59 protein-coding genes (1 of these 59 cut by a window edge) are annotated in these 55008 nt (G+C 71.6%); 30 read left to right on the plus strand and 29 right to left on the minus strand.

Annotation, left to right across the window (positions count from 1 at the left end):
* Positions 1–3 carry the 3' portion of an NYN domain-containing protein gene (locus A3IC_RS56245; protein ID WP_020552607.1) on the plus strand. The gene continues 1086 nt to the left of window position 1, outside the view, so only the last 3 of its 1089 coding nucleotides appear in the window; its start codon lies beyond the left edge, outside the window; the stop codon is at positions 1–3.
* Positions 4–59: 56 nt separating this feature from the next.
* Here A3IC_RS56245 and A3IC_RS56250 read toward each other — a convergent pair whose 3' ends face one another.
* The 5 genes from A3IC_RS56250 to A3IC_RS0124030 form a co-directional block, all read right to left on the minus strand.
* On the minus strand, positions 60–1202 hold the full coding sequence (locus A3IC_RS56250; protein ID WP_020552608.1) for a methyltransferase domain-containing protein: 1143 nt from the start codon (positions 1200–1202) through the stop codon (positions 60–62).
* A complete protein-coding gene (locus A3IC_RS56255) occupies positions 1199–1840 on the minus strand; it encodes an ATP-grasp domain-containing protein (RefSeq protein WP_158696077.1) in 642 nt (213 codons plus the stop codon). The genes A3IC_RS56250 and A3IC_RS56255 overlap by 4 nt, the downstream gene beginning before the upstream one ends.
* 331 nt (positions 1841–2171) lie before the next feature.
* Positions 2172–2384 carry a putative ATP-grasp-modified RiPP gene (gene tgmA / locus A3IC_RS68905; RefSeq protein ID WP_026218659.1) on the minus strand — a complete coding sequence of 71 codons (213 nt, stop codon included), beginning with the start codon at positions 2382–2384 and terminating at the stop codon, positions 2172–2174.
* 519 nt (positions 2385–2903) lie between these two features.
* Positions 2904–3176 carry a hypothetical protein gene (locus tag A3IC_RS0124025; protein WP_040877104.1) on the minus strand — a complete coding sequence of 91 codons (273 nt, stop codon included), beginning with the start codon at positions 3174–3176 and terminating at the stop codon, positions 2904–2906.
* A 2-nt stretch (positions 3177–3178) separates the two neighbouring features.
* Positions 3179–3367 carry a hypothetical protein gene (locus tag A3IC_RS0124030; protein ID WP_020552613.1) on the minus strand — a complete coding sequence of 63 codons (189 nt, stop codon included), beginning with the start codon at positions 3365–3367 and terminating at the stop codon, positions 3179–3181.
* A gap of 183 nt (positions 3368–3550) precedes the next feature.
* Between A3IC_RS0124030 and A3IC_RS0124035 the strand changes: the two genes are divergently transcribed.
* The 4 genes from A3IC_RS0124035 (at position 3551) to A3IC_RS0124050 (ending at position 6068) form a co-directional block, all read left to right on the plus strand.
* Positions 3551–4336: a helix-turn-helix domain-containing protein gene (locus A3IC_RS0124035; RefSeq protein WP_026218660.1), complete on the plus strand. Its 786-nt coding sequence runs from the start codon at positions 3551–3553 to the stop codon at positions 4334–4336.
* Entirely contained in the window at positions 4333–4524 is a 192-nt protein-coding gene (locus tag A3IC_RS65205; RefSeq protein ID WP_079026642.1) for a DUF397 domain-containing protein, read from the plus strand. The genes A3IC_RS0124035 and A3IC_RS65205 overlap by 4 nt, the downstream gene beginning before the upstream one ends.
* 26 nt (positions 4525–4550) lie before the next feature.
* On the plus strand, positions 4551–5186 hold the full coding sequence (locus A3IC_RS56260) for an NUDIX domain-containing protein (protein ID WP_245599415.1): 636 nt from the start codon (positions 4551–4553) through the stop codon (positions 5184–5186).
* A gap of 453 nt (positions 5187–5639) precedes the next feature.
* Positions 5640–6068, plus strand: coding sequence for a universal stress protein (locus A3IC_RS0124050; RefSeq protein ID WP_026218661.1), 429 nt, complete (start codon positions 5640–5642; stop codon positions 6066–6068).
* An 87-nt stretch (positions 6069–6155) separates the two neighbouring features.
* Here the strand turns inward: A3IC_RS0124050 and A3IC_RS0124055 are convergent, their stop codons facing one another.
* Entirely contained in the window at positions 6156–6764 is a 609-nt protein-coding gene (locus tag A3IC_RS0124055; RefSeq protein ID WP_020552618.1) for a suppressor of fused domain protein, read from the minus strand.
* A 482-nt stretch (positions 6765–7246) separates the two neighbouring features.
* On the opposite strand from A3IC_RS0124055, the gene corA reads away from it, so the two are divergent.
* Positions 7247–8323: a magnesium/cobalt transporter CorA gene (gene corA, locus A3IC_RS0124060; RefSeq protein ID WP_020552619.1), complete on the plus strand. Its 1077-nt coding sequence runs from the start codon at positions 7247–7249 to the stop codon at positions 8321–8323.
* Between the two features lie 37 nt (positions 8324–8360).
* Here corA and A3IC_RS0124065 read toward each other — a convergent pair whose 3' ends face one another.
* The 7 genes from A3IC_RS0124065 to hutU form a co-directional block, all read right to left on the minus strand.
* A complete protein-coding gene (locus tag A3IC_RS0124065) occupies positions 8361–8861 on the minus strand; it encodes a YflT domain-containing protein (protein WP_020552620.1) in 501 nt (166 codons plus the stop codon).
* A 120-nt stretch (positions 8862–8981) separates the two neighbouring features.
* Positions 8982–9878: an alpha/beta fold hydrolase gene (locus A3IC_RS0124070; RefSeq protein WP_020552621.1), complete on the minus strand. Its 897-nt coding sequence runs from the start codon at positions 9876–9878 to the stop codon at positions 8982–8984.
* A 188-nt stretch (positions 9879–10066) separates the two neighbouring features.
* The gene (locus A3IC_RS0124075; protein WP_020552622.1) at positions 10067–11263 is read right to left on the minus strand and encodes an acyl-CoA dehydrogenase family protein; all 1197 of its coding nucleotides are present in this window, start codon (positions 11261–11263) and stop codon (positions 10067–10069) included.
* Positions 11264–11437: 174 nt separating this feature from the next.
* Positions 11438–12622, minus strand: coding sequence for an imidazolonepropionase (gene hutI / locus A3IC_RS0124080; protein ID WP_020552623.1), 1185 nt, complete (start codon positions 12620–12622; stop codon positions 11438–11440).
* A 70-nt stretch (positions 12623–12692) separates the two neighbouring features.
* Positions 12693–14030, minus strand: a complete 1338-nt coding sequence (locus A3IC_RS0124085) for a formimidoylglutamate deiminase (RefSeq protein ID WP_020552624.1) — start codon at positions 14028–14030, stop codon at positions 12693–12695.
* Positions 14027–15214, minus strand: a complete 1188-nt coding sequence (locus A3IC_RS0124090) for an allantoate amidohydrolase (protein ID WP_040877119.1) — start codon at positions 15212–15214, stop codon at positions 14027–14029. Before A3IC_RS0124090 ends, A3IC_RS0124085 begins: the two co-directional genes overlap by 4 nt.
* 17 nt (positions 15215–15231) lie before the next feature.
* A complete protein-coding gene (gene hutU / locus A3IC_RS0124095; protein ID WP_020552626.1) occupies positions 15232–16905 on the minus strand; it encodes a urocanate hydratase in 1674 nt (557 codons plus the stop codon).
* 206 nt (positions 16906–17111) lie between these two features.
* Between hutU and A3IC_RS0124100 the strand changes: the two genes are divergently transcribed.
* Entirely contained in the window at positions 17112–17438 is a 327-nt protein-coding gene (locus A3IC_RS0124100) for a hypothetical protein (protein ID WP_020552627.1), read from the plus strand.
* 118 nt (positions 17439–17556) lie between these two features.
* Here A3IC_RS0124100 and A3IC_RS0124105 read toward each other — a convergent pair whose 3' ends face one another.
* On the minus strand, positions 17557–18417 hold the full coding sequence (locus tag A3IC_RS0124105) for a MurR/RpiR family transcriptional regulator (RefSeq protein ID WP_020552628.1): 861 nt from the start codon (positions 18415–18417) through the stop codon (positions 17557–17559).
* A gap of 151 nt (positions 18418–18568) precedes the next feature.
* A complete protein-coding gene (gene hutH, locus A3IC_RS0124110) occupies positions 18569–20101 on the minus strand; it encodes a histidine ammonia-lyase (protein ID WP_026218664.1) in 1533 nt (510 codons plus the stop codon).
* A gap of 200 nt (positions 20102–20301) precedes the next feature.
* Here hutH and fdhD point away from each other — a divergent pair, with 200 nt between their 5' ends.
* Positions 20302–21150, plus strand: a complete 849-nt coding sequence (gene fdhD, locus A3IC_RS0124115) for a formate dehydrogenase accessory sulfurtransferase FdhD (RefSeq protein WP_020552630.1) — start codon at positions 20302–20304, stop codon at positions 21148–21150.
* A 37-nt stretch (positions 21151–21187) separates the two neighbouring features.
* On the opposite strand, the gene A3IC_RS73065 is transcribed toward fdhD, so the two are convergent.
* Complete coding sequence (locus A3IC_RS73065; RefSeq protein WP_020552631.1) at positions 21188–22942, minus strand: diguanylate cyclase domain-containing protein; 1755 nt, start codon at positions 22940–22942, stop codon at positions 21188–21190.
* Positions 22943–23364: 422 nt separating this feature from the next.
* On the opposite strand from A3IC_RS73065, the gene A3IC_RS56265 reads away from it, so the two are divergent.
* Positions 23365–23760 carry an SRPBCC family protein gene (locus A3IC_RS56265; RefSeq protein ID WP_020552632.1) on the plus strand — a complete coding sequence of 132 codons (396 nt, stop codon included), beginning with the start codon at positions 23365–23367 and terminating at the stop codon, positions 23758–23760.
* Positions 23761–23788: 28 nt separating this feature from the next.
* On the opposite strand, the gene A3IC_RS0124130 is transcribed toward A3IC_RS56265, so the two are convergent.
* The 3 genes from A3IC_RS0124130 to A3IC_RS0124140 all read right to left on the minus strand — a co-directional run bounded on the left by A3IC_RS0124130 (position 23789) and on the right by A3IC_RS0124140 (position 26471).
* On the minus strand, positions 23789–24880 hold the full coding sequence (locus A3IC_RS0124130; RefSeq protein WP_020552633.1) for an adenylate/guanylate cyclase domain-containing protein: 1092 nt from the start codon (positions 24878–24880) through the stop codon (positions 23789–23791).
* Positions 24881–24938: 58 nt separating this feature from the next.
* Positions 24939–25469: a PH domain-containing protein gene (locus A3IC_RS56270; RefSeq protein WP_020552634.1), complete on the minus strand. Its 531-nt coding sequence runs from the start codon at positions 25467–25469 to the stop codon at positions 24939–24941.
* A gap of 183 nt (positions 25470–25652) precedes the next feature.
* Complete coding sequence (locus A3IC_RS0124140) at positions 25653–26471, minus strand: biotin--[acetyl-CoA-carboxylase] ligase (RefSeq protein ID WP_020552635.1); 819 nt, start codon at positions 26469–26471, stop codon at positions 25653–25655.
* 103 nt (positions 26472–26574) lie between these two features.
* Here A3IC_RS0124140 and A3IC_RS0124145 point away from each other — a divergent pair, with 103 nt between their 5' ends.
* From A3IC_RS0124145 to A3IC_RS0124160, 4 genes are all read left to right on the plus strand, one after another.
* Positions 26575–28161 carry an acyl-CoA carboxylase subunit beta gene (locus A3IC_RS0124145; protein WP_026218665.1) on the plus strand — a complete coding sequence of 529 codons (1587 nt, stop codon included), beginning with the start codon at positions 26575–26577 and terminating at the stop codon, positions 28159–28161.
* A 70-nt stretch (positions 28162–28231) separates the two neighbouring features.
* The gene (locus tag A3IC_RS0124150; protein ID WP_020552637.1) at positions 28232–28429 is read left to right on the plus strand and encodes an acyl-CoA carboxylase subunit epsilon; all 198 of its coding nucleotides are present in this window, start codon (positions 28232–28234) and stop codon (positions 28427–28429) included.
* Between the two features lie 205 nt (positions 28430–28634).
* Positions 28635–28751 (plus strand): morphogenic membrane protein MmpB, encoded by a 117-nt coding sequence (gene mmpB / locus A3IC_RS73610; RefSeq protein ID WP_020552638.1) that lies wholly within the window; start codon positions 28635–28637, stop codon positions 28749–28751.
* 50 nt (positions 28752–28801) lie between these two features.
* Positions 28802–29410, plus strand: a complete 609-nt coding sequence (locus tag A3IC_RS0124160) for a Maf family protein (protein ID WP_026218666.1) — start codon at positions 28802–28804, stop codon at positions 29408–29410.
* Between the two features lie 33 nt (positions 29411–29443).
* Here A3IC_RS0124160 and A3IC_RS0124165 read toward each other — a convergent pair whose 3' ends face one another.
* Positions 29444–31123, minus strand: a complete 1680-nt coding sequence (locus A3IC_RS0124165) for a hypothetical protein (protein WP_026218667.1) — start codon at positions 31121–31123, stop codon at positions 29444–29446.
* A gap of 302 nt (positions 31124–31425) precedes the next feature.
* Here A3IC_RS0124165 and A3IC_RS56275 point away from each other — a divergent pair, with 302 nt between their 5' ends.
* Positions 31426–31878 (plus strand): hypothetical protein, encoded by a 453-nt coding sequence (locus tag A3IC_RS56275; protein WP_020552640.1) that lies wholly within the window; start codon positions 31426–31428, stop codon positions 31876–31878.
* Positions 31879–31964: 86 nt separating this feature from the next.
* A complete protein-coding gene (locus A3IC_RS0124175) occupies positions 31965–32795 on the plus strand; it encodes a helix-turn-helix domain-containing protein (protein ID WP_052173757.1) in 831 nt (276 codons plus the stop codon).
* Between the two features lie 269 nt (positions 32796–33064).
* Here A3IC_RS0124175 and A3IC_RS0124180 read toward each other — a convergent pair whose 3' ends face one another.
* Positions 33065–33598, minus strand: a complete 534-nt coding sequence (locus tag A3IC_RS0124180) for a GNAT family N-acetyltransferase (RefSeq protein WP_158696078.1) — start codon at positions 33596–33598, stop codon at positions 33065–33067.
* Positions 33599–34148: 550 nt separating this feature from the next.
* Between A3IC_RS0124180 and A3IC_RS0124185 the strand changes: the two genes are divergently transcribed.
* The 4 genes from A3IC_RS0124185 (at position 34149) to A3IC_RS56280 (ending at position 37230) form a co-directional block, all read left to right on the plus strand.
* Complete coding sequence (locus A3IC_RS0124185) at positions 34149–34361, plus strand: hypothetical protein (protein ID WP_020552643.1); 213 nt, start codon at positions 34149–34151, stop codon at positions 34359–34361.
* 214 nt (positions 34362–34575) lie between these two features.
* Positions 34576–36342, plus strand: coding sequence for an acetyl/propionyl/methylcrotonyl-CoA carboxylase subunit alpha (locus A3IC_RS0124190; RefSeq protein WP_020552644.1), 1767 nt, complete (start codon positions 34576–34578; stop codon positions 36340–36342).
* A 119-nt stretch (positions 36343–36461) separates the two neighbouring features.
* On the plus strand, positions 36462–36596 hold the full coding sequence (locus tag A3IC_RS72635) for a hypothetical protein (protein WP_020552645.1): 135 nt from the start codon (positions 36462–36464) through the stop codon (positions 36594–36596).
* Between the two features lie 28 nt (positions 36597–36624).
* The gene (locus A3IC_RS56280) at positions 36625–37230 is read left to right on the plus strand and encodes a hypothetical protein (RefSeq protein WP_020552646.1); all 606 of its coding nucleotides are present in this window, start codon (positions 36625–36627) and stop codon (positions 37228–37230) included.
* 21 nt (positions 37231–37251) lie between these two features.
* Here A3IC_RS56280 and A3IC_RS0124205 read toward each other — a convergent pair whose 3' ends face one another.
* Positions 37252–38070, minus strand: coding sequence for a DeoR/GlpR family DNA-binding transcription regulator (locus tag A3IC_RS0124205; protein ID WP_020552647.1), 819 nt, complete (start codon positions 38068–38070; stop codon positions 37252–37254).
* Positions 38071–38624: 554 nt separating this feature from the next.
* The gene (locus A3IC_RS0124210) at positions 38625–40043 is read right to left on the minus strand and encodes an NAD(P)H-quinone dehydrogenase (protein WP_026218669.1); all 1419 of its coding nucleotides are present in this window, start codon (positions 40041–40043) and stop codon (positions 38625–38627) included.
* A 36-nt stretch (positions 40044–40079) separates the two neighbouring features.
* On the opposite strand from A3IC_RS0124210, the gene A3IC_RS0124215 reads away from it, so the two are divergent.
* From A3IC_RS0124215 to A3IC_RS0124230, 4 genes are all read left to right on the plus strand, one after another.
* Positions 40080–40520, plus strand: a complete 441-nt coding sequence (locus A3IC_RS0124215) for a gamma-glutamylcyclotransferase family protein (RefSeq protein ID WP_020552649.1) — start codon at positions 40080–40082, stop codon at positions 40518–40520.
* A gap of 355 nt (positions 40521–40875) precedes the next feature.
* The gene (locus A3IC_RS0124220) at positions 40876–41685 is read left to right on the plus strand and encodes a purine-nucleoside phosphorylase (RefSeq protein ID WP_020552650.1); all 810 of its coding nucleotides are present in this window, start codon (positions 40876–40878) and stop codon (positions 41683–41685) included.
* 53 nt (positions 41686–41738) lie between these two features.
* Positions 41739–43433 (plus strand): phospho-sugar mutase, encoded by a 1695-nt coding sequence (locus tag A3IC_RS0124225; RefSeq protein WP_020552651.1) that lies wholly within the window; start codon positions 41739–41741, stop codon positions 43431–43433.
* A 222-nt stretch (positions 43434–43655) separates the two neighbouring features.
* Positions 43656–43997 carry a hypothetical protein gene (locus A3IC_RS0124230; RefSeq protein ID WP_020552652.1) on the plus strand — a complete coding sequence of 114 codons (342 nt, stop codon included), beginning with the start codon at positions 43656–43658 and terminating at the stop codon, positions 43995–43997.
* Between the two features lie 31 nt (positions 43998–44028).
* Here the strand turns inward: A3IC_RS0124230 and A3IC_RS56285 are convergent, their stop codons facing one another.
* Complete coding sequence (locus tag A3IC_RS56285) at positions 44029–44613, minus strand: PH domain-containing protein (protein ID WP_020552653.1); 585 nt, start codon at positions 44611–44613, stop codon at positions 44029–44031.
* Between the two features lie 94 nt (positions 44614–44707).
* Between A3IC_RS56285 and deoC the strand changes: the two genes are divergently transcribed.
* The 3 genes from deoC to A3IC_RS0124250 are packed head-to-tail and all read left to right on the plus strand — an operon-like array spanning position 44708 to position 47995.
* A complete protein-coding gene (deoC, locus tag A3IC_RS0124240; protein WP_040877105.1) occupies positions 44708–45682 on the plus strand; it encodes a deoxyribose-phosphate aldolase in 975 nt (324 codons plus the stop codon).
* Between the two features lie 5 nt (positions 45683–45687).
* Complete coding sequence (locus tag A3IC_RS0124245; protein WP_020552655.1) at positions 45688–47124, plus strand: aldehyde dehydrogenase family protein; 1437 nt, start codon at positions 45688–45690, stop codon at positions 47122–47124.
* Entirely contained in the window at positions 47117–47995 is an 879-nt protein-coding gene (locus A3IC_RS0124250) for an aldehyde dehydrogenase family protein (protein WP_026218672.1), read from the plus strand. The genes A3IC_RS0124245 and A3IC_RS0124250 overlap by 8 nt, the downstream gene beginning before the upstream one ends.
* 151 nt (positions 47996–48146) lie before the next feature.
* Here A3IC_RS0124250 and A3IC_RS68910 read toward each other — a convergent pair whose 3' ends face one another.
* From A3IC_RS68910 to A3IC_RS0124275, 5 genes are all read right to left on the minus strand, one after another.
* On the minus strand, positions 48147–48284 hold the full coding sequence (locus A3IC_RS68910) for a hypothetical protein (RefSeq protein ID WP_020552657.1): 138 nt from the start codon (positions 48282–48284) through the stop codon (positions 48147–48149).
* Between the two features lie 150 nt (positions 48285–48434).
* On the minus strand, positions 48435–49457 hold the full coding sequence (locus A3IC_RS56290; protein ID WP_020552658.1) for an endonuclease/exonuclease/phosphatase family protein: 1023 nt from the start codon (positions 49455–49457) through the stop codon (positions 48435–48437).
* Positions 49454–50182, minus strand: a complete 729-nt coding sequence (locus tag A3IC_RS66845; protein ID WP_020552659.1) for a hypothetical protein — start codon at positions 50180–50182, stop codon at positions 49454–49456. The genes A3IC_RS56290 and A3IC_RS66845 overlap by 4 nt, the downstream gene beginning before the upstream one ends.
* Before the next feature lie 121 nt (positions 50183–50303).
* Positions 50304–50636, minus strand: coding sequence for a hypothetical protein (locus tag A3IC_RS66850; protein ID WP_020552660.1), 333 nt, complete (start codon positions 50634–50636; stop codon positions 50304–50306).
* 254 nt (positions 50637–50890) lie between these two features.
* On the minus strand, positions 50891–51514 hold the full coding sequence (locus A3IC_RS0124275) for a SigE family RNA polymerase sigma factor (protein ID WP_020552661.1): 624 nt from the start codon (positions 51512–51514) through the stop codon (positions 50891–50893).
* A 166-nt stretch (positions 51515–51680) separates the two neighbouring features.
* Between A3IC_RS0124275 and A3IC_RS0124280 the strand changes: the two genes are divergently transcribed.
* The 4 genes from A3IC_RS0124280 (at position 51681) to A3IC_RS0124295 (ending at position 55000) form a co-directional block, all read left to right on the plus strand.
* Entirely contained in the window at positions 51681–52358 is a 678-nt protein-coding gene (locus A3IC_RS0124280) for a response regulator transcription factor (protein ID WP_174861367.1), read from the plus strand.
* Positions 52355–54046, plus strand: coding sequence for a sensor histidine kinase (locus A3IC_RS0124285; RefSeq protein WP_020552663.1), 1692 nt, complete (start codon positions 52355–52357; stop codon positions 54044–54046). Before A3IC_RS0124280 ends, A3IC_RS0124285 begins: the two co-directional genes overlap by 4 nt.
* Complete coding sequence (locus A3IC_RS62590) at positions 54043–54708, plus strand: hypothetical protein (protein WP_158696079.1); 666 nt, start codon at positions 54043–54045, stop codon at positions 54706–54708. The genes A3IC_RS0124285 and A3IC_RS62590 overlap by 4 nt, the downstream gene beginning before the upstream one ends.
* Before the next feature lie 100 nt (positions 54709–54808).
* On the plus strand, positions 54809–55000 hold the full coding sequence (locus A3IC_RS0124295) for a PspC domain-containing protein (protein ID WP_020552665.1): 192 nt from the start codon (positions 54809–54811) through the stop codon (positions 54998–55000).
* Positions 55001–55008 lie beyond the last annotated feature (8 nt).

Raw genomic sequence — 55008 nt, forward strand, 5'->3', positions numbered from 1 at the left:
TGAGCGGACCTTTGCCAGGGCCGGCGGCCCGAAGCCGGGCGTGCGGCGCGAAGTGGTTGTCAAAGCGGGAAAGACAGGCCCGCGGCAGGCCAGGTGATTCGCCGGCCATCCGGATCGATCTCGATGGCCAGGGAGAGCGGGTCGATCGGGCCGTGTTCCGAGGTCAGCTGCCGGGCCCGGTCCAGGTGTCCCCACAGATCCAGCGGGCCCGCCGAGTGCACGGTCGGCCGGCCTCCGGATTTCGGCACTTCGGCACGGGCCCATGAACCGGACGGGTGCAACAACCACACCACCGAGCGGTCGTCGAGGTCGATCCACCGATGGTCGATGGCCGGACGCAGCAGTTCGAGGAGCAAAGCCAGCCGCCGGTCGTCCCGAAGATTCGGCACGTCGCCGTCGAAAGCCCGGACTTCGTCACCTTCGGCGGTTCGCGCAGAGAGGTACACGCGGTGCAGGGCGGACCCGTCCTCGGGGCCGGTGCGTGCCCGCATGAACCGCGCCTCGTCCGACACGACGCGCCCCTGAGCGTGTGTCGCATCCGTCACGGTTACCCGGAGGTGGAGGGAAGTCCCGGCGAGCGTGGTCGAGATGACGCCGCCGCGTCGCACGGCGGCCAGCCACGTCGAAGGAATCGTTCGCGTCGAGAACATCGCCACGGCGCGGTCGAACCCATCCTCGGGAAGTGTGTGGGTCGCGTCGACGGCCGCCATCCTCGGGACGCGGCCGAAAGCCGCGAGTCGTCGGCGGGCGGCGTCCACCAGGTACTCGTCCACGTCGACCGACAGCACTCGATCGTCGCCCAGGCGGTGTCCGAGCAGAGCGGCCGAATAGCCACTACCGGTTCCGAGGTCGAGCACCCTCATGTCCTCTTCGATCTCCGCGACGTCGAACATCCGGAGCACGAGCGAAGGCAAGGTCGTCGACGAAGTGGGAGGTCGGTCGGACGGCGGTCCGACGTCGTCACCGGCCATGTCGGCGTGCAGTTCACCGACCTGCGTGACGAGCGTTCGGTCGGCATAAGCGGTGTCGATCCATGACGTCGTGTCGGGTATCCCTCGGTGGAGACGCCAGTCGAAGCCGTCCTGCTCCCACCAGTTCGGTACAAGGAGGTGACGCGGCGTGCGGGAAACCGCGTCCCGCCACGGCGAATCGGCCGCGATGTCTGCGGCCAAGGTCGCGGCGGCGTCGTCCCAGCTTCTCAATGCCTGATCCCTTCCGAGAGGGCGTCGACCAGGGCATCGGTGATGCCCAGCCCGGGGAGTCGATGTTCGAGCCAGCGGTACTGGCCGCTCGCGTTGATTTCGAAGAACCGCCAACGACCGTCCGGGGTAACCGCGAAGTCCAGTGCGCCGAAGAACAGACCGAAGTGCGCCATCAGGGCCGACACGCCGGCCGCGACCTCGTTCGGAACGGGGACCGAGCGGTACGTCAACGCGCCGTAGTCCACCCGGAAATCCAGGCGCGTCTCGTTGCTGTGGGCGTGAATCGCCGCCGCGAACATGCGGGGACCCACGACCGTGAGCCTGACCTCGAACGCCTTGGCCACGCGCTCCTGGAGCAGGACCGCCGTAGACGCGATCGACTCGTCCATACTTTCCGAATCCACCACGGTCGTGGGAATCGTCGCGGTCATCTGCGCTGTGTGCACGCCACCACCGAGGGCCTTGTAGATGACCTCGCGCCCCGCCGCGCCGTGAGCCCTGGCAAACGACGCGGCGTGCGTCGGGTCGGTGGTGACGACCGTCGCCGGAGGGTCGAGGCCGAGAGTCGCGGCGACGGCCAATTGCATCGGCTTGTAGTTCGTGGCGAGGTTGGCCGTGGGGTGGTTGATCCACCGCACGGGCAGCGACCCGAGCACCCCGAGCAGTCCGGCACGGGCCTCGGAGGCGGCGAATGTACGGGCGGTCTCGGTCCAATTGCCCGGCAGACGGAACTCGCCCGGCCTTCGCCACCAGACACTCCGGACGCGAGCCAGGTCGATCGTGCGAGTGCCGACACGGAGGGCACGCCCCAGCCGCCCCCCGTGAGGGAGGCGGCCAGGGTGGCACGGGCAGGAAACTCGGCCGTGTCGAACCGCACTACGTCAACACCACGTTCGGACAGTTTCATGACGACCGGATCGGCGGTGGCATCGTCCGGTGAGGTGACGACTACGACCGTGGCGCGAGGGTTCACCACAAGTCGGTGCCGTCGCCGTCCGACCTGCCATCCGGCTGGGTCTCCGTCTTGGTGTCCCCGGGCATCAACACATGCCACGGGTTGCCCCCGGCGGTCACGCCGATCTGAAGCTCCGGGTCGTAATGCATCGTCAATACCGGTCGCGCGGGGGCTTCGGTCAGGTGCCGCATGCCGAACGGAGCCGGCAGAGCTGCCCTGCTGGTCATCTTTTCCTCCAGTGAATGGGTGTCGGGCGCTCTCCGCACGTGGTCCGGCGGGGAGCGTGTAGCGCCGTACCTGCCGCCCGTCGCCACTTGCGGCGGTGCGGCAGTCATGGGGGAGGCGGCCAGGTGACGCGGCCTGTGGGGTAATCGAGTACCAGGTCGTCCGGATGACCGGCCCATATCGGCGTTCCGTCGCAACGCTGTACGACAGCGCTCGGGCCGTCCGGCCCGGGAAGGACGCACAAGTAGATGCCGATCGTGTCTTTGGTGTCGCGATGGCGCACTGGTTGTCCCGCACGTGGCGCGGGCAACGTGTCGATCACCAACCGGCGCACCGGTACGACGAATTCGATTCCGCTTCGGGTTCGCACCCACGCCTGTCGACCGTCGACGGCGGTCAGTTCACCTTCGCGCCCCGTGGGGCCGCGCACGTCCTCGTGCACCGATGCCCCCAGGTACCGGTACGCCAGAATTCGCCCGGCCATCCTGTCTGCTTCGGTGGTTCCCTCAATACGCACGGCGTCACCCGCTTCTGCTGCGCGAGGTCGACACCGTGCCGGCCGTGACCGCGGCTGCGGGCTCACCGGTTATGGCATCCACCAAGTGCCGCACGGAGCAGGCGACTTCCAGCCCCTCCCGCGTCCGCAACACGGCCAGGAAACCCTCGACTTCACGAAGGCGACCGACGGTTCCGCGATAGGGATCGCGGAACAGCTTGCCGAAATGGCGCACTCCCCAGCGTGCGATCCGAATCGAAGTCCGGTCCCCCGCGCCGGTGGTGTCGATCGTGAACATGCCTACCTCTCGGTTGCCGTCGGCCACGACATCGGCGATTCGTTCTGCGCGTCATTGCCCATTTGAGGCAACAACCTTGTGGCATCGCCTAGTTCGAAGTCCTCGCGAGGCTTGATGTCCTCGCGTTCACCGTTGGGGTAGAGGCGGTAGACGCTCATGGTCATCCGGCTCTTGCCCTCCCCCACGCCCATGGATCTCTCCTGACGAAGTGCTGATCCGAGCAGGTACACCGGGGCGACCTGCTTCTGTGTGACTGATCCACTACTGAGAGAACACCTTTGGGGCTACCTTGGGAACGGTGCAGCGTTCAGCAGTGGAATCTGAGGGATAGGCGCAGAATGCCGACAGCGAAAGATCTTGATCCGGAAGCCTCGATGTGGGACCTCTTCGGCGCACACCTGCGATTTCTCCGCAAACTCGCAGGCATGACGCAGCAGAAGCTCGGGAGCGACTTGCATTCAACAGGGTCGTTTGTTGGACAGATAGAGACCGCCGAGCGACGGCCCAGCCCCGAGTTCGCGGCCGATCTCGATCGAGCCCTTGGCGGAACGGGCCTGCTGATCGCCACCGCCTTCCACGCGTACCGCTTGGCGGAGGGGCGGCTCAGTTGGTTCGAGACCTTCGCGGAGTCCGAGCAGCAGGCATCCCGCATCCGTACCTTCCAGCCGCAGGCGATTCCCGGACTGCTCCAGTGCGAGGATTACGTCCGGGCCCTCCTGCACAAGGCCAGGTTTCCGCCGGCGATCGTCGAGTCCTGGGTTGCGCGTCGACTCAAGCGAAAGCGCTTGCTCACCAAGAAGGAGGCGCCGCAGTACTGGGCGGCAGTGGACGAGGCCGCACTCATCCGACTGAAGCATGATCCACGGGTGGCCGGCCCACAACTCGTGCATCTGCTGGAGGTGAGTGAATTGTCGAACGTGGTGTTCGAAGTAGTCCCGATGGACTGCGGCTTGCACCCTTGCATGGATGGGGCATTCGTCGTGCTCTCGATTCCTGGTCGCGGCGAGTGTGCCTACGCGGCCGGCATGGTCGAGGGGCAGATGATCACCGAAGGCCACGCCGTCGCGGAAATTCAGCGTCGATACGATCTGTTGCGAGCCGAGACTCTTTCCCCCTCGCGTTCGCAACAGCTTCTGCGAGACCTCTTGGAGAGCACATGACGAAGGCACGCTCCCAGTCCCCCGGTTGGCGGAAGTCGACCTACAGCGGTCAGAGCGACCAGGAATGCGTTGAGGTGGCGCCACTCGACAGCGCTGTTGGTGCACGCGATTCCAACGACATAGCGCGCGGCCATCTGGCCATATCGCCGGTCGCCTGGGCAGCTCTGATGCAGTCCATCAAACAGTGATCCGACGTCACAGGTGAGAGGCGCAAGTGCGTGAGGAAGTCGGGTGTGAGCCACCGCTGATGGTCATGCTCGTCGCCTCCGTCATCGTCTACGACCGGGTGAACAGGCGGGTCGTGCTCCTGCGTCGAGGCGAGAACAAGACGTTCGCGCCCGGGATGTGGAGTCTGCCCAGCGGCAAAGCAGCGCCTGGGGAACCCATCACGCACACGGCAGTTCGCGAACTCCGCGAGGAGACGGGGCTGGTGGTCGCGCCGCAGGCGTTGCGTCTCACCCATGTGACGCACAGCACTCACAGCCCGGAGGCGCCGGAGGGGTTCGTCGTGCTGGTCTTCGCTGCCGAGGAGTGGGGCGGCGAGCCCGTCAACGCCGAGCCCGGCAAGCACTCGGCTGTGGCCTGGGTCGACACGGACGACCTGCCGACCGACTTCGTTCCGTCGACCCTGCACGCGTTGGAACGGTACCTCGCGAGCAAGCGCCCCGAGGTGGCCATCGACGGATGGGACGGCGCACAAGGCCGTCCGCTTGCCGGCTCCCACGACCCGGCCGGCCCACCCGCACCCCGCGCCCCCTTCCAGACGCGCCCGGCCGGACCGGATGGGGTATCGGCCGCGTCGCGGGTGTACGTCCCGGCGCGTAGCGAACGGCCCGACCCGGCCGCATAGGGGACGTGCGACCGGTCACGGAAGACCCTTGCCGGCTCGCTCGCCCCCACCGCCCAGCCCGTCTCGCGCCGACCACTCCCCGCCACGCCGACCCGCGCCAACCCACGCCGACCGCCGACCCTCACGGTTCGGGTGTGCCTCTTGCCGCACAATCGCCCATATAAATGCATGCTACACTTATTAGCGAAGCTAACAAGCATGGCTCGCGACCGTGGTACGTCGGTCGCATGAGAGTGCGGAGGTCTCGCTGCCGCGGCGCCGTTGGAGGAGCACTTCGACGTGCACGTGCCGCTCCTGGTCGCGACCGTCGACCACCGCGACACCCCGACGGCGCGTACGCCGCAGCCCGTCGTGGCCGCCGCCTGACCCTGCCGCCGCCCGACTCGGCAGGGCGAGTAGAAATAGTTCGACAGCTGTAAAACCTGTAAACCTGCGGAAAAGGAAGTGCGCGACATGTACCAGCGGATCCTGGTCGCAGTGGACTCCACCCCCGAAGCCGACGAAGTCCTGGCGCACACCGCCCGACTGGCCGTCGCCGGCGAAGCCGCCGTCCGCGTCCTGCACGTGCAGGCCCTGGACGTGGTGGACGGCGGCGGCGTGGGCGGCGTCGTCGAGGACGAGACCGCCGACGCGGCGGTCAAGGTGGTCACCTCGGCCGTCGACACGCTCAAGGCGGCCGGCGTGAGCAACGTCGAGGGCTGGACCGAGGAAACCGTGCGCGGCGACATACCCAACGCGGTCCTGGATCAGGCCCGCACCTTCGACGCCGACCTGGTCGTGCTGGGCGCGCGTCGACACGGCGGCGTGGCGAGCCTGTTCCTGGGCAGCGTCAGCGACACGGTCGCCCACCGCTCGGCCTGCCCGGTACTGCTGATCCCGTAATCCACCCGCCCACACGCGCGGGCCCCGCACCTTCCCCCGAGGGGACGTCCGGGGCCCGCGGCGTGTGGTGGTCGGCTGATCTCCCCCTCAACCCAGCGGCACCGCACGCCGGTTGGGGTCGCGAAGGTCGGTGCCGTGGCTGAGCCACTTCTCCTGGAGCGCCTCCGCGCCCTGTGCCCGCTTCCAGGCAGCCTCGGCGGGCGTCATCGGAAGCAGCGGGAAGAACCGGACCGGGTCGGCCGGATCCGGCAGCGCCAGGTCGGCGAGCAGGCCACCGGGCTCGGCGACCAGCACCGCGTGGAAGGCGGCGCCGTCCCACAGCGGGCCACCCAGGTCGAGCGACGCGCCGGGCGCGATCACCAGGCCCTCCACCTGCGGAGTCGCGCCCAGCACGGCCAACGGACGCAACACCGAGTCGTGTCCGCCGCGCACCGAGAGCACCAACTCCGCCCGCGGGCCCGCGACCGGGTCGGCCAGCAGCGCCGCCGGATCGGCCATCGGGGCCCGGGACATGCCCAACGTCGCGTACCGGACCACACCCCCGGCGTCCGGCCCGAAGCGCAGCACCTCGATGCGATCGGCGCCGACGAAGGTGACGCCGGCCCGGCCGGTCGGGTCGCCGAACGCGGCAGTCAGATGTGCCTCGACCTGCGGAGTGGGGTCGACCGGCTCGGGTCCCGGCGTGAAGTCGAACATGCCCGCATGCTAATTCGCCGTCAGGAGCCTTTCGTATACCGGCCATTGGCACCGACTCTCTGGTGTACTCTGCATAGTCGGCCCGCCGGATGTGGACATCCTCGCGCGCCATCGGATGACGGACTCGCCATCGCCCCGACCCACCCGGTCGGCGAGCGGAGGCTTTCCCCCAGCGGGGACCGGCCGTGGGAGGTGATCGTGGTGCATACCAGCACACCGTGCAGTACCGGCGGCTCACCCGATCTTCCCCGATCCAGTCGCACGCCCCGCCCTTTCTGAGGGTTTCCGAGACTTTCGCCGAGTTCCGGCCACCGCTTCCCGGCCCGGTACCCGATCTCCGAATTTCCTCCGTGACGGGGCGTCAGGATCTTTTGCCGTTCTTTCGGTGATTCGTTCCGCTTGCACGTGTCGACGCTCCCCGCGGCCTGCCCGCCGCGGCGCTGCGGCGTCGGCGCGCGCCCGGTCAGTGCAGGAGCCCCGCCATGTCGATGATCCGCGACCTCCGTGCCGTAGTCCGTCCGCTCCGCCGCACCCCGCTGCCGTCCACCACGCCCGTGGTGAACGGGAACTGTGTGGTGGATTGCGCCGTGTACCGCGACGGTCGACGCCTGGACGGCTACGCGAATCCCGACTCGGCGATCCACGAGGTACGCACCGGCGGCGGCTTCGTCTGGATCGGCCTGCACGAGCCGAGCGCGCTCGAACTGTCCGGTATCGCCGAGCGGTTCGGGCTGCACCCGCTCGCCGTCGAGGACGCGGTGCACGCGCACCAGCGGCCCAAGCTGGAGCGCTACGACGACACCCTGTTCGCGGTGTTCAAGACGGTCACCTACGTCGAGCACGAGCAGCTCTCGGCGACCAGCGAGATCGTCGAGACCGGCGAGATCATGGTCTTCCTCGGCAACGACTTCGTGGTCACCGTGCGGCACGGCCGGCACGGCGCGCTCGCCGACCTGCGCTGTCGGCTGGAGGACGGCGGCGAACTGCTCGCCGCGGGCCCCTCGGCGGTCCTGCACGCGGTGGCCGACCGGGTGGTGGACACCTACCTCGATGTCGCGCAGCTCATCCAGGACGACATCGACGAGGTCGAGAACGACGTGTTCGGCGGTGGCGGCGCGGGTGACGCGGGTCGGATCTACCAGCTCAAGCGCGAACTGCTCGAACTCAAGCGCGCCGTCGCGCCGCTGGCTCGTCCGCTGCACTCGCTGGCCGAACGGCCGATGCGCCAGGTGCACCCGGACATCCGCGAGTACTTCCGCGACGTCGAGGACCACCTGTCGCGCGTCGGCGAACAGGTCGCCTCCTTCGACGAGTTGCTGACCTCGATCCTGCAGGCCAACCTCGCGCAGGTGACCGTCGCGCAGAACGAGGACATGCGCAAGATCTCCGCCTGGGTGGCGATCTTCGCGGTGCCCACGATGCTGGCCGGCGTGTACGGGATGAACTTCGAACACATGCCGGAGCTGAAGTGGCGGTACGGCTACCCGATGACGCTGTGTGTGATCGCGGTCGTGTGCACGCTGATGCACCGGGGCTTTCGCCGCAACGGATGGTTGTGACGCGCGTGCGCGTGGTTTCCACCCGCATGGACGCGCCCTACAGGTCGAGCCGGCCCACCAGGTTGCGGGCCCGCTCGGCCAGGTCCGGGCGTACCACCACGTCGTAGCGCGAGGCGACGATCTGGCTCGTGGAGACGAAGTCCCGGCGTCCGCCCAGTGCCTTGTAGCCCAACCAGCCGAACAGGGCGCCCGCCCCGATGCCCCAGACCAGACCCATCAGCACCAGCCACAGCCAACCGTGCGTGCGGACCGCGAAGATGCCCAGGAACAGCCCGATCATCAGGCCGAACCACGCACCGCCGGCGGCGCCGGACGCCGCCGCCTTGCCCGCGGTGAGCCGGCCGAGCACGTTCTCGACCAGCCGCAGGTCGGCGCCCACGATCGCGGTGTTCTCGACCGGGAACTCGTGGTCGGACAGGTAGTCGACGGCCCTTTGGGCGCCCGCGTAGTTCGTGTACGACGCGATCACCGTGCCGGTGTTGGCGAGGTCGGAGCCGGGCCCGCCGGCGCCCGGAGGGAGGTTCTGCTGACCGAACATGGGTGTGCCGCCTCGCCTGGATGCCGGGTGGTGGGCCGTGGGGTGGTTCGACCCGGAACGTGTACCCGGTGAAATTCGCGACAACACGTGACAATCACCCGAAAAGGCAACGCGTGACAATCACCTGTAAGCCGACTCGCCGGACAGGACCTCGTGCACGGCATCGGCCACCGCGTCCGGTCGGTCCGACATCACGAAGTGCGCGGAGTCGTCCAGCACATCGCAGCGCCCGTGCGGGGACAGGTTCGCCAGCGTGCGCAGCGCGCGCACCCAGCGGGCCCGGGCGGCCAGGCTCTCGTAGCCCCCGGCGGCGGCCAGCACCCGCAACGGCACGTCCGGGAGCGGTGCGACCCGGCGCAGGTCGGCGAGTTCGGCGGCGACGTCGAGGTAGGTGGCGTTCTCGGTCAACGCGGTCGCGAAGAACCGGCCCGACCCGTACGCGCCGCGCACCCAGCGCGCGTCCGCGACGTCGCGATGGCGGCGCGACTGGGTGAACAGGACCGAGCGGCGCGCCGCGGGGCCGACCGCCCGGGCCAGCCCGCCGACCCGCATCGCTCCCCCGACCACCCGCGCCACCCGGACCCGGGCCCGGCGCGCGGGCCGCGGTCTGGGCTTGTCCTCGTTGCTCGGGTCCACCAGCACCAGGCCGGCGGTGCGCTCGGGATACATCCGGGCGAAGCCCTCGACATGGAACGCGCCGAGCGAGTGGGCCAGCAGGACGTAGGGACCGGGCAATGCCAGCGCGTCGGCCAGCGCGGCGATCCGGTCGGCCTCGTGCGCCAGGGTGGGCGGTCGTGGATCCGGCTCGGAGTAGCCCAGGCCCGGGCGGTCGAACCGGACCACCGTGCAGTCGGCGGTCAGCAGCGGCGCCACCGCATCCCAGTCGAACCACGCGCCGCCGAGCCCGCTGGTGGCGATCACCACGGGCCCGGAGCCCTCGCGGACCGCATGCAGGGCGGCCCCGTCGATCCGAACGAATGTGCCGGGCGGTACCGGTACCGGGCGTCTCGCAGCCATGGTGGGCTCCCGATCACTGGCGGTTACGCGTCTCGCCATCATCAGCCGCGGCCCGAGCCCCACCCCGCAACGACGCGACGACCGAGCCGATACGGGACCCGGTTGGCCGCGCCGCGCCTGCCCGCCGACCGGGCACGCGTCATACCCCGTCCCGAGGATCCGCGGACGGGGTACGACGGCACCGGGCTTCAGCCCTTGAGCTTGTAGTCCTCCAGCAGGCGTCGCCCGATGATCATCTTCTGGATCTCGGCCGTGCCCTCGCCGATCAGCAACATCGGCGCCTCCCTGTACAAACGTTCGATTTCGAACTCCTTCGAGAACCCGTACCCGCCGTGGATGCGGAACGCGTCCTCGACGACCTCCTTGCAGTACTCGGAGGCCAGGTACTTGGCCATCCCCGCCTCGAGGTCGTTGCGCTCGCCGGCGTCCTTCTTGCGCGCCGCGTTGACCATCATCGCGTGCGCGGCCTCGACCTTGGTGGCCATCTCGGCCAGCTTGAACTGGATCGCCTGGTGGCCGGTCAGCGGCTTGCCGAAGGTCTCCCGCTGCTGCGCGTAGCGGATGCCCAGCTCGAAGGCGCGCTGTGCGACCCCGCAGCCGCGCGCGGCCACGTTCACCCGGCCGACCTCGACGCCGTCCATCATCTGGTAGAAGCCCTTGCCGGGCACCCCGCCCAGGATCCGGTCGGCCGGCACCCGACAGTTGTCGAGCACCATCTCGGTGGTGTCGACGCCCTTGTAGCCCATCTTGTCGATCTTGCCGGGGATGGTCAGGCCCGGCCGGGTCTCGCCGAAGCCGGACTCCTTGTCCACCAGGAACGTGGTCATGTTCCGGTAGACCGACTCCTCGCCCAGTTCGGTCTTGGTGAGCACCGCGACCAGGTTGGCGGTGCCGCCGTTGGTGAGCCACATCTTCTGACCGTTGAGCACGTAGAACTCGCCGTCCGGCACCGCCTTGGTGCGGATCGCCGAGACGTCCGACCCGCAGTGCGGCTCGGACATCGAGAACGCGCCGCGGATCTCGCCCTCGGCCATCTTCGGCAGGTAGTACGCCTTCTGCTCGTCGGTGCCGTGCTGCTTGATCATGTACGCGACGATGAAGTGCGTGTTGATGATGCCGGACACGCTCATCCAGCCGCGCGCGATCTCCTCGACCACGAGCGCGTAGGTCAGCAGCGACTCGCCGAGGCCGCCGTACTCCTCCGGGATCATCAGGCCGAACAGGCCCATGGCCTTCATGCCCTCGACGATCTCCGCCGGGTACTCGTCCCGGTGCTCCAGCTCGGTGGCGACCGGGATGATCTCCTTGTCCACGAAGGTGCGCACGGTGGCGAGGATCTCCCGCTGGACATCGGTGAGTCCGTCGGTCTGTGCGAGGCGGCCCATGGGCGGCGCTCCTTCCGTCTGCGCATGTCCGGGCCCCACCACCGGGGTCCCGGCCACGCTTCTGGTTGAGAGAGTTACCGGGGAGTATCCACGAGCGCGGCGGGTCGCGACAGAGGGGGTCCGTAACGCGGGCACCTCGATTTCGAACGCTCTGTCCGTCCCGTGTTCCGGCGATTACCCCCGGTCAGAGGCTCGGACTCGCAGGCCGGCGCGCCACACCCCGCGCACCAGCGGCACCCCGGGCCGGTAGGCCAGGTGCACGTGCGAGGGCGCGTCGAGCTCGACGACATCGGCGCGCGCGCCCGGACGCAGCACTCCCACGTCCGCACGGCGCAGCGCGCGGGCGCCGCCGGCGGTCGCCGCGTACAGCGCCTGGTCCGGTGTCATGCCCATGTCGCGGACCGCGAGCGCGATGCAGAACGGCATCGAGGTGGTGTAGCTCGATCCGGGGTTGCAGTCGGTGGACAGCGCGATGTCGACGCCGGCGGCGAACAGCCGGCGCGCGTCGGGGTACACCGCGCGGGTGGAGAACTCGGCGCCCGGGAGCAGCGTGGCCACCGTGTCGCCGGCGGCGAGCGCGTCCACGTCGGCGTCGGTGAGGTGGGTGCAGTGGTCGGCCGAGGCCGCGCCGAGTTCGACGGCGAGTTGTACGCCGGGGCCGTGTCCGAGCTGGTTGGCGTGCACGCGCGGGATCAGGCCCCGGGCGGCGCCGGCCTTCAGGATGGCCCGGGCCTGGTCGCCGTCGAAGGCGCCGCGCTCGCAGAACACGTCCACCCAGCGGGCGTGCGGCGCGCACGCGTCGAGCATCGGGCCGGTGACCAGGTCGACGTAGCCGGCCACGTCGTCCGCGTACTCCGGCGCGACGATGTGTGCGCCCAGGTAGGTGGTCTCGGTGGTGAACGCGGACGCGATCCGCAACGCGCGTTCCTCGTCCGCGACGGTGAGGCCGTAGCCGGACTTGATCTCGATCGTGGTGGTGCCCTGGCGGGCCGCCTCCTCCACCAGGTACGCGGCGTTCGCGGCCAGGTGCTCGTCGCTCGCGGCGCGGGTGGCGGCGACGGTGGTGCGGATGCCGCCGGCTTGATACGCCTGGCCGGACATCCGCGCGTCGAACTCGGCGGTGCGGTCGCCGGCGAACACCAGGTGCGCGTGCGAGTCGACGAAGCCCGGGTGCGCCGCGCGCCCCTCGGCGTCGTGCCGGGCGTCGGCGTCGGGAGCACTCGCGGCGGCCCCCACCCATGCGACGCGGTCGCCGTCGAGCACGAGCGCCGCGTCCCGGATCAGGCCGAGCGGGCCCGCTCCGAGGTCCGGGTCGTTGGTGACCAGCGAGCCGATGTTGGTGATCAGGGTGGTGGCCACGCGCGAGTGGTCCCTTCCGGTCCGAGGTTTCCGAAATGCAGTGGCCGCTCCGAGGCGGAGCGGCCGCGGGTCAGCCGAACAGCCCGTGCACGGCCGTGGTCAGCGCCTGCGGGACCGCGTCCACGAGTTGGTGCACGCCGTCGCGGACGATCGCGCGTCCGCCGACCATGACGTGCGTGACGTCGCTCGCGGTGGCCGCGAAGACCGCGGCCTCGGTGGCCAGCCGCGGGACGGTGCCGGCCAGGCGGACCGAGTCCAGGCCGATCGTGGTCAGATCGGCGAGGGCGCCCGGTTCGATCCGGCCGGCGTCGGGCCAACCGAGCGCGCGGTGGCCGGTGACGGTGGCGTAGGCGAGCAGCGCGGCGGAGGTGAAGTGGCCGCGCCGCCCGGTGCGCAGCCGCTCGTCGAGTTCGACCGCGCGGGCCTCCTCGAACAGGTCGATCACGGCCTGGCTGTCGCTGCCCAGGGACAGCGGCACCCCGGCCCGGGCCAGCTCGCCGGCCGGGCCGATGCCGTCGGCGAGGTCGCGCTCGGTGGTCGGGCAAAAGCACACGCCCGCCTGTGCCCGGGCCAGTGCGGCGACGTCGGCGTCGGTGAGATGGGTGGCGTGCACGGCCGTCGCGTGCGCGCTCCAGAAGCCGTGCGCGTCCAGCAGCCCGGTCGGGGTCAGCCCGTGATGCGCCACGCACGCCGCGTTCTCGGCGGGCTGCTCGGACAGGTGCACGTGCACCGGGACGCCTTGGGTACGGGTGGCCCAGGTCGCGTAGTCGTCCTTCGCGGCGAACGCCCGGACCGAGTGGATGGCCGCGCCGATCCGGGTGTTCTCGTCGCCGCGCAGCGCGCCCCAGCGCTCGTACCAGGCGTCCGAGCTGCCGTCGCCGAACCGGCGCTGCACGCCCTCCAACGGCCGGTAGCCGTCGGCGGTGAGGCCACCGTGCAGGTAGCACGTGTCCAGCAGGGTGATCCGGATGCCGGCCTGACGGGCCGCCTCGATCAGCGCGTGGCCCATCGCGTTGGGGTCGGCGTAGGGCGTGCCGTCCGGGCCGTGGTGCAGGTAGTGGAACTCGCCGACCGAGGTGATGCCGGCGAGTGCCATCTCCGCGTACACCGCGCGAGCGAGCGCGAGGTAGCTGTCCGGGTCCAGCCGGCCTGCGGCCTGGTACATCTGCTCGCGCCAGGTCCAGAACGTGCCGGTGCCGGTCTGCGTGCGTCCGCGCAGCGCCCGGTGGAAGGCGTGCGAGTGCGCGTTGGCCAGGCCCGGGAGGGTGAGCCCGGGCAACACCGAGGCGCCCGCGGGCACCGGTCGGTCGGGGGTGACCGACTCGATCCGGCCGTCCACGATGGACAGCACCACGTCGCGTTCGATGCCGGTGCGGGTCTGCACCAGCTCACACCAGTACTCGCTCACCCGAGGTCCTCGCTCATCAGATCGGTCACCACGTCGGCGAGCGCGGTGACGCCCGCCAGGCAGTCCACCATCTCGGCGCTCTCCGCCGGCGAGTGCGACACGCCGGACGGGTTGCGCACGAACAACATCGCGGTGGGCACGCGCGCGGACAGGATGCCCGCGTCGTGACCGGCGCCGGTGGGCAGGATCGGCGCGCCGCCGAGCTGCTTGGCGATCCGGTCGCGCAGCGAGCCCTCGAACTCGACGACCGGCGTGAACGACTCGCGGGTGACCTGCACCTCGACCCCGTCCCGGTCGGCGCGCTCGGTGGCGGCCCGGATGATCTCCGCGACCAGTTCGTCCAGAGTCTGCTCGTCGGCGGCTCGCGAGTCGAGCCAGCCGCGCACCTCGGAGGCGATCGCGTTGGCCGCCCCGGGCCGCGCGTCGACCTTGCCGAAGGTGGCCAGCGCACCGGAGAGGTGGGCCTTCTTGCGGGCCGCGAGCACCGTGTTGGCATAGGTCAGCATCGGGTCGTGCCGGTCCTCCAGGCGGGTGGTGCCCGCGTGGTTGGCCTCGCCGCGAAAGTCGAACCGCCAGCGCCCGTGCGGCCAGATCGCCGAGGCCACGCCCACCGCGCGGTCGCGGTGCACCAGGTCGCGGCCCTGTTCGACGTGCAGTTCGACGAACGCGCGGACCCGGCCCAGTCGCTGCGGATCCGGGCCGATCCCGGCCGGGTCGAACCCGGCGCGCTCCATCGCGTCGCCCAGGAAGATCCCGTCGGCGTCCTTCAGCGCACGTGCCTGATCCGGCGTCAGCACCCCGGCGGACAACCGGGACCCGACGCACGCGACGTTGAACCGGGCGCCCTCCTCGTCGGCGAAGTTGACGATGCCCAGCGGGCGCGGCAGGTCGCCGCCGCGCTCGCGCAGCAGGTCGAGTGCGGCGAAGGAGGAGACCACGCCCAACGGTCCGTCGTAGGCGCCGCCGTCGGGCACCGAGTCCAGGTGGCTGCCGATCACGATCGCGTCGGCGCCGGGCGCGGTCCACGCCCACTGGTTGCCGTTGCGGTCCTCTTCGTAGATCAGGTTCCGGTTCTCGGCCTGTTCGCGAAACCACGCGCGGCACTCGGCGTCCGCGTCGGTCCACGCGTACCGGCGGTAGCCGCCGGTCGTGGCGCGACCCACCGGAAGCAGGTCGCGCCACATCGCCTCGAAGCCGGTGCTCACGCGTCGCCTTCGCGCATCGGCACCCGCACGCCGCGCTCGTTCGCGACGTCGACCGCGTGGTCGTAGCCGGCGTCCACGTGCCGGATCACGCCCATGCCGGGGTCGTTGGTGAGCACCCGGCGGATCTTCTCGCCCGCGAGCGGCGTGCCGTCCGCGACGGTGACCTGGCCGGCGTGGATCGAGCGGCCGATGCCGACACCGCCGCCGTGGTGGATGGACACCCACGAGGCGCCCGAGGCCACGTTGACCATCGCGTTCAGCAGCGGCCAGTCGGCGATCGCGTCGGAGCCGTCGAGCATGCCCTCGGTCTCGCGGTACGGGCTGGCCACCGAGCCGCAGTCCAGGTGGTCGCGGCCGATCACGATCGGCGCGGCCAGTTCGCCCGAGGCGACCATGTCGTTGAACCGCTCGCCGGCCTTGTCCCGCTCGCCGTAGCCCAGCCAGCAGATCCGCGCGGGCAGGCCCTGGAAGTGCACCTTCTCCTGGGCGAGCTTGATCCAGCGGGCCAGCGACTCGTTCTCCGGGAACAGGTCGAGCACGGCCTTGTCGGTCTTGGCGATGTCGCGCGCGTCGCCGGAGAGCGCGGCCCAGCGGAACGGGCCCTTGCCCTCGCAGAACAGCGGCCTGATGTACGCCGGGACGAAGCCGGGGAAGTCGAACGCGCGGGTGTAGCCCGCCAGTTGCGCCTCGCCGCGGATCGAGTTGCCGTAGTCGAACACCTCGGCGCCCTTGTCCTGGAAGCCGACCATCGCCTCGACGTGGCGGGCCATCGACTCGCGGGCGCGGTCGGTGAACTCGGCGGGCTTGGTGCGCGCGTACTCGGCCATGTCCTCGAACGCGACGCCGACCGGGAGGTAGGCGAGCGGGTCGTGGGCCGAGGTCTGGTCGGTGACGATGTCGATCGGCGCGTCCATCGCGAGCAGCTGCGGGACCAGTTCGGCGGCGTTGCCCAGCAGGCCGATGGACAGCGGACGGCGGGCGTCACGTGCCTCGACCGCCAGTTGCAGCGCGGCGTCCAGCGTCTCGACCCGGGTGTCGCAGTAGCCGTGCTCGATCCGGCGGTCGATCCGCGAGGGGTCACAGTCGATACAGATGACCACGCCGCCGTTCATGGTCACGGCCAGCGGCTGCGCGCCGCCCATGCCGCCGAGGCCGGCGGTCAGCGTGATGGTGCCTTCGAGGGTGCCGCCGAAGCGCTTGGTCGCGACCGCGGCGAACGTCTCGTAGGTGCCCTGGAGGATGCCCTGGGTGCCGATGTAGATCCACGACCCGGCGGTCATCTGGCCGTACATGGTCAGGCCGGCCGACTCCAGCCGGCGAAACTCCTCCCAGTTGGCCCAGTCGGGGACCAGGTTGGAGTTGGCGATCAGCACGCGCGGAGCCCACTCGTGGGTCTGCATGACACCGACCGGACGGCCCGACTGCACGAGCAGCGTCTCGTCCTGCTTGAGCGTGGTCAGCGTGCGGGTGATCGCCTCGAAGGAGCGCCAGTCGCGCGCGGCCTTGCCGGTGCCGCCGTAGACGACCAGCTTGTCGGGGTGCTCGGCGACCTCGGGGTCGAGGTTGTTGAGCAACATCCGCAGGGCGCCCTCCTGCTGCCAGCCGCGGGTGGTGAGCGTGCTCCCGCGTGGTGCGCGCACCTCGCGCGGTCCTGCGGTGTGGTCCGACATGGCGGCGCCCCTTCTGTTCCTGTGCACGATTTCTGTATGAAAACATTCAGTCGCTTCGAGAGTGAATCTATCTGTTCTGCAAGGCATCGCCAAGAGAGCCGGCCGAGCCGGCGACGTGAGCACCGCGACATCGAGGGACTTGGCCCATTCGGTGCCATTTCATGCGATCGGTGGTCGGCCGGACCGGCGCCGGGTAGCCAAACGGCATGGAACTGCAGGAGGTGCTCTGGGCGGTCACCGCACTGGGCGCGTTCGTGGCGTTCGCGGGGCTGGTGATGCTGGTGCGCGGCCGTGGGCGCGAGCCGGGCGTGGTGGCGCTGGTGGTGATGATCGGTGCGCTGTTGTGCACCGGCGGCTTCCTGCTCAGCGTCCCGCGCTATCGGGACACCGCGCTGATCGCGGGCGGCGCGGCGATCGTCGGCGTACTGGCCATGCTGGGCGCGATCTCGCTCATGCCGGTGCAGCGCGGACCCACTCGGCAGTCGACGCCGGAGCAACACGTCTCGCTCCGCAAGGAACCCGGGCAGCGTTAGGGCACGAACAGCCCGTCCCACGAGGGCGCGAACAGCCCGTCCGGCGTTCGAGGACAAGCCGGCCGCAGGCCGGGCCCGCACCGGCCCGACCGGCCGCGGCGTGCGCGGATGAGGCCGCTCACACGTCGAACAGCCCGCGCTCGCCCGCCTGCCGCTCGAACTCCTCCAATCGAGCCTGCGCCCGCGCGGGCTCGATGTCGCACATCGCCTGGAGCAGGATCTGCCCCATCAGGATCGGCGCGCCGTACGAGTCGAAGACCAGTTGTGAGCCCACCCCGGCGATCAGTACCGCGTCGGCCAGCGTCGCCGCCGGCGCGAAGGGGCTGTCGGTGACGGTGACGATCCGCATGCCCAGGTCGCGCGCGACCCGCAGGCCCTCGGCCAACTCCCGCGGGTACCGCGGCAGCGCGAAGCACAGCAGGCCGGTCGCGCCCGCCGCGCGGGCCTGGTCGAGCCGGTCCACCAGGAGTGAGCCGCCCTCGTCCAGGACGCGCACCTCGGGCAACACCTTGGCCGCGAAGTAGCCGAAGCCGCGCGCGGGCGCCACCCCGGTGCGCAGACCGAGCACCACCAGCGGGCGCGAGGGGGCGAGCAGTGCGGCGGCGCGCGCGATCGCACCCGGGTCGGCGAGTTGCTCGGCCAGTCGGGTCAGGTTGGCGATCTCGGCGTGCACGGCACCGACGTACTCGTTGCGGTCCACCTCGGCGGAGGACTCGGCAGTGGTGGGCAGCCCGAGTTCGCGCAGGTGCCGGCGCAGCGCCGGATAGCCGTCGAAGCCGAGCGCGACCGCGAACCGGGTCACCGACGGCTGGCTGACCCCGGCGAGCTGGGCCACCTCGACGCTGGAGAGGAACACCGCCTCGCCCGCGTGCCGGACCAGGCAGTGCGCGATCCGGCGCTGGGTGGGGGTGAGCCGGTGGCGCTCGAAGAGGGCGAGCAGGCGGGCGGAAGGGCTCGCGTCGTCGTCGGCCACCGACATGTCTCCTCGCTGCTGGGGCGTCGCTCGGCTGCGGCCGCCGGTGTGGCGGGCGTGGTTCGGGCACTGCCGGAAGGCGCGGACCGCCGCCGGCGGCGGTCCGCGTCAGGTCATCCTGCCTGATCTGACGTGATGTCAGTCAGCCCGCTCGGGGTCAGCTCAGCTCGCCGACCGCCGAGGCGGCGGCCTCGATCACCTTGCCGGCCCGGACGAAGGCGTCGGCGGCCTCCAGGTCGGGGGCCAGGAAGCGGTCCGGGCCCACCCCTTCGCCGCCGCTCGCACGCAGCGCGGCGATCACCGCGGCCGTGGCGGGCGCGGGGGCGCCCAGGCCGGCGGCCACGCGCATGTCCAGGGCGCGGGCGGCGGTGGTGAGTTCGATGGCCAGGACGCGGTTCAGGTTGTCGATCGCGCGGCGCAGCTTGCGGGCCGCGCTCCAGCCCATCGAGACGTGGTCCTCCTGCATCGCCGAGCTGGGGATCGAGTCGGCCGAGGCGGGCATCGCCAGCCGCTTGCACTCGGAGACCAGCGCGGCCTGGGTGTACTGGGCGATCATCAGGCCGGAGTCGACGCCGGGGTCGTCGGCCAGGAACGCGGGCAGCCCGTGCGAGCGGGAGGGGTCGAGCAGGCGGTCGGTGCGGCGCTCGGCGATCGAGCCGAGGTCGGCGACCGCCACGGCGAGGAAGTCGAGCACGTAGCCGACCGGGGCACCGTGGAAGTTGCCGTTGGACTCGATCCGGCCGTCCTCCAGGATCACCGGGTTGTCCACCGAGGAGGCCAGTTCGCGGTCGGCGACCAGCAGCGCGTGCGCGAGGGTGTCCCGGCCCGCGCCCGCGACCTGCGGCGCGCAGCGCACCGAGTAGGCGTCCTGCACGCGCGGCGCGGCGTCCTGGTGGTGCCCGGTCAGCGCCGAGCCCTCCAGTACGCGCAGCATGTTGGCCGCGCTGGCGGCCTGGCCCGGGTGCGGGCGGATGGCGTGCAGCGCCGGGTCGAGCACGCGGGAGGTGCCCAGCAGCGCCTCCATGGTCATCGCGGCGGTGATGTCGGCGGTGGTGAACAGGCGGGCGAGGTCGGCCCCGGCCATCAACAACATGCCGAGCATGCCGTCGGTGCCGTTGATCAGGGCCAGGCCCTCCTTCTCCTTGAGCTCGATCGGCTCCAGGCCGGCGGCGGCGAGCAGTTCGGCCGCGGGCCGCACCACGCCGTCGGGGCCGGCCGCCTCGCCCTCGCCGGTGAGCACGAGCGCGCAGTGCGCCAGCGGGGCCAGGTCACCGCTGCAACCGAGCGAGCCGAATTCGCGGACCACCGGCGTGATGCCCGCGTTGAGCAGCCCGGCCATGGTCTGCGCGACGATCGGCCGCACCCCGGTGCGACCCGAGCACAGGGTCTTGAGCCGCAGCAGCATCAGCGCGCGGACCACCTCGTCCTCGACCCGGGGGCCCATCCCGGCGGCGTGCGAGCGCACCAGCGAGTGCTGGAGTCGGGTGCGCAATTCGGGGCTGATGTGCCGGACGGCGAGCGCGCCGAAGCCGGTGGACACCCCGTACACGGGTTCGGTGCGTGCGGCCAGGCCCTCGACCACCGCGCGGGAGGTGGCCATCGCCTTGATCGCGCGCTCGGTGAGTTCGACGCGCGCGCCGGCGCGGGCGACCGCGAGGACGTCCTGCGGGGACATCCCTGCCTCGCCGATCGAAACGGTGGCGGGGGCGGCTTCGGGGGCGCTGTGCAGATCATTATTCACTCGAACATTATGTGCATGGATCGCGACAGCGCCAGGGCGGCTACCGTGCCGGAAGGCGTACAGGACGTTCGAGCCGTGCCGGGCGTTCGTGTCGTACGCCCTCCGGAGCGGATCCAACCGCCCGGAGCGGATCGAGGAAAGGCAGTGCCGTGGGTCGGGTCACCTCTCGCCACAAGGTTTTGCGGCTGGGCGGCGACGCACCGGCCGTCACGCGCACCGACACGCTCGTCGCCGAGGAGCCGCTCGACATCCGGATCGGCGGGCGCACCATCACGGTGACCATGCGCACACCGGGCGACGACTTCGACCTGGTCGCCGGATTCCTGGCGGCCGAGGGCGTGATCGGCGCGGCCGAGGACCTGACCGCGATGCGCTATTGCGCGGGCACCGACGACGAGGGCCACAACACCTACAACGTGGTGGACGCGGTGCTCGCGTCGCACGTGCCCGCCCCGGATCCCGGCCTGATGCGCGGGGTGTGGACATCCAGCTCGTGCGGGATCTGCGGCAGCACCGGCATCGACGGGCTGCGCAAGATGTCGCGCTTCGACGTGCGCGCGGACGCGGTGCGGGTGGACGCGGAGGTGCTGTACACGCTGCCGGATCGGCTGCGCGCGGCGCAGAAGGTGTTCGCCAGCACCGGTGGCCTGCACGCGGCCGGCCTGTTCACCGCGACCGGCGAGATGGTGTGCGTGCGCGAGGACGTGGGCCGGCACAACGCGGTGGACAAGGTGGTCGGCTGGGCGCTGCGCGAGGGCCGGCTGCCGCTGGCCGGGCATGTGCTGATGGTGAGCGGACGGGCCTCCTTCGAGCTGACCCAGAAGGCCGCGATGGCGGGGGTGCCGATGATGGCGGCGGTGTCCGCCCCGTCCGGGCTGGCGGTGGACCTGGCCGCCGACGCCGGGGTGACCCTGGTCGGCTTCCTGCGCGGGCGCTCGGCCAATGTGTACAGCCATCCGGATCGGGTGACGGTGCGGCGCGGCGACCCGTCGGCCTGAGCAACCCAGGGCCGGCCCGAACCCGGCCGCGGCCGGCTCACTCCGGGAGCGAGGCGCCCCCGGTCAGCGCGACCGCGACCAGCGCGCGCAGCACCGGAGCCAGCCCGGTCACGCTCAGGCTCAGGTCGTCGGCGTAGATCTCGACCAGCCAGCCGCCCGCGGCGTTGCCGCCACCGGCGGCGACCATCGCCTTGTAGCCGCCGACCAGGAGCAGGTCCTCCTCGGCCGGGTCGGTACCCGGATCGCCCAGTTCGGCGACGAAGCCGCCGCCCTGCACCGCGTCCGCGGTGGCCGGGTAGTGCGCCAGGTCGTATTCGGCGGCGACCGCGTCATAGCGCGAGCCCGATTCGCTCTGCACTCCGGTCAGTCGGTGGATCGAATAGCGCACGGTGCGCAACACCCGGCCGCCGGGCGGCAGGTAGGACACCCACCACGCGACCCCGTCCAGCATGCGCGCGAAGGTGTCGGCGACGATTTCCAGCCGGCCCAGCGTGTCCGCGCGGTGCACGCTCTTGGGCTCGCGCTCGTCCAGGACGGCGAGTACCGCCGCGAGCAGTCGGCCGGGTTCGGCGTTGTGCAGCGCGCCGCGGAAGCGGCGCCGGTCGCGGTGCGGGCCGGGGCCCTCGGTCTCCGCCTCCTCCTGTGCCTCGCTCGCCAGCGACAGGGTCAGGTCGGGCTGTTGGCCGCGACCGGCGACCACCGGCCGGGTCGAGCGCGAGCCCTTGGCCCGGTACTGGGCCGCGTCGGCGAGTCGGAACAGGCGATCCGCGCTGGTCACCGGGCCCACCGGGTCGCCGGTGGAGGCCACGCCGCAGGCCACGCCCTCACCGTTGTGCATCCGCAGCGCGCGCCGACACAGTTCCTCGGCGACCGCGACCACGTCGTCCGGCGGATAGCCCTCGGCGAGCACGCAGAACTCGTCGCCGCCGAGCCGGGCGGCCATCGCCCCGGGCAGCATCGCGCCGCACGCGGAGAGTTGGTCGGCGAACCGCTCCAGGAGCCGGTCGCCGACGTCGTGCCCACGTTCGTCGTTGAGTCGCTTGAGGCCGTTGACGTCGCAGACGATCAGGCTGACCACCACGCCGTCCCGGTAGTGCCGGGACATCGCCTCGTCCAGCCGGGCGTCGATCGCACGCCGGTTGGCCAGTCCGGTCAGCGGGTCGGTGAAGGCCAGCTTCTCGATCCGCTCGAAGTGCTCGGCCTGGGCGAGTCCGGCCGAGATCTGCGCGGCCAGCACCCCGGCGAACTCGGCGTCCACCGGCTCGAAACGCGGCTGGTCGGAGCGCCGGGCCAGATACAGCTCGCCCCACACCCGCCCCTCGACCATGATCGGCGCGACCATGCAGTCGTGCCGCCCTCGGCGCAGCATCGCCGCGACCCGCTCGGGATCGCGCGCGTGCTCGGGATCGTCCACGCAGCGCGACCACGTGGTGGGCCAGGCGTCGGACTCGATGATGTCCGGGAAGTCGGTGACCGCGTACGTCTCCGCGGCGGGCAGCGCTTCCTCGCCCTCGGCGAGTTCGCCGTCGTTGACCAGCACCCGCAGACGCCCGGTGTCGCGTTCCCAGACCGAGATCGAGGCGTGCGCGGCCCCCATCGCCAGCCGGGCCTGGGTCGCGGACGCCCGGACCACCTCGGAGAAGTGGTGGGTCGTGGCGAGCGTCTTGGCCAGATGGATGATCGCGTGCAGCCTGCGGGCCGCGTCCGGACCTTCGACCAGGGCGACGGGTTCCGGACACGTGTCTCCCGGCATGCCGGGCAGATCGTCGGGTGTGCCGCCCGAGCCCTCCATTCCGGAAGCGCTCGAATCGGGTCGCGAAGCTACTGTCCTCACCCCCAATCCGCCGGCACCGAGACCAGAGGATATGTCATGTATTGCCCGATTAACGGCAACGTGCACCCGCGTCATGCCGCCACCTCGACGGGTCGCTGTTCGCGTGCGTTCCTGTTGTCGGGTGCCGGTCGGCGCCGGCATCCGTGCCGAGACACCCGCGCGTGAGCCCGGGGGCTCGCTCCGATGCGAGCGAAGCGCTTGTATACCCCGGCTTCGCGTCCTGCGCACATTACTCCTGTGCCCCGCGCCCGCAACGCCTCGTGTCCGCTCCGTAGCGCGGCAGGGGGCGCACGGCCTCGTGGTTGTGAAGAGAGCGTGGAGGGCTCCCGGGATCGGGGCCGAAAGAGTACGGTCGCGGGCACAGTCCGAAGGAGCGACGCGTGCCCACGCTTTCCGTCATCGCCGCGATCGACATACCGGCCGTCCGGATCTGGGAGGCAGTAGGAGACTTCGAGGATCCGTCCGGTTGGTACCCGTGGCCGGTCGACGAGCACTCCCGAGGCGAGCGGTGGGTACGCAGGCCCGACGGCTCGACCGTGCGCGAACGACTGGTCTCGCACGACGCGGCCGGCCACACCTATACCTACCGGGCACTCGACGGTCTGCCACTGCTGGGCCGGCTCGCGCTGGAGTCGATCGCGGGCGGCACGATGTGCCTGGTGGTGTGGTCGGTGCGGTTCGAGAGCACGCCGACCGAACAGCTCGCGGTGCTGCGCGAACTCGAACACCAGGTGATGCGGCCCGCGCTGCGGGCGCTGCGCGGGGCGTTCGCCTGATCCACCGGCGGGAAATCGGGCGTCGGCCTCAACCGCCGGTCGTGCCGAGCGGGTCGGGCAGCAAAGTACCCGGGCGGCACACCGTCCAGGGTTCGACCAGACCCAGGCCGCGGACCGGCCGGCGCCACATCGGGTGCAGTTCGTAGCGGTTGTCGCCCTCCAGCGCCGCGGCCAGCTCGCGGTCGACCACCACCGCGTCCTTGGGACCGAGCGCGGTCAACCGGCTGGCCAGATTGACCGTGGTGCCGAACACGTCGCCCATCCGCGAGAGCACGTGGCCGTACGCGATGCCCACCCGCAGCGCGGGCAGGACCTCCTCCTGCGCCATCGCCTCGACCAGGCGCAGGCCCAGCTCCACCGCCGAGTCCGGCGAGAAGGTCACGAACAGCACCTCGTCGCCCAGCGTCTTGACCAGCCGCCCGCCCTGCTCGGCGATCACGTCGACGGCGGTGTCCTCGAAGGTCTGCACGAGCCGGCCGAGCTCGGCCTCCTCCAGGTTGCGCGACAGCCGGGTGAAACCGACCAGGTCCGCGAAGCCGACGGCCAGCGACTGGCCCACCGTCTGCGGATCGGTCAGCCCCTGCATCGCCCGCGAGCTGGCCGCGGCCAGGTGGCGCCGCCAGGCGTAGATGACCAGCGGTTCGAGTTCGAGCATCACGTCGCCGGCGGTGGTGACCACCTGCTCGGAGCGGCTGCCGGTGAGCTCGTTGCCGATGTACTCCACCCACGCCTCGGTCTGCCATTCGGCGAACCGGGCCATGGTCTGTCCGACCGAGCGCACGAACTGGGCGGCGACGGTGGCCGGCAACAACCCGGACTCGGTCAGCTCGCGCAGGTGCTTGAGCGCCGCGACGTCGGCGTCGGTGAACGCGCGGGCCGGGCCGAAGTCGGCGAAGCCCAGGCCGCGCCACAACCTGCGGGCCTCGTCGAGGGGTACCCCGACCAGGTCGGCGACCTGGCCGGAGGTGTATCGCCGGGGTGCACCCAGAACGACCTGCTCGACGTCGGCGATGGTGTTGTTGACCGCTTCGATGTCGGTCAGGTCGGGCAGGGCGTGCTGATCGGCCGCGTCGGCCCCGGCGCCCGCGCCGGGCTCCACGCGGGTCCGTTCCTCGGGCATGTGGCTCCACCGGGTGTGCGAAGGATGGTCTCGTCGGAGCCACACTACGTGTCGGGGGTCACAAAGGTTCGGGGTCGGGCGGTGCCACGTGCTTCTTCCGCCCCGCGGCGGCCCGCTCCACGAGCACGAGCAGCTCGCTCTGCAGCCGCACCACGTGGGGCAGACCGGGCAGTTCGAGCTGCTCCCGGTCGCCGACGGGGACCAGTACGACGGTGCCCGCGCCGAGCACCCGGTCCACGAGCGACTCGTGCTCGATCAGTACGTCCTCCACGCGTGCGAACGGCACCACCCGGATCTCCCGGGTCAGCGTGCCGGTACGCACGGTCAGTCGGTCGGCCGCGACCGAGTACAGCGTGCCCAGCCAGGCCAGCCACGGCACCGCGCTCCAGCGGACCAGGGCCACCAGGCCGGCCAGGAGCACGGCGGGCTGAACCCAGCCGCGGCCGGCGTCCGGCGGTGTCAGCGCGGCGAGGAAGCCGGTGGCGGCGACGGAGGCGAACAGGGTGAGGGCGGGGCGGACGAGGTGCTTCCAGTGCGGACGCACGACGAAGAGTGTGTCGTCGTCGACCTCGGCTGTGGTTGTGAACACCGGGCCTCCTGGTGGGTCACCACGATTGTGCGGGGCCCTGGGGCGGGGGGCCGGGAGGCGTGCCGAAGGCACGGGGTATTTGCGCCCGTCCGCCCACCCGTCGCGCGGGGCGGGAGGGCTGCGGGGTTCGGGTGGGGAGGGAGCCGGGACAGCCCGGTGGGGGCGGGGCGTCCCGGCTCGTGGCTAGTCGGCGGTCGGGCGGACGTGGATGACGTCGCCGGCGCCTACCGCGGTGGGGCCTTCCGAGGTGGTGACCAGGAGGCGGCCGTCCTCGTCGATGCCGGTGGCCGGGCCCTCCAGGGTGTGGTCGGCGGGCAGTTCGACCCGCACCCGGCGACCGATCGTGGCGCACGCGTCGGTGTAGGCGGTGAGCAGGCCGCTCGTACGCGCGTCGCCGCCGGCCAGCCGCCAGCGGGTGTACCACTCCTCCAGCTCGCGCAGGATCGCGCGCAGGATCGGGTCCCGGTCGGTGTTCTCGGCGCCGGCCAGCGCGAGCGAGGTCGCGGTCGGGACCGGCAGTTCCGCCTCGCGCAGCGACACGTTCAGACCGATCCCCAGGACCACCCCGGCACCGGCCCGCTCGGCCAGGATCCCGGCCAGCTTGCGTTCGCCCACGAGCAGGTCGTTGGGCCACTTCAGGCGCGCGTCCACGCCCGCCACCCGGGACACCGCCGAGGCCGCGGCGACCCCGGCGAGCAGCGGCAGCCAGCCCCAGCGGGCGACCGGCACCTCCTCCGGCGCCAGCGTCACCGACATCGCGATGCCCGAACGCGGCGGCGCGCTCCAGCGCCGGTCCAGCCGGCCCTTCCCGGCCACCTGCGACTCGGCGACCAGTACCAGTCCCTCCGCCTCGTCGGCCCGCCGGGCCAGGTCGGCATTGGTCGATCCGGTCTCGGCGACGACGTCGACCTCGCGCCACAGCCCGCCGGGTACCAGCAGGGCCCGGCGCAGCGCCGCCTCACGCAGCGGGGGGCGGTCCAGATCCGTGAAAGGAGAGTCCATCCGATCACCCTAGAAGGCACAGCGAGGCAGGGCGGTGATGGTCGCCGGCGTGGCGCGGATACGCTACCGATCGCCGCCGTTCGACGTGACAGGAGCCAGCACGATGGACCCAGTACAGGGCGAGCCCGACATCCACACCACCGCCGGGAAGCTGGCCGACCTCGAGCGTCGTATCGACGAGGCGGTACACGCGGGAAGCGCCCGGGCGATCGAGAAGCAGCACGCCAAGGGCAAGATGACCGCGCGTGAGCGGATCGAGTACCTGCTCGACGAGGGCTCGTTCGTCGAACTCGACGAGTTCGCGCGGCACCGCTCCACCAACTTCGGCCTGGAGAGCAACCGCCCCTACGGGGACGGTGTCGTGACCGGTTCCGGCACGGTCGACGGTCGCCAGGTGTGCGTGTTCTCCCAGGACGTCACCGTGTTCGGAGGCAGCCTGGGCGAGGTGTACGGCGAGAAGATCGTCAAGATCCAGGACCTGGCGATCAAGACCGGCGTCCCGCTGGTGGGCATAAACGAGGGCGGCGGCGCACGCATCCAGGAGGGTGTCGTCTCGCTCGGCCTGTACGGCGAGATCTTCCGCCGCAACGTGATCGCCTCCGGCGTGATCCCGCAGATCTCGCTGATCATGGGCGCCGCGGCCGGCGGCCACGTGTACTCGCCCGCACTCACCGACTTCGTCGTGATGGTCGACCAGACCTCGCAGATGTTCATCACCGGTCCCGACGTGATCAAGACGGTCACCGGCGAGGACGTCACGATGGAGGACCTCGGCGGCGCGCGCACGCACAACAGCAAGTCCGGCAACGCGCACTACATGGGCGCGGACGAGAAGGACGCGCTGGAGTACGTCAAGGGCCTGCTGTCCTACCTGCCGAGCAACAACCTGGAGGAGGCCCCGTCCTTCGACGAGGCCGCCGACCTGGAGACCACGGACTTCGACCGTGACCTGGACACGCTGATCCCGGACTCGGCGAACCAGCCGTACGACATCCACACGGTGATCGAGCACGTCCTGGACGACGCGGACTTCCTGGAGGTCCAGCCGCTGTTCGCGCCGAACATCGTGGTCGGCTTCGGCCGGGTCGAGGGCCGGTCCGTGGGCATCGTGGCGAACCAGCCGATGCAATTCGCCGGCACGCTGGACATCGACGCGTCCGAGAAGGCCGCCCGCTTCGTGCGCACCTGCGACGCGTTCAACATCCCGGTGCTGACCTTCGTGGACGTGCCCGGCTTCCTGCCCGGCACCGACCAGGAGTGGAACGGCATCATCCGGCGCGGCGCGAAGCTGATCTACGCGTACGCCGAGGCCACCGTGCCGCTGGTGACGATCATCACCCGCAAGGCGTACGGCGGCGCGTACGACGTGATGGGCTCCAAGCACCTGGGCGCGGACGTCAACCTGGCCTGGCCGACCGCGCAGATCGCGGTGATGGGCGCGCAGGGAGCGGCCAACATCCTGCACCGGCGCACGATCGCCGCCTCGGACGATCCCGAGGCGACCCGCGCGCGGCTGATCCAGGAGTACGAGGACACGCTGTGCAACCCGTACGTGGCCGCCGAGCGCGGCTACGTGGACGCGGTCATCCGCCCGTCCTCGACCCGGGCGCACGTGGTCAAGGCGCTGCGTGCGCTGCGCGGCAAGCGCGAGACGCTGCCGCCGAAGAAGCACGGCAACATCCCGCTGTAAGTCGGACCACACCGAGTCGGTCCCCGGCGCGTGCGCCGCGGACCGGCTCGGCCAGGGCCTGGAGGTCCCCATGATCAAGGTGGTGCGGGGTGAACCCACCCCGGAGGAATTGGCCGTGATCGTCACCGTCGTGGCGGCCAAGGCGAGCGGCGGCACGATCGCGCCCGAACCCGCGGCGCCCTCGCAGTGGAATGCGCCGGCCCGACTGGTGCGCCGGCCGCTGCGGCCCGGCCCCGGTGCCTGGCGCGCGAGTGCCTGGCCGTCCTGAAGGATTGCCCCTTCGACCGAGGCCGCTCTTCGACCCGAGGCCGGCTCGCCGGCGTGAGGCCACTCCTTCGACGTCGAGGGCTGCTGCTTCGAGCCGAAGAGTCGCTTCTCCGACTATCGGCAGATCGAATGTCGGCATATCGCACGACCCGACTTGAGTACTCCTACTCAAGATCGCACGGCGGTGCGCACCGCACGATGGACGCATGCGTGACCGTGAGGAGTTCTCCGAGGAAACCCGGCGCGCCGTGGCCCAGCTGCGGCGCGCCGTGTGGATCCTGCCCGTGGTGGTGATCCTCGCCCTGCTCGTACTCGGCCTGTGAGCGGGCGGCCCGTGCCCGACCGGCGGGCCCACGCCCGGTACGTTGGCGGCATGACCGACCGCTCCCCTTCCCGTTCCCTCGTGCTCGCCTCGGCCTCTCCCGCGCGCCTGAAGCTGCTGCGCGACGCCGGGCTGGACCCCAAGGTCGTGGTCAGCGGCGTCGACGAGGACGCGCTCACCGCCGCCACGCCGCGCGAACTCGCGCTGCTGCTGGCCCAGGCCAAGGCCGACGCGGTGGCCGCCGGGCTCGCCGGCGACGAACTGGTCGTGGGCTGCGACTCGGTCCTGGAGCTGGACGGCCGCGCGCTGGGCAAGCCGGCCGACGCCGCCGAGGCGTGGGAGCGCTGGCAGTCGATGCGCGGGCGCGCCGGCGTGCTGCTGACCGGGCACTGCGTGATCGACCGCCGCAGCGGGCTGCGGGTGTCGGACGTGGCGGCCACCACGGTGCGGTTCGGGACGCCGTCCGACGACGAGGTCGCCGCGTACATCGCCACCGGTGAACCGCTGCACGTGGCGGGCGCGTTCACCCTGGACGGCTACGCGTCGCCGTTCGTGGACGGCATCGACGGCGACCCGGGCAACGTGATCGGCCTGTCGCTGCCACTGCTGCGCCGGCTCCTGGACGGCGTGGGCGTGCGGATCATCGACCTGTGGACCTGACCCGACCGGGCCGCTCCGGGCGCTGACACACCGTCAGGAGTCGGGCCCGTCCGACCGGTTCAGGTCGCGGCGGACCGGACCGGGGCCGAGGTTGGGCAGCCTGGACGGCGGTTGCGGGTGGTACGAGCCGGCGCTCGGCTGCTGCTGCGGCACGTAGGGCTGCGGGGCGGGTTCGGCGTAGGCGTTCGGGGCCCACGGGCCGCCGCCGGGAACCGGAGCGCCGACCGGGCCGAGCCCGGGGCCGCGACCGGGACCACGCGGCGGGGGCGGCGCGGGGGTGCCGCGCAGCGCGGCCAGCAGCGCGAGCGGCACTGCGATCGCGGCGAGCACGAGCAGTGGCAGCGGTACGCCGCCGGGCTTCTTGGTCAGCCACTCCACCCAGCCGTAGTCGGCCGACGCGGCCTGTAGGTCCGGCCACACCGGTCCGCACGCCGCGCCCAGCCCGAATGCCGCGATCGCGGGCTCCGGACGCAGCCCGCCGACCACCACGCCGATCGCCGCCGCACCCGCGCAGCGCACCGCGAGCTGATGTCCGGAGCCGGCCGCCGGGCCGATCAGCTCGGCCAGTACCAGCGCGAGCGCGGCCAGGCCGATCGCGTACGCCCCGAGCATCCGGGCCGCGACCGCGCCCAGGATGCCCGCGACGGCGAGCCCGAGCAGCCACGGCACGTATTCGCCCGGCCCGTCCAGGCCCAGCCCCGGGTTGCCCTCGGTGCGATCCCAGGCGAACAGCGCGGCCGGGAAGGCGGCCAGCCCTACCGCCATCGCCAGCAGCGCGCCCGCGACCGAGCGGACCCCGTCCACCCGGTAGGTCAGCACCGCGGCCACCAGGCAGCCCGCCAGTGCGACGATCGGCCACAGGCCGAGCACCTTGGGTTTGTCGTCGCCCATCACGATGGTCGCCGCGGACACCCCGACGCCCGCCAGCCCGAGCAGGAACACCCCGCCGAATGCGCCGACTTCGGTTTCCTGCCAGCCCCGGCCCGGTGGCACCAGGACCCGTCCGGTGGGCAGCAGGATCAGCAGGTAGCCGAACGCGGCGAGCGGCAGCCAGGTCTGCAGACCGGCCCCGGACTCCCACATCGGGTCGAGCACGTCGCGCCCGCCGAGCACGAACAGCAGCGGTACGGCCGCCGCGAGGGTCGCCGCGAACGCGGCGTTCAGCGGCGCCTGGTGTCGGGGAACCGCGAGGTGGATCCACAACACCACGCCGACCAACACCTGGACCGCGAAGCCGAATCGCAACAGATAGACGAAGCCGAGCCAGCGCGCGGCGCCCGAGCCGTCGTAGTGCGCGGCGATCGGGTCGAGCGCGGTGGTCAGCGCGGCACCGGCCAGACCGATCACCAACACGCCGCCGACCGCGCCGCGACGGTGGGTGAACACGCTGTCGGTGAGCCCGACCCCGCCGATCATCAACGGCACCGCCCACGGCAACAGCACCGCGACCAGATCCCACACCGACCAGTCGCCGGCGCCGGGGGGCACCGGGGCCGAGCCGTAGGCGGCCGGGTCCGCGGTGGCCGGAGCCGGTGCGGAGGGGTCGATGCCGGCCCGGAGCAGCACCAGCGCGGCGGCCGTGCCGAGCACGACCAACAGCACACCCGGTACCCACTCCAGGGACAGCCGGCCCACCGGTTCGGGGCGCCGCGCGCGGCCCTCCGTGAATCCGGCGCCGGCCTCGTAGGCCTTGCGTACCACTCCGCCGGCCATGGCCGTCTCCCCCGGGTCGTTTTACAGGCAGCTTAGGGAAGAACGGCGGTCGTCCGCTCCCGAAGCGCAAGACGCGGACCCGACCGATCCGGATCCGCCGGAAGTCCCTCGACCGTCCCTCGGCTGCGTCTCGGACATCGGTGCGGCGTCCTGTGGTCGTCGCTCGACGAGTCGAGTCCCGCTCTCCTCGGGACGCGGCCCAAGACCTGGGGATCGCCCGGCCATTACCTCGGAGGGAATCGACCGCCCCACCACGTGTCGAGCACAGTCGTCGATGTCGGCAATCGACCCTGGAGGACCCCATGAGCGCCCAGTCCCTGCACTCCACGTTCGCGACCGGTGGGCCCGGCGACCGCGCCGTCCGCGGCGACACCGGCCTGCTGCGCATCGCCCTGCGCCTCGACGCGATCGCCACCGGCGCGGTGGGCCTGGCCGCACTCGCCGGTTGTGCCGCCTTCGACGGCGCGCTCGGCCTGCCCACCGCGTTCCTGGCCGGCCTCGGCGCGTTCCTGGTGCTGTACGCGCTCGGCGTCTGGCGGGTGGCCGGCCGATCCACACCGCACCGCACCGCCGTGCGCGTGGTGATCGGGCTCAACCTGCTGTGGTTCGCGGACAGCGTGCTGACGGCCGTCGCGGGCTGGTTGGACCCGACCGGTCTGGGCACCACCCTCATCGTGCTTCAGGCGATCGCGGTGCTCGCCTTCGCCGATGTGCAGGTCTTCGCCCTGCGCAAGGCGAACAAGTCCGTGCGGTGAGTGCGGTGACCGCACGCAGGAGAGTCGGTGGGCCGTTGCGGACGCACCGTGCCGAGTTCGTGGAACACCGCGTACGGTCGGGTGCCATGAGTTCAGGATCCGGGAGTGTCGTCGTCGAACGGCCCGCCGGCCGCACCGCCGGCCGGCGATCGAGCGGGGAGTTGATCCGGCACTGGCGGCAACACCGGCGGCTGAGCCAGCTGGAGCTGTCCGTGGAGGTCGAGGTGTCCACCCGACACCTGAGCTTCATCGAGACCGGCCGCGCGGTGCCCAGTCGGGACATGGTGCTGCGGCTGGCCGAATATCTGGAGGTCCCCCTGCGCGAACGCAACCGGATGCTCCTTGCCGCGGGTCATGCCCCGGCGTACAACGAAAGCCGCCTGGACGCGCCGGAACTGGACGCGGTGATGACCGCGATACGGCAGATCCTGGTCGGGCACGGGCCGTACCCGGCGGTGATCGTGGACCGGGCATGGAACATCGTCGACGCGACGCCGAGCATCGCGCTGTTCACCGAAGGCGTGGCTCCCGAACTGCTCACCGATCCGCTGAACGCCTACCGGGTGAGCCTGCACCCCGAGGGCATGGCGCCGCGGATCGTCAACCTCGCACAGTGGCGCGCGCACCTGCTGCACCGACTGCGTCGGCAAGCCGCGATCACCGCGGACCCGCTGGTCCAGGCGCTGTACGAGGAGGTGAGCGGCTACCCGGGCGGCGAGCCGCCGAACGCGGCCGGCCCCGGCGCGCCGGCCATCCCGTTGGGCATCCGGTTCGGCGGGGAGGTGCTCTCCTTCGTGAGCACGGTGGCCACCTTCGGTACCGCGGTCGACATCACCGTGGCGGAGATCTCGATCGAGTCGTTCTACCCCGCGGACAAGCGCACCGGGCAGATCCTCCGCGAGTTGCACGGCGACTGACCGGGCGGCCGGGGTGAGTTGGCCGGGGCGAGGCGGCCGGGCCCCGGGTGGGTCGGCCGGGTGGCGGAGGGCGCGGCGGGGTCGGGGTCGGCTTGGGCTCGGATGCCGACTCGGGCTCGGGTGCGGGATCGGGCTCGGTTCGAGCCGAGGCCGGGCCGGGCGCGGGTTCGAAGCCGGGCTCAGACCCGGGTCCGATCTGCGGCCGGGCTCAGGCTCGGGTTCGGCTCGCAGCCGGGCTCAGGGGGTCCGCGTTCGGTCCGCGGTCGGACTCAGGTTCGGAGCCGGTGGCCCCACACCTCGACCGGCTCGGTCGTCGGGTCGGGGCGCCATTCGCCGAGGCGGGCCCAGTCCCAGGATCGGAACGCGGCGAGCGCGGCATGGTTGCCCCGGGCCACTCGCACCGCGGCGAACTGGGCATCGGTGCCCGCGAGCAGCTTCTCCCGCATCCGGCCGGCCAACCCCTGGCGGCGGTGCTGGGGTACGACCATCAGGTCCACGATCACGAACACCTTGCCGGCCGCGGCCGATTCGGCCACGTCCTCGGGCAACTCGCCGTGGAAGCCGGTCCACCAGCCACTCGCCCGCCGAGGCGGGAAGCCGTACGTGCAGCCCGCCGCCTCGCCGGACCCGTTCGCGACCACCATCTCGAACCCGGGCTGTTGGATGTGCTCGGCGTAGCGCCGCAGGAAATCGGGGCGGCCCGGCGGGTCCTCGCCGTAGGTCTTGACGTATGTATCCGCGACGGACTCCCGCTGCTGGTCGGCCTGCCAACGGGTCAGCCGGCGCAAGAACACCTCTGCCACCAGTACCTCCTGCCCAGGCATGGGATGCCGTAGACGTTCACATCGTGGCAGCCGGCCCCGCCCGGGGGAAACACCGCGAGCCGAATACCGCCGGCCGGGCAGCCGAGCCGCCTCGGCCGACGCGACGCACAGGTTGGGCGCGGCGAGGTCGAACCGCCCGGCGAGATCCGGAAGACGGTCGTGATGGGCGGACACCGTGGACGTGGAACGCGAACGCGACGCTCTGTCGGATACCTCGCCACTCGGCGGGCCGCCCTGATCCGGGCGGCGGACGGCCGCACCGACGCCCGGGAGCGAGCGAACCGTGCCCGGCCGTCCTGAAACGCACCCGCCACGCCGGCCACGCGGGCATCATCCGCGAGCCCCTGACCCCGACCGCCGACCTCACCGACCCCACCGCCTGACCCCGCCCCCTCGCCCCCTCGCCCCGGGCAACCACCTGCCCCCGGCCGCCGCCAGGCGACCCCGCGCCAGGTGGTTTGCGTGTTTCGCCCTCTCCTGGGGGCATGCGCTCGTAGCCTGCGCACGGGACAGTGCGAGGAGAGGGTCGATGGCGCGAGACGTACGGGAACCGGGCAATGCGTGGGACACGTGTGCCGACGGTCACAACGAGCACGAGTGGGTGTACCAGTACGGGCCCGACGGGCCGACCGGCAATCCGTGGGCCAAAGCCTGCAAGCACTGCGGGAAGATGGCGGGCGCGAACGTGCCCGAAAGCGGGCTGCTGGGACGCTCCTCCGGTGGTGACTGTCTGGGCGGTTGACCGGACCCGACAAAAAACTGGAACACGTTTCAGCTATACCCGAGCATCGGTGCCCACCACGTTCGGAGTACGTTGACCCCACCGGCAACGTGGCCGGCAGCTCCACCGCAGGCCATGAACATGGCGGGTTGCCGTACCCATGACGAGGTGGGGCGGCGAATTGTGCCCGCCTTCGAATCCCTAGACTCTCCGCAGTTGAGGAGGGAGCCAGATCGTGCGCAAGGTACTCATCGCCAACCGTGGGGAAATCGCGGTCCGCGTCGCCCGAGCATGCCGGGATGCCGGCATCGCCAGTGTGGCCGTCTACGCCGAGCCGGACCGGGATGCTCTGCACGTGCGGGTGGCCGACGAGGCCCACGCGCTCGGCGGAAACACTCCGGCCGAGAGCTACCTGGACGTGGCCAAGGTTTTGCAGGCCGCCCAGGACTCCGGCGCGGACGCCATCCACCCCGGATACGGATTCCTGTCGGAGAACGCGGAATTCGCCCAGGCCGTGCTGGACGCCGGCCTCACCTGGATCGGACCGCCGCCGCAGGCGATCCGCGATCTCGGTGACAAGGTGGCCGCCCGGCACATCGCCCAGCGGGCCGGCGCGCCCCTGGTCGCCGGCACCCCGGACCCGGTCTCGGGTGCCGAGGAAGTGGTGGAGTTCGCGAAGGCCAACGGCCTGCCGATCGCCATCAAGGCCGCCTTCGGCGGTGGCGGGCGCGGCCTCAAGGTGGCCCGCACCCTCGAAGAGGTTCCCGAGCTGTACGACTCGGCGGTGCGCGAGGCGGTGGCCGCGTTCGGCCGCGGCGAGTGCTTCGTCGAGCGTTACCTGGACAAGCCGCGGCACGTCGAGACCCAGTGTCTGGCCGACACCCACGGCAACGTGGTGGTCGTGTCCACCCGCGACTGTTCGCTCCAGCGCCGGCACCAGAAGCTCGTCGAGGAGGCGCCCGCGCCGTTCCTGACCGAGGAGCAGAACGCCGAGCTGTACCGCGCGTCGAAGGCCATCCTCAAGGAGGCCGGCTACGTCGGCGCCGGGACCTGCGAGTTCCTGGTGGGCCAGGACGGCACCATCTCCTTCCTCGAGGTCAACACCCGTCTCCAGGTCGAGCACCCGGTCACCGAAGAGGTCACCGGCATCGACCTGGTGCGCGAGATGTTCCGGATCGCCGACGGCGAGGAACTCGGCTACGACGACCCGCCGCTGCGCGGTCACTCGTTCGAGTTCCGGATCAACGGCGAGGACCCGGGGCGCGGCTTCCTGCCCGCTCCCGGCGAGGTCACCAAGTGGCTGCCGCCGTCCGGCCCGGGCGTACGCCTGGACTCGGGCGTCGAGCAGGGCTCGGTGATCGGTCCCGCGTGGGACTCGCTGCTCGCGAAGTTGATCGTCACCGGTCGCGACCGCGGGCAGGCGCTCCAGCGGGCCAAGCGCGCGCTGGACGAGTTCGTCGTCGACGGCATGGCGACCGCGCTCACCTTCCACCGCGAGGTGGTGGTGGACCCGGCGTTCGCGCCCGAGCTCGACGGCTCGACCGACCCGTTCACCGTGCACACCCGGTGGATCGAGACCGGGTTCGAGAACACGATCGCCCCGTTCGGCGGCGGCGCGGAGGCGGCCGAGGAGGCCGGCGAGCGCGAGACGGTCGTGGTCGAGGTCAACGGTCGGCGCTTCGAGGTCACCCTCCCGGCGGGCCTGGGCGCGTCCGGTGCGGCCCCGGCCGCGGGGAAGAAGGCGCCCAAGCGCGGCGGTGCCAAGAAGGCAGGCGCCGCGGCGAGCGGCGACTCGTTGGCCAGCCCGATGCAGGGCACCATCGTCAAGGTCGCGGTCGAGGAGGGTCAGCAGGTCGCCGAGGGCGAGCTGATCGTGGTCCTCGAGGCGATGAAGATGGAACAGCCGCTCAACGCCCACCGGGCCGGCACCGTCAAGGGCCTGGTCGCCGAGGTCGGCGCGACGGTCACGTCCGGCGCGGTGCTCTGCGAGATCAAGGACTGACCCGAAGCAGGACCCGGCCGGGATCACACCCCGATCCCGACGGATGACACGATCGCCCCCGCCCGACGCCTCGGTGCGGGGGCGATCCTTTCCGTGAACCGAAGCCCGAGGGGTTCGGCTTGGACCTGTTTTTCCTGATCGCCACCGCCGTCGCGGCCGGTGGCGCCGGGATCGGCCTGGGCATGCGCTGGTCCGATCGTCGACGCGCGGCCCGGTCGGCGCTTTCGCCCCCGCGCCGCACCGCGTCGGGGTGAACCGGCGGCCTTCTCGGTTCCGCCCGAGTTGCTCGAACGGGCACGCGCCGAACAGGTCGCGTGGCTGGGCGAGGACGTGACCGAACGACTCGCCGAGTCGACCCGACACACGCAGGCACTCGTACCAACCGCACGGCCGGCAGCGTTGGCGGCGCAGTTGCGCGCCCTGGACGCGCGCGAGGCGGCTTCGTGGGTGTTGCGGAACGCCGAGGATCTGCCCGATCTCGCGGGCGCGTGGGTGTTGGTGTGGCACGGTGTGCGGGCATTGGAGGCGGCCGCGGAGCCCGACGGGTCGGCCGGCTCGGACGACGGCGTCGACGCGCATCACCGATTCGACGTCTCGGTCTGTCTGTTCAACCCGCTGCACGGCGCCGCGCACGCCACGATGCGTCGGGCGATGCGAGGTCTGGCCGCGCCGGTACCGGCGTGTTGGACGTGCCTGATCGCCGGGAGCGAGCGCACGATGCCGGACATCCTCACCCAGCGGGTCGCCGACGGGGCATACCTGCCCTACTACGAGATCCCGGCGACGCGCAGCGTGTGGTCGGCGACGGGGTTCGGCGCGTTCGGCGGGGACCTGGTCGAACAGGTGCGGAACTCGTTGCCCGGGGGGCGCCGGGCAGTCGGCGAGTGACACCTGATCGTGGGGGCGTGATCACTGGTCGGGCATCACCCCCGGGACGCGCATGTCCCGCATCCGCTCCCCGTTGAACTCCGCGCGGGCGCCGGGAACGGCCCGCTGCGGGAGGGGGGCGATGTGCACCTGTGCGCCCAGCTCGGCCAGGGCCTCGCTTTCCGGGCCGGGAGCGTCCTCGTCGGTGACGAGGTGGGTGATGCGCTCGGGGGCCACCGTCTGGAACATGGTGTCCACACCGATCTTGGTGTGGTCGACCATGACGACGACCTCGTGGGCGGCCTGGATCAGGGCGCGATCCACACTCGCGGACAGCATGTTGGGGGTGGACAGGCCACGCTCGGCGGTCAGCCCGTTGCCGGACACGAACGCGCGGCGCACGCGCAGACCCGCCAGGGCCTGCTCGGCTCCGCTGCCGACCAACGCGTACGACGACCCGCGCAGCGTGCCGCCGGTCATCACGACCTCGACCCGGTTGGCGTGGGCGAGGACCTGCGCGACGAGGAGGGAGTTGGTGACCACGGTCAGGCCCGGGATTCGGGCCAGCCTGCGGGCCAGCTCCTGCGTGGTGGTGCCGGCGCCCACGACGATCGCGTCCCCCTCGTCGACGAGGGAGACCGCGAGGTCGGCCATGGCCGCCTTCTCCGCCGCCGCGAGGTGGGTCTTCTGCGAATAGCTCGGCTCACGGGACAGCCCACCGGGCAGCACCGCTCCACCGTGCCGACGGTCGAGCAGCCCTTCGGCTTCCAGGGCCCGCACGTCCCGCCGAACCGTCACCTCGGACGTCTGGACCACCCGGGCGAGTTCCCGTAGGGACACCGCTCCGTTGGCCCGCACCATTTCAAGAATCAGTTGACGACGCTCTGCTGCGAACACGTGACGAAGGTAACGCGAACGACCGGCTCTTATCAGCCGCTTGCGACTCTTACCCGAACTTGTTCATCAAAGTGATAAGACCGCTTCGGTTTCCGGGCGCAGCGAAGCCGCAGCGTTCGGGAGGGCCAACCATAACGCTGTCCACCCGGAGCCGGATACCGTTGCGTACACCGATTTTGATTCCGCGTCAGCCGGACTCGACGGATGCGGAACACACCGCGAGGCGGCGATCACACGCGGTCCGATTCGAGTATGCGCGGCGACGTCGGAGCACAGCGGATGTTCGAGAAAAGCCACCCGTAAGTGGAGTCCCCGGGAGCGCTGAATCCGAATTCCGCGCGCCCCTCGCACGCCGGAGGCCACCCGCCTCCGGTCGGAATGATCTTGAAGCCGTATTGATCTTGGCCGCAGGGGCCGCCCCCGGGGTGGGCCGCGTCGATAAAGGTCGGCGCGGCGCGATCGTCACGGCGGGATCGCCGGCACCCCGGGATCGGCCCGGCCGATTCGCCCCGGAGCGGTCAGGAACGCTCGCGCCGGTGCAATTGCCGGGCGGCTTCCGCGATCGAGCCCGAAAGGGAGGGGTAGACGGTGAATCCGCTGGCGATCTGGTCGACCGTCAAGTGCAGGTCCACGGCGAGTGCGACGGTGTGGATCAACTCGCTCGCGCGCGGCGCCACGATCACACCGCCGACCACGATCCCGGTACCCGGGCGGCAGAACAGCTTCACGAAACCGTCGTGAATGCCCTGCATCTTCGCGCGCGGGTTGCGCGACAGCGGCAGCTTCACACCGCGCGCGTCGATCTCGCCCGCGTCGATCGACGCCTGGGTATATCCCACCGTGGCGATCTCGGGATCGGTGAACACGTTCGAGGACACGGCCTTGAGGTTCAGCGGGGCCACCGCGTCGCCGAGCATGTGGTACATCGCGATCCGGCCCTGCATCGCCGCGACGGACGCGAGCGCGAACACGCCGGTGCAGTCGCCCGCCGAGTACACCCCGTTCGCGGTGGTGCGCGAGACCCGGTCCACCCGCACGTGTCCGGTGTCCTTGAGGAAGACGCCCGCTTCCTCCAAGCCGATGCCCGCGGTGTTCGGGATCGCGCCGACGGCGACCAGGCAGTGGCTGCCCTCGACGATCTGGCCGTCGGTCAGCGTGACGATGACGCTGTCCCCGTCCCGCTTGACGCTCTCCGCGCGCGAGCGCGACATCACTCGCATGCCACGCCGACGGAACACTCCTTCGAGCACCTCGGCCGCGTCCGGGTCCTCGCCCGGCAGCACCCGGTCGCGGCTGGAGACCAGGGTCACCTTCGAGCCGAGCGCCTGGTACGCACCGGCGAACTCGGCGCCGGTGACACCGGAGCCGACCACGATCAGCTCGCGCGGCAGCTCGGACAGGCCGTACATCTGCTTCCAGTTCAGGATCCGCTCGCCATCCGGCTCCGCCCCCGGGATCTCGCGCGGGTGCGCCCCGGTGGAGATCAGGATCGCGTCCGCGTCCAGCGTGCGCTCGGTGCCGTCGGCCAGGTCGGCCACCACGCGGCGCGGCCCGTCGAGGCGGGCGGTGCCGCGCAGCACCCGCACGCCGGCGCGCGTGACGCTCTGCGCGATGTCGTTGGACTGGGCCTTGGCCAGTTGCAGCACGCGGCGGTTGACCACGCCCAGGTCCACGCCCACGATCGGGCGATCCAGCGTGCCGGGGGTGCCGTCGTCGACGTAGATACCGAGCTCGTGGTGCGAGTCGGCGAAGTTCGTCATGACCTCGGCCGTGGCGATCAGGGTCTTGGACGGGACACAGTCCGTCAGTACAGCCGCACCACCCACACCTTCGCGCTCTACCACCGTCACCTCGGCTCCGAGCTGTGCCGCGACCAAAGCCGCCTCGTACCCGCCGGGTCCTCCGCCTACGATCACAATCCGAGTCACGGGTGTCATTCTCTCCCATGCCCGCGCGTCGCGTAGGCTGCGGCCATGCCCCTCTACGCCGCGTACGCAAGCAACCTCGACGCGCGGCAGATGGCTCGGCGTGCCCCACACTCCCCTCTGCGCCACACCGGTTGGCTGCCCGGCTGGCGGCTGACCTTCGGCGGCGAGCAGTTGGGCTGGGACGGATCGCTGGCCACGGTCGTCGAGGACGAGTTGTCCCAGGTATTCGTCGCGCTGTACGACCTGGCCGAGATGGACGAGCCCGACCTCGACCGCTGGGAGGGCATGCCGCTGGGCCTGTACCGCAAGGTCCGGGTCCGGGTGGAGTCGCTCTTCGGCGAGCAGTTGGCGTGGCTGTACGTCCTCAACGACTACGAGGGCGGCCTGCCCTCGGCGCGCTACCTCGGCATGGTCGCCGAGTCGGCCGAGTCCGCCGGTGCCCCCGACGACTACGTCAAGGAACTCCGCAACCGCCCCTGCTCGTAACCCGGCCAGGCACGCGCGGTCGGCCACACCCGGCCGACCGCCGTCGGCGACCCGCGTCGCCCGCCCGTCCGCCGCGCCGTCGCGCCGTCGGCCCACCGCCGACGGGTGAGGCGTCGCCATGCGAGGTCCGGTACGGCCCCACCGGACGACGGCACGTGGCCCAGGGCGTGTCGTCACCCGCGCCGCTCCCGCCGGTGATCGCGGCCGGGCCCGGCGCGGTCGACTTCCCCAAGCGGACATATCGCCACTGATCAGTGCCAATCGCCTCCCGCTGTCATTGCGGTCGTATCACAGTCTTCTACGCGCATAGACCCCGCCCACGCTGTTCGCAGGTGCAGCATTTACGCTCATCGATGTGAACGTATTGGATAGCCACGACCCGTACACGGCCGCCGCCGAGGCCGCCGAAAGCCTTCAGCGGCTCACCGGTGCCGCCACGCACGACATCGCGCTCGTCATGGGCTCTGGCTGGGTGCCCGCCGCCGACATGCTGGGCGAACCGGAGCACGAGTTCCCGGTCACCGAGCTGCCCGGCTTCCCGCCGCCCGCCGTCGAGGGCCACGCGGGCACGGTCCGCTCGCTGGTCATCGGCGACCGCCGCGCGCTGGTCTTCCTCGGCCGCACCCACCTCTACGAGGGGCACGGCGTCGCGGCCGTCGCACACGGCGTGCGCACCGCGGTCGCGGCCGGCTGCAAGGCCGTCGTGCTGACCAACGGTTGCGGCGGCCTGCGGCCGTCCTTCGTACCCGGCCAGCCGGTGCTCATCAGCGACCACATCAACCTCACCGCCGCGTCGCCCATCGTCGGGGCCAACTTCGTCGACCTGACCGACCTTTATTCGCCGCGGCTACGCGCGTTGTGCCGCGAGGTCGAGCCCGACCTCGAAGAGGGCGTGTACGTGCAGTTCCCCGGCCCGCACTACGAGACCCCGGCCGAGATCGGCATGGTCCGCGCGATCGGCGGGCACCTCGTCGGCATGTCCACGACCATCGAGGCGATCGCCGCACGCGAGGCCGGCGCCGAGATCCTGGGCATCTCGCTCGTCACCAACCTCGCCGCGGGGATGACCGGCGAACCGCTCAACCACGAGGAGGTCCTGGCCGCCGGACGCGCGTCCGCCGAGCGCATGGGCCGACTGCTGACCCAGGTCCTGCCGCGCATCTGAGCGCGCGCAAGCCCCGTCCCGCCCTCTTTGATCCCTTCCGCACCGAGGAGTCCGTGTTGAGCGACATCATCGAGATCGCGCGCGCCTGGCTGGCCGAGGACCCGGACCCGGACACCCGGGCCGAACTCGAGGCGTTGCTCGAAACGGACGACCGGGAGGGCCTCGCGGATCGCTTCGCCGGGCTGCTCCAGTTCGGTACCGCGGGGTTGCGCGGCGAGTTGGGGGCGGGACCGAACCGGATGAACCGCGCGGTGGTGATCCGCGCGGCGGCGGGGCTGGCCGCCTACCTCAAGACCGTGTACCTCACCGACACGGCCGCCCCCGCCGCGACGCGCAATGCGGTGGTGATCGGGTTCGACGCGCGGCACAAGTCCGACGTGTTCGCCCGGGACACCGCCGCCGTCATGGAGGCGGCCGGGCTGCACGCGCTGCTGCTGCCCCGGCCGCTGCCCACGCCCGTGCTCGCCTTCGCGATCCGGCATCTGGGCTGCGTCGCGGGGGTGATGGTCACCGCGAGCCACAACCCGCCGCGCGACAACGGCTACAAGGTCTACCTCGGCGACGGGTCGCAGATCGTGCCGCCCGCCGACGCGGAGATCGCCGGGAACATCGCCGCGGTCCGCTCGCCGGCCGACGTGCCGATGGCCGAGGACGGCTGGGAGACGCTCGGCGAGGCGCTGATCGACTCCTACCTCGACCGCGCCCTGACCGTCGTCGACCCGGCCGGGCCGCGCGACGTGCGCATCGTGCACACCGCGATGCACGGCGTGGGCACCACCGTGATGCTCGGCGCGTTCGATCGCGCGGGCTTCGCGGACGTGCGACCGGTGCCCGAACAGGCGGACCCGGACCCGGACTTTCCGACCGTGGCGTTCCCCAACCCGGAGGAACCCGGGGCGATGGACCTCGCGTTTCGCACCGCGCTCGCCGAGGACGCGGACATCGTCATCGCCAACGACCCGGACGCCGACCGGTGTGCGGTCGCGGTGCCGGATCCGACCGTCGCGGGCGGGTGGCGGATGTTGCGCGGCGACGAGGTCGGCGCGCTGCTCGGCGCCGAGGTCGCCCGCCGGGGCACCGACGGCGTACTGGCCACCACGATCGTGTCCTCCTCGCTGCTGGGCGCGATCGCGCGGGCGAACGGGATCGCGTACACGGAGACCCTGACCGGCTTCAAGTGGCTCGCGCGGGTGCCGGACCTGGCCTTCGCGTACGAGGAGGCGCTGGGCTACTGCGTGGACCCGGCCGGGGTGTGCGACAAGGACGGCGTCACCGCGGCGCTGATGCTGGCCGAACTCGCGGCCGGCGCCAAGCGGGACGGCCGGACGCTGCCCGGTCTGCTGGACGACATCGCCGGCCGGTACGGGCTGTACGCGACCGACCAGTATTCGGTGCGGGTGGACCGCCTCGAATCGATCGCGGAGGCCATGCGGGGACTGCGCGAGCAGGCCCCGAAGACGCTCGGCGACCTGGCCGTGGCAACCGCCGAGGACCTGCTGCACCCGGCGGCCGACGGCCTGCCGCCCACCGACGGCCTGCGCTACACGCTGGCCGGCGACGGCGCCGGCCTGCTCGCGGGTCGGGTCGTGGTGCGGCCGTCCGGGACCGAACCCAAGCTCAAGGCCTACCTGGAGGTCGTGGTCGACCCGAACCGGGTCGCCGAAGTCGGCATCGACGCCGCCCGCGCGGCGGCACACGCGGCGCTGGAGCGGCTGAAGCGGGACCTGGCCACGACGCTGGGCATGTAGGGACGGCGGCCGACGCGAACCGGTCGGCGGGCGGGGCGGGGCGGCCGATCGGCCGACCCGCCCCGCCGACGTATCGCCCGGTCCCGAGCCGTTCGGGGGACGGGCCCGGGGTCGGGTGGTACCGCGGTACGGGGTGGACGTGGCCCTTCGGACGGATGTGCCCGAGCGGGTTGCCGGCGGATCGTGGAAGCGTCCAGTCGACCCCGGCTCCGAGAGAACGCCATGACCACCCTGACCCACTCCTCCGTCCGGAACACTCCCCTGCGCGCTCGTCTGCGGCACGTCTGGCAGTGGGCGAAGGCGGGACGCTCGATCCCGGCCCTCGCGACCTTCGTCGGCGGCGTGTCGGTGCTGCCGGTGCTCGCGTTCGGCGTGGCCTACCCGCTGCTCTCCGGCAGCGCCGACTCGCTCTTCCACTCCTCCGCGCAGGACATCGCGGCATGGGGCGGACCCGACATCGGCGGGCCGTGGGCCGGCCATGTCACGGTCGCCGCACTGGCCGCGGCCGGCACCCTGATCGTGCTCCACAGCGCGGCGCGGGTATTGCGGCGGCGCGCGCGCTGAACCCGGGCACGGGCTCCGGATCGCCTCGGCGCTACAGCAGGCCCAGGAGCAGCGAGGCCGCGCCCGAGACCACGAGGCCGCCGAGGATTTCCGGGGACCAGCGGACCTGGACCGGGCCGGTGGACTTCTTGGCGAACTGCTCGCTCATCCCGCGCAGGTCGTCCACGACCTGGTCGGCGCGGGAGAGTTGGGGCAGGTCGTGGGCACCGTGGCCGTACGGGTCCTCCGCGGCCGCGCGGCCCTGTTGGCGCAGCGCGCGCTTGCGTTCGCGCAGCGAGACCGGAATGGCCCAGATGTGGAACGTCTTCTCGTCCGCGCGCACCTCGATCGAGTACTCGGCCCGGACCCGCTCGACCGCGCCCCACGGCACCACGATGGTGCGGAACGGGTTGCGGATCACCAGCCGTTCCGGCCCCACCAGCACGGCCGAGCGCAGGGTGAGGGCAACCACCAGGATCGCGAAGAAGATCACGACGGCGACGGCGAGCCATTTGGTTCGGCCCTCGCCGCGGATCAGCGTGTCGATCACCATCCACATCCCGACGGCGATCAACAGCACCCCGACGGCCATCGCCGGCCGGGAGCGATACGTGGTGATGTCCTCATCGCTGCTCATGTCCGGTGATTGTGCCGCACGGCACCGGTCGGGTTTGGCTCGACCGGACCGCTGGGCCCGACGCTACGCGAGTAGATATGCTCGTCTTGTGAGCATGCCGTCTGCAATTCTCGCCGACCCGGCCGAGGTCACCTCGTCCGAAGCGGCCCTTCGACGCTTTCTGCACGGTCTTCCCGGCGTCGACAGGGTCGGAACCGAAGCGCGGGCAGCAATGCTCGCGACGCGCTCGATCAAGAACGATGCCAAGGTCGCCGCGATCGACCTCGCCATCACGATGATCGACCTGACCACCTTGGAAGGTGCCGATACCCCGGGCAAGGTCCGGGCGCTGTGCGCGAAGGCACTGCACCCGGACCCGGGCGCCCCGAACGCGCCCCGGCCCGCCGCGATCTGTGTCTACGGCGACCTGGTCGCCGAGGCCAAGGCAGCGCTCGGCGACTCCGGCGTGCACGTCGCCGCCGTCGCGACCGCGTTCCCCTCCGGGCGTGCCTCGCTCGACGTCAAGCTGGCCGACGTGGCCTACGCGGTCGCCGCCGGCGCGGACGAGATCGACATGGTCATCGACCGTGGTGCGTTCCTGGCCGGGCACTACCGGGCCGTCTTCGACGAGATCGTCGCGGTCAAGGCCGCCTGCGCGCGCAGCGCGGCCGCCGGCGGCGGCAGCGCCCACCTCAAGGTGATCCTGGAGACCGGTGAACTGTCGACGTACGACAACGTGCGCCGCGCCTCGTGGCTCGCGATGCTCGCGGGTGCCGACTTCATCAAGACGTCCACGGGCAAGGTCGCGGTCAACGCGACACTGCCGGTGACCCTGGTGATGCTCCAGGCGGTCCGCGACTTCCGCGAGGCCACGGGTCGCCAGGTCGGCGTCAAGCCGGCGGGCGGGATCCGCACCACCAAGGACGCGATGAAGTACCTCGTGCTGGTCAACGAGACGGTCGGCGCGGACTGGCTGGACCCGGACTGGTTCCGGCTCGGCGCCTCCAGCCTGCTCAACGACCTCCTGATGCAGCGCCAGAAGCTGGCCACGGGCCGCTACTCCGGCCCCGACTACGTGACGGTGGACTGACACCCATGGGCAACCCATTCGAGTACGCGCCCGCGCCCGAGTCGCGCGCGATCGTCGACATCGCCCCGGCGTACGGGCTGTTCATCGACGGAAAGTTCACCGACGCGGCGGACGGCGGCCGGCTCAAGACCGTCGACCCGGCCACCGAAGAGGTGCTGGCCGAGATCGCGGTCGGCGGCGAGGCGGACGTGGACCGCGCGGTCAAGGCCGCGCGCAGGGCGTTCAAGTCGTGGTCGGCGCTGCCCGGCGCGGAGCGGGCCAAGTACCTGTTCCGGATCGCCCGGCTGATCCAGGAGCACGGGCGCGAGCTCGCGGTGCTGGAGTCGATCGACAACGGCAAGCCGATCCGCGAGTCGCGCGACGTGGACATCCCGCTGGTGGCGGCGCACTTCTTCCACTACGCGGGCTGGGCCGACAAGCTCGCGCACGCCGGCTTCGGAAGGGATCCCAAGCCGATCGGCGTGGCCGGTCAGGTCATTCCGTGGAACTTCCCGCTGCTGATGCTGGCCTGGAAGGTGGCGCCGGCCCTCGCGGGCGGCAACACCGTGGTGCTCAAGCCGGCCGAGACCACCCCGCTGACCGCGCTGCGGTTCGCCGAGATCTGTGTCGAGGCCGGACTGCCGGACGGTGTGCTGAACATCGTCACCGGCGCCGGCGAGACCGGACGGGCGTTGATCGCCCACCCGGACGTGGACAAGGTCGCGTTCACCGGCTCGACCGCGGTGGGCAAGGAGATCGCCCGCACGATCGCGGGCACCCGCAAGCGGGTCACCCTCGAACTCGGCGGCAAGGCCGCGAACATCGTCTACGACGACGCGGCGATCGACTCCGCCGTGGACGGCATCGTCGAGGGCATCTTCTTCAACGGCGGCCAGGTCTGCTGCGCCGGTTCGCGCCTGCTCGTGCAGGAGTCGGTGGCCGAGGAGCTGCTGGCGAGCCTGACCCGGCGGATCAAGACGCTGCGCGTGGGCGACCCGCTGGACAAGAACACCGACGTCGGCGCGATCAACTCGGCCGCACAGCTCTCCCGGATCCGGGAACTGGTCGCGGCGGGCGAGGCCGAGGGCGCCGAGCGCTGGTCCCTGGCCGGCGAGTTGCCCGGCAAGGGCTTCTGGTTCCCGCCGACGGTGTTCACCGGCGTCACCCAGGCACACCGGATCGCCCGGGACGAGATCTTCGGCCCGGTGCTGACCGTACAGACCTTCCGCACCCCCGCCGAGGCGGTGGAGAAGGCGAACAACTCCGCGTACGGCCTGTCCGCCGGAGTGTGGACGGAGAAGGGCGCCAAGGCCCTGTGGACCGCGCAGCGGCTGCGGGCCGGCGTCGTGTGGACCAACACGTTCAACAAGTTCGACCCGGCCTCGCCGTTCGGCGGGTTCAAGGAGTCGGGCTTCGGCCGCGAGGGTGGCCGCCACGGGCTGGAGGCCTACCTCGATGTCTGAGCGCCTTGAGGTGTTGAAGACCTACAAGCTGTACGTCGGGGGCAAGTTCCCCCGGTCCGAGAGCGGGCGGGTGTACGCGGTGACCGACAGCAAGGGCCGGACCCTGGCGAACGCGCCGCGCGGGAGTCGCAAGGACGCCCGGGACGCGGTCGTCGCGGCGCGCAAGGCGTTCCCGGGCTGGTCGGGCGCCACCGCCTACAACCGGGGCCAGATCCTGTACCGGATCGCCGAGATGCTGGAGGGTCGGCGCGAGCAGTTCGCGACCGAGGTCGCCGAGGCCGAGGGGATCAGCCGGACCAAGGCGCTCGCGTCGGTGGACGCGGCCGTGGACCGCTGGGTCTGGTACGCCGGCTGGACCGACAAGCTCGCCCAGGTCGCGGGCGGTGCCAACCCGGTCGCGGGCCCGTTCGCGAACTGGTCCACGCCCGAGCCCACCGGTGTGGTCGCGGTGATCGCCTCGCAACGCTCGTCGCTGCTGGGCCTGACGAGTGCGGTCGCGCCGGTGATCGCCACCGGCAACACCGCCGTCGTGCTCGCGGCCGGCGCCTCGGCGCTGCCCGCGTTGTCCTTCGCCGAGGTGCTCGCCGTGTCCGACCTGCCGGGCGGCGTGATCAACATCCTGACCGGTCACCCGGCCGAGATCGCCCCGACGCTCGCGTCCCACCAGGACGTCAACGCGATCGACCTGACCGGCGTGGCGCCGGACGCGGGCGTCGCGTCGGCGCGCGACCTGGAGATCGCCGCGGCGGACAACCTCAAGCGCGTGCTGCGCCCCGAGGCCAAGGAGCCGGACTGGTCCGCGGACCCGGGGACGGGTCGGATGCTGGCGTTCACCGAGATCCGGACGGTCTGGCACCCGACCGGACACTGACCGCCGGACCGCTCGTCCGGTTCGCCACGACGCATCGCCGGCCCGTCACCCACGTGGGTGACGGGCCGGTGCTACGTCGACGCGCGGATCGCGGCCGGCGTCCCGACGCATGACTCCACCGTGCGATTTCGAACCGCGACCGCGGGACGGCTCAGGCCGCGAGCACGTGGTCGGCGCGGGTGTCCGTCGCCGGGCCGGTCGAATCGGCCGGCCGCCGGGTGGAGAGCTTCCAGGTGGCCAGGACGCGGGCGATCACGACGACGGCGAAGAGCGCGAACAGAGCGGACATGCGATCGGATCCTCGGAGTTTCGAAAGTGCAGTCGCCTGGGCGAACTGCCTTGCGAGACTCGACGCTAGCCGCGCGCAGCGGCCGTTTCGGGCCTCTTGACGCGGCTTCGACGCAGGCGAGGGCGTTCCTGACGGGATCTTGACGAATGGTCAGCGCAGCGACAGTTCGGCGATGACCGCGGCGTGATCGGTGTGCGGCACACGGTGTTCGGACACCGAGACCACGTCGATCCCGCCGGCCACCAGGACGTGGTCGATCCCGAACAGCGCGGGCAGGCCGTGGAAGTACGCCATCGGCCAGGTGCGCACCAGGACCCGGCCGCGCTCCTGGTGCGCGTCCCGCAGCCCGGCGCCGGTGAGCGCACGAAACGAGGCGTTGTCCGAGGTCGCGTTGAAGTCGCCGAGGAAGATCACCGGCAGCGTGCGCCGCTCCGCCTCGCGGCGCAGCGCGTCCATGTCGTGCGCCCACTGCCCGGCCTGCCCGCGCATCGGCGGGATGGTGTGCACGCCCTGGATGCGAATCCGGCGCCCGTCCACCTCCACGGTGGCGCCGGGCATCGGCATCGTGGTCCGTTCGGGCAACAACCGCTCCTCGGCCGGCGGCCGGCGTGCGTAGATCGCCAGCCCGGCGGCGCCGGGTTCGCCGTGACCGGCCGTGTACGGGAGTTCCCGGGTGAGGCCGGCCTGCTCCAGGCCGGTCGCCAGTTCCGGCGTCAACTCCTGCACGGCCAGCACGTCCACCCGCTCGCGCCGCACCAACTCGGTGATCCGGATGGGATCCGCCTTGCCGAAGTAGGCGTTGGAGGTCATCACCCGCAACCGCGCCCCGCCGGGCACCGGACCGTCGGCGGCGCTCAGCCGCGGCAACATCCACAGGGTGTGTACAACCACCAGGCCCAGCGCGACGAGCAGGGTCAGCCGCATCCGCAACAGCGCCGCGCCGAGCAGCACGAGCACCGAGGCGGCCGCCGCGTAGGGCGCGAAGACGGTCACGATGGCCACCGGCCACATCGCGTCGAACACGAGCAGCCGGGCACCGGTCACCAGCACCGCGCCCGCGAAGACCAGGCCGACCACGCTGCGGCCGACCGTGCGCACCCGGCGCCGCAACCGCCACAGTCGAGGCGGGGGCGGAATCTCCTCCACCGGCTCCGCCTCGACCTCGGCGGTCACGGCCGGGTCCCCCCGTAGGTCTGGGCCGGCGGCGGCGCGGTCGGCCGAGGCGGCACGGCGGCACCGGGCGCCGAGCCGGGCGTCGGGTCGGCCGCAGGACCCGGCGCCGGCGCGGAAGCGGTGCCGTGTGCGTACGGCGCCGCGACCTGCGTCCCGGTGTGCTCGGGCACGGGGTGGGCCCCGGACGGCGCGGCCGGCCGGCCCGCGCCCGTGGCGTCACGCCCGTACGTGGGCCATTCCTGGTGCGGCAGCGACTTGCCGCGGGTGACCGTCGGCGGGCTCGGCGCGCCCAGGACGACGATCAGGAAGTACGCGCACAGCGCGAACAGGACCAGCACGCCGACGTTGACCGCGCTTTGTTCGACCCGGGCTCCGGCGGGGATGTCGGCGAACCCGCCGCCGTCGTAGGCGAGACCGCCCAGCGCCACGGCGACCCCCGCGATGCCCTGCACGGCGAGCACCCCCAGCGCGGCCCGGGTGATCACCCGGGCCCTGGGTGTGGGCCGTCCCGCATGGGTCACCAACAACACCGCGCCGGCGAGCAGCACCGGCGTGAGCACGTCGAGCAGCGCGGACTGACCGCCGTAGGCCCGTGCCCGGAAGCCGTGCACCCCCGACCCCACACCGAACAGGACGCGCAACGCGTCGACCGCCAATTGCAACGCCAGAAAGCCGACCAGCGCCCATGCCGCCGGTTCCCGCAAACGATCCGTTTCCTGCCGCATCCGACTGCCTCCCCGTGGCCACGTTCGCGGCTCAGGGTAGACGGGCACGGCCTCGGCGGCGGGAGCAGCGTCCGGGCCGGCTCCTCCGGGGACCGGGGCCCGGGTGCGGTGGGCGGGCGGCTCAGAGGCGATCGAGGGCGTCCTGCACGGTCATTCCGTCGGCGAGGTCGCCGGTGACCAGGTCGGTGCCGACCGGCGCGTCGCCGACCTCGGTACCGACGCTGTTGGACAGCGGGTTCACACCGCCGCCGTTCATCGGGTTGAGCTGCGCGCGCTGCGCGACGCCGAGCACGGCCTCGGTCGCGGCGGCGGCACCCTTGCCGGCGGCGGGTACATCGGTCCGGGAGATCCCGTCGGGTGCGATCGGCGCGGCCGTGGCACTGCCGGCGATGCCGAACGCGGCGGCGGCGCCGAGGGACGTGGCGGCGAGCGCGGTGCGAAGAACGGAGGACATAACGGTGGCCCTTCCCTGTCGACCAGAGGATTGACCACGCAACGTAGCCACTCGGCTACGTCGAGCGCAATTCGGCGCCCCGTGCGCCGATGTCCCGAATCCGCTCCGAATTCGACGGAACCGTCACAGCCCCATCCGCCGTCCCTGCCGATGAGAGACACCCGGCCCGGGACACATCACCACCGATCGTGACAACTGCACAGCGGAAGCCGGCACGAGAAGGCGGACGGACGAGCACGCACGACCCGCGCGGGTCAGGCGACGAGTTCGGCGAACGCCTCGTCGGCACCGAAGCTCAGCGCGTCGTCCTCGCGCAGCCGGCGCAGCGCGCGCCAGATGCTCGACTTGACCGTGCCGACGCTGCAACCGAGCACCTCGGCCACCTCGGGGTCGGTACGACCCTCGTAGTAGCGCAGCACCAGCATGGTGCGCTGCGGCTCGGGCAGCTTGGCCAGCGCACGCCACAGCACCGCGCGCAGCTCGGTGTCGCCCATCGAGTCCGAACCGTCCGGACGCTCGGGCAGCTCCTCCGAGGGGTACTCGTTGATCCGGCGCCGACGCCAGGCCGATATGTGCAGGTTGGTCATCGTGCGGCGCAGGTAACCGCCCAACGCGGCCTTGTCCTGGATCCGACCCCACGCCTGGTACGTGCTCATCAGCGCGCTCTGCAACAGGTCTTCGGCCTCGTTGCGGTCGCCGGTGAGGTGGTACGCGGTGGCGAACAGGGCCGACCGGCGCTCCCGGACGTACGCGGTGAATTCGTCGTCGACACTGTCCGCGCACGGAGCGCTACGCGCGTTTCCGTTCAATGGAGCGAGGGCGACGACGGTACGGCGGTTGTCCTTGCGGATGCCCTGCGACTGCGTCTGGGACTGCATGACTTCTCCCCCGGTTCGGCGCTCGTTCACGATGTACAGCCTGCTGGGCGGGCTTCATCGTCACGTCGGCGAGCTGTCACAGGTATGCAACAGCGACCTCGGTCGGCGAACCGGAAGGGGCCTCCCCGTGTTCTTCCCAGCCGTGACGTCAGACACAATGGCCTGCGTGCCCTACCTGCTGCTTATCGAGGATGACGAGTCCGTGCGAACCGGACTCGAACTCGCCCTGGGGCGCCAGGGCCATCGCGTGGTCACCGCTGCCACCGGTGAGGCCGGCCTGGAACGGTGGCGCGAGCAGCGCCCCGACCTGATCGTGCTCGACGTGATGTTGCCGGGCATCGACGGCTTCGAGGTGTGCCGGCGGATCCGCCGCACCGACTCGCTGCCGATCATCCTGCTCACCGCGCGCAACGACGACATCGACGTGGTGGTCGGGCTGGAGTCCGGCGCCGACGACTACGTGGTCAAGCCGGTCCAGCCGCGCGTGCTGGACGCCCGGATCCGCGCGGTGTTGCGCCGCGGTGAGCGCGAGGTGTCCGACGCGTCGGTGTTCGGCGACCTGGTGGTCGACCGCAATGCGATGACGGTGACCAAGGCCGGCGAGGAACTCCAGCTCACCCCGACCGAGTTGCGGCTCCTGGTCGAGCTGAGCCGGCGCCCCGGTCAGGCGCTGTCCCGGCAGCAGTTGTTGCGTCTGGTGTGGGAGCACGACTACCTCGGCGACTCGCGTCTGGTGGACGCGTGCGTCCAGCGGCTGCGCGCCAAGGTGGAGCAGACTCCGTCCGCCCCGACGCTGATCCGCACCGTCCGGGGCGTCGGTTACCGCCTCGACCCGCCCCAGTGACGGGCCGGCCGCCGCTGGTACGCCGCATCGTCCGCCGGGTCGCCCCGACGCTGAAGCTGCGCTCGTTGCGATTTCGGGTGCTCGTCGCCTTCGCGCTGGTCGCCTTGATCTCCGCGGTGGCCGCGTCCGGGATCGCCTACTGGCTGACGCGTACCGCCGTCCTGGAGCGCGCGCAGGACTCGGTGCTCACCGAGTTCCGGGACAACCTCGGTCGGGTCTCCGCGAACCTGCCGGAGAAGCCGGACCAGGCCGACCTGGGGCCCGCCGTCGATCAGATGCGGGAAAGCAGCTTCGGCTACTCCGTGGTCCTGGTCGGCGCGGACGGCCGCCCGGTCGCCTCCAACCCGACCCGGTTCCCGCTGGAACGAGTGCCCGCCAAGTTGCAACGCGTGGTGCAGACCGCGGACAACAACGGCGGCTTCCACATGTACTTCCAGCGGATCGACATCGACGGGCAGCCCTACCTCGTCGGCGGCACCCGGGTGGTGCCCAACGGGCCCACGGGCTACATGTTCAAGTCGCTCAAGGACGAGCAGGCCGACCTCAACTCGCTGGCCCGCTACCTGATCGTGGGCACCCTGCTCGCGCTCGGCGCGGCGGCGGTGGTCGCGCTGTTCGCCGCGCGGCACATCCTGCGGCCGGTGCGCCGACTGGGCCACGCCGCGCGCGAGTTGGGCGCGGGCCGCCTGGACACCCGGTTGGACGTGCGCGGCTCGGACGAACTCGCCGACCTGTCCCGCACCTTCAACGACGCGGCGGAGAAGCTGGAGCGCAGCGTCGCCGAGCTGCGCGCGCTGGAGTCCTCCTCGCGCCGGTTCGTCGCGGACGTCTCGCACGAGCTGCGCACCCCGCTGGCGGCGATGACCGCGGTCAGCGAGCTGCTCGAGGAGGAGGCGGACAGCCTCGGCGAGCAGGGCGCGCCCGCCGCGCGGCTGGTGGTCGCCGAGATCGAGCGGCTGGCCACGCTGGTCGAGGACCTGATGGAGGTGTCCCGCTTCGACGCGGGCACCGCGGCGCTGGTGGCCGACGAGGTGGACATCACCGACCTGGTCACCGCGTGCCTGGACGCACGCGCCTGGATGGACGCGGTGGACCTTCGGGCACCCCGGGGCATCCTGGCCAAGGTGGACCCGCGCAGACTGGACGTCATGGTCTCCAATCTGGTCGGCAACGCGCTGCGGCACGGCGGCTCGCCGGTGACCGTCGAGATCCACCACGAGCCGCGCGCCACGTTGCCCGGCATGCTCGCCGGTCCGGGCGAGCAGGACCTGGTGATCGAGGTCTCCGACACCGGTCCCGGCATCCCCGAGGACGTGCTGCCGCACGTGTTCGACCGTTTCTACAAGGCGGACAGCTCGCGGGCCCGCTCCGAGGGCAGCGGATTGGGCCTGTCCATCGTGATGGAGAACGCCCGCATCCACGGCGGTACCGCGTTCGCCTCGAACATGCCCGGCGGCGGCGCCAAGTTCACCCTGCGCCTGCCGTTGGTGCCGCCCGAGCTCGAAGAGATAATCGACCCGGACGAGGGGGTCGAGGACGACGGCGTGCACGCCGACCTCGACGCGGAGAACGCCGAGAACACCGAGAATGCCGAGATCGCCGGACCCGCGAAGCGGGTCGGGTCGGACCTCGGCGACGGCGGCGGGATCCACTCCGGCAGGCACGACGAGCGAGGAGGCGGGCGTTGAGACCTCGGCGGCGGCTCCCGATCGTGGTGTTCGCGACGACGGGCGTGCTCGCCGCGCTCACGTCGTGCGGGATTCGGCCGACCGAGGGACCGGTGGGCGCCGGGAAGCCGGCCAACCGGACGGCGCCTTCCGCGCAGAGCCAGTTGCCCGGCTCGGAGCGGCACATCGTGTATCTGGTGAAGGACAACCGACTGCAGGCGCTGCCCCGGGGCGGCCGGCTGCTGCTGCGGCCGACCGAGGCGGTCCCGGACAAGGCGCGCACCGACCAGGTCAACCAGCTCCTGGAGGAGCTGCACCTGGGCCCCAACGACGCCGAGGCGCTGGACGGGTACACCACCGCGCTGCCCGCCGGCGGCTTGACCGCGGCGGATCGGCGCGAGGGCGATCCGCCCGCCCTGTTCCGGCTGGACGCGCCGCTGTCGGCGCTGGCCACGATCGCCCTCGGCCAGGTGGTCTGCACGCTGCAGAGCGCGTCCGGCGGCGACACGGTACTGCTCGCCGGGCGGCGCACCGCGCCGGAGAGCTACCGGTGCGAGAGCTACCTCGACATCAGCCGCAAGAACGCGGCCACACCGCCGCCCACCGGCTCGCCGTCGGCGTTCGAGAAGGACTGGCCGCAGGCCCGCCCCTCCGGGAAGTCCCTTAGTCCCCGAGGCGGATGACCGGCCGGGCCCTGCGGCGGATGTGTCCGGGTGTGGATCCGCCTACCTTCGAAGTACGACGACGCCGTACCCGGTGTCGTCGCATCGAGGAGGCACCGCCATGACCATGAGCACCGCGATTCTCAGCCGCCCGCGACACGGCCGCCGGATCGCCGGCGTCTGCGCCGGGATCGCCCGCCGCTACGGCTGGTCCGTCACCACCGTGCGTGTGGTGTTCGTGCTGTCCTGCCTGCTGCCGGGCCCGCAGTTCCTGCTGTACATCGCGTTGTGGATCCTGCTGCCCCAGGACTGAGCCGCACG

The organism is Embleya scabrispora DSM 41855, assembly GCF_000372745.1.
In the GTDB taxonomy this organism is placed as follows: Bacteria; Actinomycetota; Actinomycetes; order Streptomycetales; family Streptomycetaceae; genus Embleya; species Embleya scabrispora.

Excerpts from the sequence above, each read along its gene's own strand:
- tgmA (WP_026218659.1), bottom strand. The coding sequence starts at position 2,384 with ATGACCAGCAGGGCAGCTCTGCCGGCTCCGTTCGGCATGCGGCACCTG.
- A3IC_RS0124025 (WP_040877104.1), bottom strand. The coding sequence starts at position 3,176 with ATGTTCACGATCGACACCACCGGCGCGGGGGACCGGACTTCGATTCGG.
- A3IC_RS0124030 (WP_020552613.1), bottom strand. The coding sequence starts at position 3,367 with ATGGGCGTGGGGGAGGGCAAGAGCCGGATGACCATGAGCGTCTACCGC.
- A3IC_RS0124035 (WP_026218660.1), top strand. The coding sequence starts at position 3,551 with ATGTGGGACCTCTTCGGCGCACACCTGCGATTTCTCCGCAAACTCGCA.
- A3IC_RS65205 (WP_079026642.1), top strand. The coding sequence starts at position 4,333 with ATGACGAAGGCACGCTCCCAGTCCCCCGGTTGGCGGAAGTCGACCTAC.
- A3IC_RS0124050 (WP_026218661.1), top strand. The coding sequence starts at position 5,640 with ATGTACCAGCGGATCCTGGTCGCAGTGGACTCCACCCCCGAAGCCGAC.
- A3IC_RS0124055 (WP_020552618.1), bottom strand. The coding sequence starts at position 6,764 with ATGTTCGACTTCACGCCGGGACCCGAGCCGGTCGACCCCACTCCGCAG.
- corA (WP_020552619.1), top strand. The coding sequence starts at position 7,247 with ATGTCGATGATCCGCGACCTCCGTGCCGTAGTCCGTCCGCTCCGCCGC.
- A3IC_RS0124065 (WP_020552620.1), bottom strand. The coding sequence starts at position 8,861 with ATGTTCGGTCAGCAGAACCTCCCTCCGGGCGCCGGCGGGCCCGGCTCC.
- A3IC_RS0124070 (WP_020552621.1), bottom strand. The coding sequence starts at position 9,878 with ATGGCTGCGAGACGCCCGGTACCGGTACCGCCCGGCACATTCGTTCGG.
- A3IC_RS0124075 (WP_020552622.1), bottom strand. The coding sequence starts at position 11,263 with ATGGGCCGCCTCGCACAGACCGACGGACTCACCGATGTCCAGCGGGAG.
- A3IC_RS0124090 (WP_040877119.1), bottom strand. The coding sequence starts at position 15,214 with ATGTGGCGCGACCTGCTTCCGGTGGGTCGCGCCACGACCGGCGGCTAC.
- hutU (WP_020552626.1), bottom strand. The coding sequence starts at position 16,905 with ATGTCGGACCACACCGCAGGACCGCGCGAGGTGCGCGCACCACGCGGG.
- A3IC_RS0124100 (WP_020552627.1), top strand. The coding sequence starts at position 17,112 with ATGGAACTGCAGGAGGTGCTCTGGGCGGTCACCGCACTGGGCGCGTTC.
- A3IC_RS0124105 (WP_020552628.1), bottom strand. The coding sequence starts at position 18,417 with ATGTCGGTGGCCGACGACGACGCGAGCCCTTCCGCCCGCCTGCTCGCC.
- A3IC_RS73065 (WP_020552631.1), bottom strand. The coding sequence starts at position 22,942 with ATGGAGGGCTCGGGCGGCACACCCGACGATCTGCCCGGCATGCCGGGA.
- A3IC_RS0124130 (WP_020552633.1), bottom strand. The coding sequence starts at position 24,880 with ATGCCCGAGGAACGGACCCGCGTGGAGCCCGGCGCGGGCGCCGGGGCC.
- A3IC_RS0124140 (WP_020552635.1), bottom strand. The coding sequence starts at position 26,471 with ATGGACTCTCCTTTCACGGATCTGGACCGCCCCCCGCTGCGTGAGGCG.
- A3IC_RS0124145 (WP_026218665.1), top strand. The coding sequence starts at position 26,575 with ATGGACCCAGTACAGGGCGAGCCCGACATCCACACCACCGCCGGGAAG.
- A3IC_RS0124150 (WP_020552637.1), top strand. The coding sequence starts at position 28,232 with ATGATCAAGGTGGTGCGGGGTGAACCCACCCCGGAGGAATTGGCCGTG.
- mmpB (WP_020552638.1), top strand. The coding sequence starts at position 28,635 with ATGCGTGACCGTGAGGAGTTCTCCGAGGAAACCCGGCGCGCCGTGGCC.
- A3IC_RS0124160 (WP_026218666.1), top strand. The coding sequence starts at position 28,802 with ATGACCGACCGCTCCCCTTCCCGTTCCCTCGTGCTCGCCTCGGCCTCT.
- A3IC_RS0124165 (WP_026218667.1), bottom strand. The coding sequence starts at position 31,123 with ATGGCCGGCGGAGTGGTACGCAAGGCCTACGAGGCCGGCGCCGGATTC.
- A3IC_RS56275 (WP_020552640.1), top strand. The coding sequence starts at position 31,426 with ATGAGCGCCCAGTCCCTGCACTCCACGTTCGCGACCGGTGGGCCCGGC.
- A3IC_RS0124175 (WP_052173757.1), top strand. The coding sequence starts at position 31,965 with ATGAGTTCAGGATCCGGGAGTGTCGTCGTCGAACGGCCCGCCGGCCGC.
- A3IC_RS0124185 (WP_020552643.1), top strand. The coding sequence starts at position 34,149 with ATGGCGCGAGACGTACGGGAACCGGGCAATGCGTGGGACACGTGTGCC.
- A3IC_RS0124205 (WP_020552647.1), bottom strand. The coding sequence starts at position 38,070 with ATGGTGCGGGCCAACGGAGCGGTGTCCCTACGGGAACTCGCCCGGGTG.
- A3IC_RS0124210 (WP_026218669.1), bottom strand. The coding sequence starts at position 40,043 with ATGACACCCGTGACTCGGATTGTGATCGTAGGCGGAGGACCCGGCGGG.
- A3IC_RS0124215 (WP_020552649.1), top strand. The coding sequence starts at position 40,080 with ATGCCCCTCTACGCCGCGTACGCAAGCAACCTCGACGCGCGGCAGATG.
- A3IC_RS0124230 (WP_020552652.1), top strand. The coding sequence starts at position 43,656 with ATGACCACCCTGACCCACTCCTCCGTCCGGAACACTCCCCTGCGCGCT.
- A3IC_RS56285 (WP_020552653.1), bottom strand. The coding sequence starts at position 44,613 with ATGAGCAGCGATGAGGACATCACCACGTATCGCTCCCGGCCGGCGATG.
- deoC (WP_040877105.1), top strand. The coding sequence starts at position 44,708 with ATGCCGTCTGCAATTCTCGCCGACCCGGCCGAGGTCACCTCGTCCGAA.
- A3IC_RS0124245 (WP_020552655.1), top strand. The coding sequence starts at position 45,688 with ATGGGCAACCCATTCGAGTACGCGCCCGCGCCCGAGTCGCGCGCGATC.
- A3IC_RS0124250 (WP_026218672.1), top strand. The coding sequence starts at position 47,117 with ATGTCTGAGCGCCTTGAGGTGTTGAAGACCTACAAGCTGTACGTCGGG.
- A3IC_RS68910 (WP_020552657.1), bottom strand. The coding sequence starts at position 48,284 with ATGTCCGCTCTGTTCGCGCTCTTCGCCGTCGTCGTGATCGCCCGCGTC.
- A3IC_RS66845 (WP_020552659.1), bottom strand. The coding sequence starts at position 50,182 with ATGCGGCAGGAAACGGATCGTTTGCGGGAACCGGCGGCATGGGCGCTG.
- A3IC_RS66850 (WP_020552660.1), bottom strand. The coding sequence starts at position 50,636 with ATGTCCTCCGTTCTTCGCACCGCGCTCGCCGCCACGTCCCTCGGCGCC.
- A3IC_RS0124275 (WP_020552661.1), bottom strand. The coding sequence starts at position 51,514 with ATGCAGTCCCAGACGCAGTCGCAGGGCATCCGCAAGGACAACCGCCGT.
- A3IC_RS0124295 (WP_020552665.1), top strand. The coding sequence starts at position 54,809 with ATGACCATGAGCACCGCGATTCTCAGCCGCCCGCGACACGGCCGCCGG.